Source organism: Acidovorax sp. FW305-C-20-28 (genome assembly GCF_058783375.1).
This window is the reverse complement of the sequence record NZ_JBYSYM010000001.1, coordinates 56,502-110,945: the sequence shown is the minus strand read 5'-3', so window position 1 is coordinate 110,945 and position 54,444 is coordinate 56,502. Positions and strand designations below refer to the sequence as shown.

Here is a 54,444-nt window from a genome sequence, read left to right as displayed (position 1 = left end):
GTCGGTCGTCGCGCGGTCCGGCGGATGTTGTTGCCCCCATTGTCGCGCCTTCAGCGTGCGCCGTCCTGCAGTCCCTGCCAGGTGCGCCAGGCCTGCACGGCCAGGCGCACCAGGGCCAGGTCGCTGCCGGCCGGGCCGATCAGCGACACCCCCGCCGGCAGGCCGCCGGCCGTGGCCAGCGGCAGGCTGACCTGGGGCAGCCCGGCCAGGCCGGCAATGCAGCAGATGCGCAGGGTGCGCGCGCGGATGGCGTCGATCTGCGCACCGTCCGCGCTGCGCAAGGGGGCCACGCTGGCAGCCGAGGGCACGATGAGCACCGTGCCTGCTTTCACCAGGGCCCGCACCTGGGCGCGTGCGGCCAGGCCCGCGTTGAACGCGTCGTCCGCGGCGTCGGCCGTGACCTCTGAGGCGGCCTGCCAGCGGCTGGCAATCGCCTCGTCGAAGCCGGGTGCGTGCTGTGTGATCCAGCGGCCATGGGCGTGCCAGGCCTCGTAGGCGCCCCAGGCCACGTAGTGGCGGCGCCAGTTCTCCAGCGAACTGCCCTGGGCTGCCGTGGCCGTGGCCCATCCCTGGGGCAGCAGCGTGGCGAGCACTTCGGCCACCTGGGGCAGCAGGGCGGCCACCTCCGCATCGGCCTCGGCGGCCGCGTCCTGCAGCAGCAGGGCGCGCGTGGCCGAAAATGGGGTGGCGGGCAGCAGTGCCTGGGCCACGCGCTCGAAGGTGGCCGCATCGTGGGCGAACCAGGTCGCGGTGTCGAAGCTCTCGTGCAGCGGAACCAGCCCCGCGCGCGAGACCAGGCCATGGGTGGTGCGCAGGCCCCACACGCCGCAGTAGCTGGCCGGCACGCGGGTGGAGCCACCCGTGTCCGTGCCCAGCGCAAAGTCCACCAGGCGCGCGGCCACGGCCGCAACCGAACCGCTCGACGAGCCGCCCGGGATGCGCTCGGGCGCAGCGCTGTTGAGCGGCATGCCGTAGTGCCGGTTGTTGCCGTGGATGCTGTAGGCCAGCTCGTCGGTGATGACCTTGCCGCACAGCGTGGCCCCGGCGTCGAGCACCTGCTGCACCAGTGCGCTGTGCTGGGTGGGCACGGGGTGGCTGGCCAGCCAGGCGGGGTTGCCCGCGCCGGTGGGGTGGCCGGCCACGTCGAACACATCCTTGGCGGCAAAGCGCAGGCCGGCCAGCGGGCCTGCCGGGGCGCCATCCAGGGTGAAGTGCCCGTGCGGCACCCAGGCCTGCACGGTGTCGATGAAGGGAAGCCCGGGGCGGGCAAGGGTGGGGTTCTGCATGGGCGGTGGACGGGTCAGAGGGGGAACAGGGCGTCCACGTGCGCGCAGAGGGCGCCGGGCGTGGTGAACCAGATGGCGCCGGCATCGCGTGCGCGGGCCACGTGCTCCAGCGCCCGGCGCAGGTGGCGCAAGCGGTAGGGCTGGCCCACCAGGTAGGGGTGCAAGGCAATGCCCATGACCAGTGGCTGGGTGGCGGATTGCTGCAACATCTCGTCGAAATTGTCGACAATCATCTGCGCGAAATCCTTGCCGTCGAGCTGGCGCGCAATGATCATGGGAATGTCGTTGAGCTCCTGCGGGTAGGGCACGGACCACACGCGCTGGCCGCTGCGCGTGCGCATCGGCACGGGCTGGTCGTCGTGCGCCCAGTTCAGGGTGTAGCGGTAGCCGGCCTCGGCCAGCAGGTCGGGCGTGGTCGGGCTCTCCGAGATCCAGGGCGAGAGCCAGCCTGCGGGCACCGTGCCGCTCTCGGCCGCGATGCGTTCGCGGCAGGCGGCCAGCAGCGCGGCCTCCTCGGCCTCTGCGAAGTCGCCCTGGCGCTCGGAATTGGTGTGGCCATGGCCGATCAGCTCGTCACCGCGCGCCGCGCAGGCTGCCAGCAACTCGGGGCAATGGTCGTACAGGGCCGTGTTCAGGATGCAGCCGGCCGGCAAGGCCAACTGGTCGAACAGTTCCAGGCAGCGCCAGGCGCCCACGCGGTTGCCGTACTCGCGCCAGCTGTAGTTGAGCACATCGGGTTCGGGCGAGGCCGGGCCGATGCGTGCGCCCAGCCCGCCGCCAAAGGCGAAATGCTCCAGGTTGAAGCCCAGGTACACGGCCAGGCGCGCGCCGTTCGGCCAGGTGTAGTCCGGCCGGCGGGTGATGGGGCTGTAATCGAAGCGGCCATGCGTGGGCAGCGGGCCATCGCCATAGATGCTGGTGATCATGCGCCGGCCTCCGGTGTGGTCCAGGGTGCGGCCAGGCCGGCGCGCACCAGCAGCCACTCGGCGCTGTCGTTCCACACGTCCATCTGCACGATCAGGCCGCGGCGCAGCACGTAGCGGTCCACATAGCGGTTGCCCTCGAAAGGCGTGCCGTCGGGCCAGGCGCCGTACAGCGTGCCGGTGTTGTAGACCACGGCCTCCTCGTGCGTGGCGCCGGCCACCACGTCGGTGCTCTCAAACTTCTTTTTTACCCAGGCGTAGCGCGTGGCGTTGAAGGCGCTGCATTCGGCGGGCTGGCGCATGGGGCGCCCGCCCGTGAAACGGATGGCCAGGCCAGGCGCCACAAAGCGGCTGGCGGCCACGGGGTCCGGAACCATCACCAGGCGCAGGAATTCTTCGACGATGGCGCCGGCGTCCTGGCCGGGAGGGGTGGCGTGCTGCATGTTGGTGCTCCTGATTGCACCGCTTGGGTGCGCAATGCTGCGAATTGGGGCAAAACGGCGGAAATGCCGGCATGCTTTGTTTGTCAGCAAAGCATGTGCCAGATTGTCGACAATTAAATATTGAACAAGTTGCCAATGAATATGAGTATTTGTTGACATTGGCACGGTGCTTGCTGGTGGCAGCGGTGTGGCGGTGAGAACCCGCCTTCGATCCATTCCCTTCGTCCACCCGCAACCGCAGGAGAACCCGCCATGCCATTCCCCACCACCCGCCGCCGCTTCGCCGTGGCCACGCTTGCCACCGCTGCCGCCTGGGCCGCCCTGGGCGTTGCCCATGCGGCCGAGCCGATCAAGGTTGGCCTGGTCACGGCCCTGTCGGGCCAGTCCGCACTGGCGGGCGACGCCATCACGCGTGGCCTGACCATCGCCATCGAGGAGATCAATGCCAAGGGCGGTCTGCTGGGCGGCCGCAAGCTCGAACTGGTGCGCCGCGACGATGAGGCCAACCCCGCCAAGGGCGTGACGGCCGCGCGCGAGCTGATCTACAAGGAAAAGGTGGCCGTGCTCTTCGGTGGGCTCGACACGCCGGTCTCCATCGCCATCGTGCAGCTGGCCAACCAGGAGAAGGTGCCGTTCATGGGCCCCTGGGCCGCAGGCACACCGGTGACCAAGAACGGCGCCAAGCCCAACTTCGCGTTCCGCGTCTCGGCCGTGGACGAGATCGTCGACCGCGGCATGCTGGCCTATGCGCAAAAGACCTTCAACGCCAAGAACCCCGGCATGATCCTGGTGAACAACCCCTGGGGCGAATCCAATGAGAAGGGCCTGACCGCAGCGCTCACTGCCAAGGGCATGAAGGCCGCCGGCATCGAGAAGTTCGGCGACAGCGATGTGGACGTGGTGCCCCAGCTCACGCGCCTGAAGGCCGCGGGTGCCGATGCGCTGTTCCTGGTGGGCAACGTGGGCCCCTCGGCGCAGGTGGTCAAGTCGCTGGACCGCATGGGTTGGCAGGTGCCCATCGTCTCGCACTGGGGCCCTGCGGGCGGCCGCTTCACCGAACTGGCCGGCCCCAACGCCAAGAACGTGCACTTCGTGCAGACCTACAGCTTCTTCGGCAAGCAGGGCCCGGTGGGCGAGAAGGTGGTGGCCGCGCTCAAGGCCAAGTACCCTGACATCAAGGGCCCCGACAACATCACCCCCGCCGTGGGCGTGGCCAATGCCTACGACGCCATGCAGCTCGCCGCCCTGGCCATCGCCCAGGCCGGCAGCACCGAAGGCGACGCCGTGCGCCAGGGCTTCTACAAGATCGGCAAGTACGAGGGCCTGATCAAGGGCTATGACAAACCCTTCAACGAAGCCAACCACGATGCGCTGAGCGAGAACGACTACGTTTGGGCGCAGTTCATCGGCAACCGCATCCTGCCCGTCGGCCTCGAAAAGTAAGCCCTGCACGCCGCGCGATCCCGCGCCTTGCGTGGCGCGGGATCTTTCCTGCTTCTCCCCTTCTTCTTCGATCACCACGATGCTCTTTCTCTCCGCCCTCATCAGCGGCATCGGCCTGGGCAGCATGTACGGGCTCATGGCCCTGGGCTTTCACGTCACCTTCGTGGTCTCCGGCACGGTGAACTTCGCCCAGGGCAGTTCCATGATGCTGGGCGCCGTGCTCACCTATGGCTTCGCCATGGTGCTGGGCTGGCCCATGGCCTTGGCCGTGTTGCTGGCGCTGCTGCTGTGCGCGCTCTATGGCCTGGCCGTGGAGTTCTTCGCCGTGCGGCCGTTCGCACGCCGCAACTCGGACGCCTGGCTCATGGCCACGGTGGCGCTGGGCATCGTGGTCGACAACCTGGCCATGTTCACCTTCGGCAAGGAGCCGCGCAGCCTGCCCTCGCCGCTGGCCCAGGCGCCGATGACGCTGGGCGACATCGGCCTGGGCGTGTACCCGCTGCAGCTGCTGATCCCGGCCATCGGCCTGGTGCTGGCCGCCGTGCTGCATTTCGTGGCGCGGCGCACGCGCTGGGGCACGGCCATGCTGGCCGTGGTGCAGAACCGCGATGCCGCGCGGCTCATGGGCATTCCCATCGGGCGCGTGGTGGCGGCGGCCTTTGCGCTGTCGGCGGTGTTTGCGGGCATTGCGGGCGTGCTCATCGCGCCCCTGGTGAACGTGCAGTCCGACATGGGCACGCTGTTCGGCCTCAAGGCCTTTGCGGTCGCCATCCTGGGCGGTATCGGCAGCGCCTGGGGCGTGATGGCCGCGGGGCTGATCTTCGGCGTGGCCGAGGCGCTGATCACCTCCACGCTGGGCTCGGGCTATACGCAGATCCTCACTTTCTCGCTCGTCATCGTGGCGCTGGCCGTGCGCCCCAACGGGCTGTTCGGGCGTGCCCTGGTGCGCAAGGTATGACGACGACGACCTCCTTCCCCATGCACAAGAAAGCCTTTTCTCCCCTTTCGTCCGCGCGCGGGCTGGCCATGCCCGTGCTGCTGGCCCTCACCGCCCTGGGGGTGGCCGTGGGCCTGGCGTTGGCCACACAGGTCAATGGCTACTACGTGTTCGTGCTGGCCAATGTGGCGCTGCTGGCGCTCGTGGGCATCGGCCTGAACGTGCTGCTGGGCCTGTCGGGCCAGGTGTCCTTCGGGCATGTGGGCTTCTACGCCATCGGCGCGTATGCGGTGGCCATTCTCACCACCAAGGCGGGTTGGAGCTTCTGGGCGGCGTGGCCCGTCGCGGCCGCTCTGGCTGGCGCCATGGGCGCGCTGCTCGCCTTGCCGGCATTGCGCGTCAAGGGCCCGTATCTCGCCATGGTGACCATTGCCTTCGGCCTGATCGTGGAGCACAGCGCGGTGGAGATGCGCGACCTCACGGGCGGGCAGAACGGCATCATGGGCATTGCCGCGCCGGCGCTGGGCATCGACGCTCTGCGTGGCGAGCGGGCCATTGCGGTGCTGGCCATCGTGGCGGCGGCGGTCGCGCTGCTGGCCTTTGTGCGCCTGTCGCGCGGGGCCTGGGGCGCAGCGCTGCGCGCGGTGCGCGATTCCGAGACGGCGGCCGAGTCCATCGGCCTGAACCCGCTGGTGGTCAAGACCATGGCCTTTGCCGTGTCGGCCCTGCTCGCGGGGCTGGCGGGCGGGCTGTATGCGCCGCTGTCGGGCTTCGTCACGCCGCACAGCTTTTCCTTTCTGCAGTCCATTCTGTTCGTGCTGGTGGTGATGATCGGCGGCGCGGGCAGCATCGCCGGGCCGCTGGTGGGCGCGGTCATCGTGGGCCTGCTGCCCGAGCTGCTCTCCAGCCTGGAGGAATACCGGCTGCTGTTCTTCGGCGCACTGCTGCTGGTGGTGCTGTGGGTGGCACCGCAGGGCCTGGTTGGGCTGCTGGCGCGCCTGCGCCGCACGGCGCCCGATGCGGCACAAGCCGCTGTGCAAGGCGATGCCTTGCCCCCACTGAAGCCGGCAGAGGCCCGTGCGCTAAGCGCGCAAGGCCTGTCCATGGTGTTCGGCGGCGTGCGCGCCGTGAGCGAGCTGTCCTTCGCCGTGCGGCCCGGTGCCGTCACCAGCCTGATCGGCCCCAACGGCGCGGGCAAGAGCACGGTGCTCAACATGCTGAGCGGCTTCTACACCCCCACCGCTGGCGGTTCGCTGCTGGGCAGCGAGCCATTGCAGGGCCGGGGCGCCTGGCGCATCGCGCGGGCCGGTGTGGCGCGCAGCTACCAGACCTCGCAGCTCTTCGGCTCGCTCAGCGTGCTCGACAACGTGGCCCTGGCACTGGCGCGCGGCACCCTGGGCCCGCTGCTGGGCGATGGCCGCGTGTGCTCGCCCGGCGCGCGGGACGAGGCGCGGGCCCTGCTCGCCTGGTGCGGCTACCGGGGCGCCGTGCAGGTGCCTGCGGCCGACCTGGCGCATGTGGACCGGCGCCTGGTCGAGATCGCGCGCGCCCTGGCCATGCGGCCCCAGGTGCTGCTGCTCGACGAACCCGCCGCAGGCCTGTCCACCGAGGACAAGGACCAGCTCTCCGCGCTGCTGCGCCGCATTGCCGAGCAGGGCGTGGGCGTGCTGCTGGTGGAGCACGACATGGCACTCGTCATGGGCCTGTCGGACCATGTGGTGGTGATGGAGTCGGGCCGCCACCTGGCCGAGGGCACGCCGACCGAGGTGCAGGCCCACCCCGCCGTGCGCAAGGCCTACCTGGGCGAAGGCGCGGGTGGCGCTGTGGCCGTGCATGCCGCCGCCGACCGTGGCCTGCCCACCGATGCGCCCGAGGTGCTGGGCGTGGGCCGGCTCACCACCGGCTATGGTGCCGAGCCCGTGCTGCACGCGGTGGACCTGCGCGTGCGCCAGGGCGAGATGGTGGCACTGCTGGGCGCCAACGGCGCCGGCAAGTCCACGCTGATGCGCACGCTGGCCGGCCTGCACCGGCCGGTGGAGGGCGGGATCCACCTGCAGGGCGTGGAACTGGGCGCACTGCGCGCCGAGCAGATCGTGGCGCGCGGCCTGGTGCTGGTGCCCGAGGGGCGCCAGGTCTTCCCCGAGCTCTCGGTGCTCGACAACATCCGCCTGGGCGCCTTTCTCCACCCCGAGGGCCGCGAGGTGCGCGTGGAAGAAATGCTGCAGCGCTTTCCGCGCCTGCGCGAGCGCCTGCACCAGCGCGCCGGCCTGCTCTCGGGCGGCGAGCAGCAGATGCTGGCCATCGCCCGCGCCCTCATGAGCCGCCCGCGCGTGCTGCTGCTCGACGAGCCCTCGCTGGGCCTGGCGCCCAAGGTCATCGAGGAGCTGTTCGCCTCGCTGGCGCGCCTGCGCGATGAATCCATGACCCTGGTGCTGGTGGACCAGATGGCGGCACTGGCCCTGTCGCTGGCCGACCGGGCCTATGTGCTCGAAGGCGGCCGCGTGGTGGCCCAGGGCACAGCGGCCGAGATTGCGGCCAACGACGCCCTGACCCGGGCCTACCTCGGCGGTGGACATTGACATGAACGACGACACAACGACCATCAACCTGCCCGATGTCCTCGCCGAGGTCACGGCCGCATTTGCCCGCTACGAGCATGCCCTGGTCCACAACGAGGTGGATGTGCTCGACGCGCTGTTCTTCCACAGCCCGCACACCGTGCGCTACGGCGCCACGGAATGCCTCTACGGCATCGATGCGATCCGCGCCTTCCGCAGCGGCCGATCGCCCGCAGGGCTGGCGCGCACGCTGCGCAACACCTGCATCACGACCTACGGGCGCGACTTCGCCACTGCCAGCACCGAGTTCGCGCGCGAGGGCAGCGCCCGCACGGGCCGCCAGCAGCAGACCTGGGTGCGCATGCCCGGCCAGGGCTGGTGCGTGGTCGCGGCGCATGTCTCACTGATGGACTAGCATCTTTCCCGATAACCGGAGACTTTTCGATGTTGCACAGCCTGCAAAGCCGCGGTGGCATGGTCACCGCCCCCCACCACCTGGCCGCACAGGCCGGCGCCGCCGTGCTGCGCGAGGGTGGCAATGCGGTCGAGGCCATGGTCGCGGCAGCCGCTGCCATAGCGGTGGTCTACCCGCACATGAACGGCCTGGGCGGCGACGGCTTCTGGCTCATCCACCGGCCGGGCGCGGCGGCCCCGGTGGCGGTGCGCGCTTGCGGTGGCGCGGCCCGGGCGGCCGATGCCGCCTTCTACCAGGCGCATGGCGATGCGGCCATTCCCACGCGCGGGCCACGTGCAGCGCTCACCGTGGCCGGTGCCATCGGTGGCTGGGCCGAGGCGCTGGAGGTGGCCCGGGCCTGGGGCGGCAAGCCGCTGCCGCTGGCGCGCCTGCTGGAGGACGCGATCCGCCATGCGCGCGAGGGCGTGCCCATCACCACTTCGCAGGTCGAACTGACCCGCGCCAAGTGGGCTGAGCTCGAACATGTGCCCGGCTTTGCCGCCGCCTTTGCGCCGGAGGGCCAGCCGCACCGCGGCGACACCCTGCGCCAGCCGCGCACCGCGGCCACCTTGCAGCGCCTGGCCGAGGCCGGGCTGCACGACTTCTACCGCGGCGATCTGGCGCGCAGCATGGCGCGCGACCTGCAGGCCCTGGGCAGCCCGTTGGCGCTGGTCGATCTGGATGGCTGGCATGCCGCGCGGGTGGCACCGCTGTCGGTGCAGCTGTCGGCCGGCCGCGTGTTCAACCAGCCCCCGCCCACGCAGGGCGTGTCGTCGCTGGCCATCCTGGGCCTGTTCGACCGCCTGGGCGTGGGCCAGGCCGAGGGCTTTGCCCATGTGCACGGCCTGGTGGAATCCACCAAGCGCGCCTTTGCCTGGCGCAACCGGCATGTGGGTGACCCGGCGTACATGCGCGCCGACCCGGCTGCCTTCCTGCAGGCCGCGTCACTGGACGCCGAGGCCGCGCGCATCGACAAGCAGCGTGCCGCGCCCTGGCCCGAACCCACCGAGCCCGGCGACACGGTGTGGATGGGAGCTGCCGATGCACACGGCAATGTCGTCAGCTACATCCAGAGCATCTACTGGGAGTTCGGCAGCGGCATCGTGCTGCCCGAGACCGGCCTGCACTGGCAGAACCGCGGTGCCTCGTTCACGCTGGGGGCGGGGCCCAACCAGCTGGCGCCCGGGCGCCTGCCGTTCCACACCCTCAACCCTGCGCTGGCCCACCTCAAGGATGGGCGCGTGCTGGCCTACGGCACCATGGGTGGCGAGGGCCAGCCGCAGACCCAGGCGGCGGTGTTCACGCGCCATGTGCTGTTCGGGCAGGACCTGCAGGCCGCCGTTACGGCGCCGCGCTGGCTGCTGGGCCGTACCTGGGGCGACCAGTCCACCAACCTCAAGCTCGAATCGCGCGCGGCCCCGGCCCTGGTGGACGCCCTGCGTGCCGCCGGCCACGATGTGCAGGTGGTCGGTGCCTTCGAGGACATGATGGGCCATGCCGGGGCGGTGGCATTCCACCCCGATGGCCGCATCGAAGGCGCCACCGACCCGCGCGCCGACGGGGTCTGCGCCGCCGTTTAGGCGCCCGGCGGTGCCACCAGGTGGTGCGCCTCGCGGCGCAGCATGTCGCAAAAATACTCCGCCGCGGGTGTCAGCGGCATGCCGCTGCGGGCCACCAGGCAGATCGGCGGCGCGGGGATCAGCTCGCGCACCGGGATCTGCTGCACCATGCCGAACAGGGGCGACTGCGTCCACTGGATCGGCAGCATCATGAGCAGGTCCGAATAGACCATGGAGGTGAGAAAGGTCAGGGTGGAGTGCGAGCTCATCACCAGGCGGGGTGGGGGCAGGCCATGCTGCTGGAAGAGCGGGCCGATCTCCTCCTCGGCCTTGTAGGTCACGGAGCTGGTGATCCATTCCGCATCGGTCAGGTCCTTGAGCGAGCGCGCCCTCGCCAGCGGATGCCCCTTGCGGCCGACGACGACGCGCGTGTTGTCGAACAGCTTTTCCACCACCAGGCCGGCCGCCGTGTCGGCGGGCGCGGGCCCCACATAGAAGTCCAGGCTGCCGTCGAACAGCCGGCCTTCCACGCGCGGGTACACCGCGTCCATGATGTCCAGTTTGACGTCGGCATAGCGCTGGCGGAAGGCACGCAGCGCCCCGGGGTACAGCGCCAGGTGCGGCACGCTGGACATGGCGATGGCCAGGCGGCCGTGCATCTGGCCGCGCATCTGCTCGATCTCCTCGCGCGCGCGGCGCACGTCCTCCACCACCGACTTGGCCCGGCGCAGAAAGACCTCGCCCATGGGCGTGAGGGCCACGCCCCGGCTGCCGCGCTCGAACAACGGCACGCCGAGGTCCTTTTCCAGCTCCTGGATGCTGTGGCTCAGGGCCGCCTGGGCGCTGCCCAACTGGCGCGCCGCGCCACGCAGGCTGCCACGCTCGGCCACGGCCAGGAAATCGCGCAGGGCATTGAATTTCATAGGCGGGTTTGGTGATCGTAAATTTCGATCAGTCAGCGCATTTTGCCGTCTTTCGCGACCACGGGCCACTGCCTACGATCGCCCCCATGTCCTTGATGCCGATCCAGAAAAAGTCCCCATGAAATCCGTTCAGGTCCTCATCGTAGGCGCCGGCCCCGTCGGCTTGGCGCTGGCCATAGAGCTCGGCCACCGCGGCATCCGCTGCCTGCTGGTGGAGCGCAACGACCGCGTGGGCTATGCCCCGCGCGCCAAGACGACGAATGTACGCACCCGCGAGCACCTGCGCCGCTGGGGCATTGCCGACCAGTTGCGCGCCGCCTCGCCGCTGGGCATGCACTACCCGTCCAACGTGGTTTTCGTGACCCGCCTGGCAGGGCCGGAGCTGACCCGCTTCGAGAACGCCATGTACTGCGCCCCGGGGCGCAACCCGCTGTACTCCGAGCACGCGCAGTGGATCCCGCAGTACACGGTGGAGGAGGTGCTGCGCGCCCACGCCCAGTCGCTGCCGACGGTGGAGCTGCGCTTCAACTGCGAACTCGGCGGCTTCGCGCAGGACGAAGTGGGTGTGGAGGTGCATCTGCATGACCGCGCCGATGAGACCGACTTCTGCGTGCGTGCCGACTACCTGGTGGGGGCCGACGGTGCACGCAGCAAGGTGCGCGAGCTCATCGGTGCGCGCATGGAGGGCACCTACGGCCTCTCGCGCAACTACAACATCGTGTTCCGCGCCCCGGGCCTGGCCCAGGCCCACCGCCATGGCCCGGCCATCATGTACTGGCAGGTCAACAACGAGCTGCCCAGCCTCATCGGCCCCATGGACCGGGGCGATACCTGGTTCTTCATGCCCACGCGGGTACCCGAAGGCGTGAAGCTGTCCGACCTGGACGCCGCAGCCATGATCCGCCAGGCCACCGGCCTGGACCTGCCCTGCGAGGTGCTGAGCAGCGATGAGTGGGTGGCCAGCCGCCTGATCGCCGACCGCTACGCGGACCGGCGCGTGTTCCTGGCCGGCGATGCCTGCCACCTGCACCCGCCGTTTGGCGGCTACGGCATGAACATGGGCGTGGCCGACGGCGTCGACCTGGGCTGGAAGCTCGCCGCCCGGCTGCAGGGCTGGGGTGGCGATGCCCTGCTGGCCAGCTACGAGGCCGAGCGCCGTCCCGTGCACGAGTGGGTGATGGCCGAGGCCGAGGCCAACCACGCCGTGCTGGGCAACCAGCTGTCCGCTGCCGGGGTAGAGGACGACACGCCCGAGGGCGAGCGCCTGCGCGCAGAGATCGGCGTGCGCATCCAGGCCACGAAGATGCGCGAGTTCGCCACGCTGGGCGTGGTGCTGGGCTACCGCTACGAGGACTCGCCGGTCACCGTGCCCGATGGCACGGCACCGCCCGCCCGGGACTTCATCAACTATGTGCCCACGTCGCGCCCGGGCAGCCTGGCGCCGCACGCCTGGCTGCACGATGGCAGCTCGCTCTATGACCTGTTCGGTACCGGCTTCACCCTGCTGGCCGCAGCGCAGGCCGACCGCGTGGATCTGGACCGCATCCGCGCGCAGTGCGCAGCGGCCGGCGTGCCGATTGAGGTGCTGCAGTGCGAGGAGGGCGGCGTCGCCAGCCTCTACCCGGCACGCTACACCCTGATCCGCCCGGACCAGCATGTGGCCTGGCGCGGCGACGCCTGGCCCGAAGATGGCCGTGGCTTGCTGGAGCGCGTGACCGGGCGTGCCCCGGGGTAGCAGCCATCCAAGAATTCCACCAGGTCAGACATCAAAAACAACGGAGACAAGACATGCCAACCATCACCCGCCGCACCGCCGGCCTTCTGGCCCTGGCGGCCCCCTTCGCCGCGTGGGCCCAGCCCGCGCCGGGCCTGCCTGTGCGCATCACCACGGTGTTTCCCACCGGCAGCGGCCCGGATGTGGTGGCCCGCATCGTGGGCGAGAAGCTGCAGGTCCGCTGGGGGCGGGCCGTGGTCATCGACGCCAAGCCCGGCGGCGCCGGCATGGTGGCCATCAACGGCGTGAAGGGCGCAGCCGCCAACGGCAGCGAACTGGTGGTGGTCGATGTGGGCAACATGTCCATCAACCCCCTCATCTTCAAGCGGCTCTCCTACGACCCCGACAAGGACCTGGTGCCGGTCGCCCTGCTGTACAAGACGGCGTTCTTCGTCGCCGTGGGCGCCAACAGTCCCTACAGAAGCGTGCAGGAACTGATGGTCGCCGCCGCCGACAAGCGCAAGCAGCTGACCTATGGCTCCAATGCCGTGGGCGGGCCGATCCACCTGGCCTCCGAGCGCCTGGCGCATGCTGCCGGCGTGGAGATGGTGCACGTGCCCTTCAAGGAGACCAGCCAGCTCTACACCGCGGTGGCCACGGGCGAGGTGGACTGGGCCTTCGGCTCCATCGCCACGGCGGGTCCGCTGGTGCGCGGCGGCAAGCTGCGCCTGCTGGCCGTGGCCGACAGCGCGAAGTCGCCGGCCATGCCCGAGGTGCCCACGCTGGAGAGCGCGGGCGGCCCCAAGGGCCTGTACGCCTCCACCTGGGTGGCCCTCATGGCCCCGCGCGGCACGCCCGCTGCGACGGCCGCAGACGTCAACAAGGCCGTGAACGAAGCACTGGCCCTGCCCGACGTGCGCGAAAAGTTCGCCACCTTCGGCTTCGTGCCCCACCCCGGCCCGGCGCAGCAGGTGGCGGACCTCATGCAGGAAGACCGCGCGCGCTATGCCGAGGTGGTCAAGCGCGTGAAGGTGTCCATCGACTGACGCAGGCCCGCGGCGCAGCTTCGGTGCCGCTGTCCCTCCCATGCATCGCCCTGCGGGTGCGAGGGGAGAGGGCGGCGCAGCCCTGGCCGAGAGCGCACCAAAGGGCTCCCCAAAGAACACGATGACTTTCAAAAGAACGGAGACATGGACATGAAGACAACCCTCATCACCGCCACGCTGGGCCTGCTGGCCACGGCCGCCGCTGCCCAATCCTCGGTCACGATCTTCGGCAACATCGATGCCGATATCGCCCACTACCAGCTCAATGGCGTGCGCAGGACCCTGCTGGGCAGCAGCGGCGGCTCGCCCAGCCTGCTGGGCTTTCGCGGCACCGAAGACCTGGGCGGCGGCCTGGTCGCGGGCTTCTGGCTGGAAGCCGCGCTGCTCAACGACACGGGCGCGGGCACGGCGGGGGGCGCCCTGGCCTTCCAGCGGCGCAGCACGGTGGGCCTGAGCGGACCCTGGGGCGAGGTGCGCCTGGGCCGCGAGAACGCGCCCACGTTCTGGAACCACCTGGTCTTCGACCCCTTCAACGGCGTGGGGCCGGGCGCCGCCACCAACATCGCCATCGGTGCCGGTGGCAACGGGGGCTCCAGCGCCAACCCGCTGACCTCGGTGTACGTGGACAACACCGTGAGCTACCGCTATGGCTATGCACCCAACAGCTCCTCGTACGTGGGGCGCGGCTTCTACGCCCAGGCCATGCATGCCTTCGCCGAGAACAGCGGCAGTGCAGCGCCCCTGGGCCGCTACACCGGCGCACGCGTCGGTTATGCGCAGGACGGCCTGAATGCCGCCATCGCCTATGCCCAGTCACGCGGTCCGGCAGCCTATGGCGCGCCGGCGGGCGGTGAGGTCAAGGAGTTCAACCTGGGGGCCTCTTACGACGCGGGCTTCGCCAAGCTGATGGCCCACGGCGGCTTCAATGCAACGGGCGTGGCGGACACGCGCTACACGCACTGGGGTGTCGGTGCCACGATTCCGGTGGGGGCGGTTGGCTACATCCCCGTGTCCTACCACCGCACGCGGCGCGACAATGCGCAGGGCAGTGGGGCAGAGCAGGTGGCCGTGGGCTATGTCCACCTGTTGTCCAAGCGCACGGCGGTCTACGGCAGCATCGCCCATCTGCGCAACCTGGGTGGCGACACTTTTACCTTCCGCGGCGGCAATGGCGGCAGCTCGGGTCTGGCCGGGGGTGGTTCCGGCACGGGCTACGACATCGGCATCCGGCACAGCTTCTGAGGACCTGCCATGAAAACCCTGTCTTTCCTGGCCACCGTGGTGGCCGCCATCGCCGCGGCGGCAGCCCTGTCCTCGTGCAGCCAGCAACCCCCGCTGGCGGTGGTCGACGAAGGCCTGGTGCTGCGCAATGTGCACGTCGTGGACACGCGCGACGGCACATTGCAGCGTGGGGTGCATGTGGTCATCCATGGCGGCCGCATCCAGGCCATCAGCCCATCGCCCGTGCGCACCGGCGCTGGCGTGCAGTCGGTGGACGGCGCGGGCCGCTACCTCGTGCCGGGCTTCCTGGACATGCACACCCATGCAGCGCCCACGCTGGGATCGGAGCCCAACGACTTCACCGTGCTGCTGGCCAACGGCGTCACGGGCATCCGCGAGGCCGGCGGCTCGCCGGCGCTGATCACCGCGGTGCGCCGACACAACGCCGCCGTGCAGTCGGGCTCTGCCGCCGGGCCCGAAGTGCTGATGGTGCCCAGCCTGATCTATGCCGGGCAGGCACCCACGCCCGAGGGCGCACGCCAGTTCGTGCGCGATCGGCTGGCCGAAGGGGCGGATTTCATCAAGGTGGTGGGCGGCCCGCCGGCCGCCTTCCTGGCCGCGATCGACGAGGCGCGCCAACAGGGCTCGCACGCGGCCGGCCACATGAGCCCGGCGGTGAGCGCAGCCGCGACCTCGGCGGCAGGCTACCGCTCCATCGAGCACCTGGGCTCGGGCATGGGCCTGCTGCTCGACTGCTCGGGCGAGGAGGCCGCGATCCGCGCTGCGGCGCTGGCCCTGCGGGTGCCGCCCCCCACGCAGGTCATCAACCCGCGCCTGGCCGATGGCAACGCCTATGCCGACCTGACCCTGCGGCTCATCGCCAGCTACGATGCGGCCAAGTGCGCCCGCCTGGCCCAGGTGTTCGTGAAGAACGGAACCTGGCAGGCCGTCACCCTGGTCCGCCTGCGCACCCAGGCCTATGGGAACGATCCGGCCTACCGCAACGACCCGAACCTGCAGTATGTGGACAAGGCCCGTGCAGCGCAGTGGGCCGGCATCGGCGCGCAGTTCGACGCCACCCTGTCGGCCCCGGCCCGGGCGGGCCTGCAGTCGTTCTACCAGCTGCAGCGCAGCACCGTGAAGCTGCTGCAGGACCAGGGCGTGAAGATCCTCGCCGGCTCGGACCTGGGCGGGGGCTGGCTCGTGCCCGGGTTCAGCCTGCACCAGGAGTTCGCCGAGCTGCGCGCCGCCGGCCTCACGCCCCTGCAGGTGCTGCAGGCGGCGACGCTGAACGGGGCGCAGTTCGCCGGGCGCGAGTCCACCCTGGGCACCGTGGAGCCGGGCAAGTGGGCCGACCTGGTGCTGCTCGACGCGAACCCGCTGGAGGACGTGCGCAACCTCGACCGGATTGCCTCGGTGGTGCTGCGCGGCCGGCATTTCCCGCGCGCGGAGCTGGACCGCATGCTGCAGCAGGTTGCGGCCGGCTATGCGGCCCAGGCGCCGCGGCCGCAGGCAGCGCTCGAAGACCCCACGCACCCGCCGCACCACTGAGCGGTGCGGGGGCGGGGGAGGGCAGCACTCAGCGCGGCGCCAGGATGGCCATGGTGATGCGCGACACGCAGGTCATTTCGCCCGCGTCGTTGACCATGTCGATCTGCCAGACGTGGGTGGTGCGGCCGATGTGCACCGGGCGCGCCGTGCCCGTGACCCAGCCGCTCTGGGTGGAGCGCAGGTGGTTGGCGTTGATGTCGAGGCCCACGGCGCGGTAGCCCTCGGGGCAGGCATGGGCGGCACCCACGGATCCCAGCGTTTCGGCCAGCACCACGCTCACGCCGCCGTGCAGCAGGCCGTAGGGCTGGTGGGTGCGCTCGTCCACGGGCACGCGGCCGCGCACGAAGTCGTCGCCGACCTCCAGGAACTCGATGCCCAGGTGCGGCACGGCCGTGCGCAGGCTGTGGTGGGTGAGCGATTCGACGGTGATGGGTTTCTTCCAGATGGCAGGCATCGTTGTACTCTTCTCTTCTCTCGCAGAGGGCGCCGGCAGGCGCCCGTCGGGTTGGCAACATGCCATTGTGCTTGGGTTCGGCGGGCTGGGTTCGTCGCCTGCGGGTCAGGCCCCTGCCGCGCTACCATGGGCGCATTCCCGCCGGCTTTGCCTTCGTCCATGCAGCACCTTCCCTCTTGCCCCTCCTGCCGCCAGCCCATGGAGGAGCACCGCTTCGCCACCAACCTGGGCGGCGAGCTGGCGCTCGACATCTGCTTTCCCTGCCAGGGCATCTGGTTCGACCGGCACGAGAACCTCAAGCTGGCGCCCACGGCCGTGGTAGAGCTGTTCAAGCTGCTGCACGAGCACCGCACGGACGAGCGGCGTCCCCTGCAGAACAGCATGGCCTGCCCGCGCTGCGTGCGCCCGCTCGCGCATGGCTTCGATCTGGTGCGCAGCGGCCGCTATGTGCTGTACCGCTGTGCCAGCCAGCATGGCCGCTTCAGCACCTTCTCGTCCTTCATGGTGGAGAAGGGTTTTGTGCGCCACATGACGAAACCCGAGGTGGCGGACCTGGCCCAGCGCGTGGGTGCCATCTACTGCACGAGCTGCGGCGCGCCCGTGGACATCCGCAAGGACCACGCCTGCCCGTATTGCCGCGCGGCGTTCTCGTTGATCGACCCCGAAGCCGTGAAGCGTGCGCTGGAGGGCTATGCCCAGGCCGGCCAGCGTGCCGCCCAGCTGCACCCACCCCAGCGCACGGACCTCGCGGATGCGCTGGTGTCGCTGGAGCGCGACCGCACGCGCGCCGAGCGCGAGCGGCAAAAGCAGCGCTTCACCAGCGGCGATGCCTCCGAGGCCACGGTTACCGGGGACCTTCTGGTGGCCGGTGTGGCTCTGGTGTGGGGCATGCTCAGCTCCTGAGCGTCCGTTCAATCCCAGGGCCGCAGCGTGGTCCGGTGGGCTGACGCCCGTGCGCCCATGGGCCCGGTGAGTTGCCCCACGATGGCCGCCCGCAGCGGTGGCAGGCGCCGGGCCAGCTGCAGCACGCCCTGGCGCAGCAGGCGGGGCAGCGGCCGGGCGTCGGTGTACAGCCGCACGATGGCGTTCGTGCCCTGGTAGAGGGGCCAGGCATGGCGGTGGTGGGCGCTCGCATAGCGGGCCAGCGCGGCTGCATGGCCGGTGTCGTGCCCCTGGTGGCGACCCGCGACCAGGGCGGCCACCAGCCGCTCCACGCCCGCCAATCCCAGGTTGAAGCCATGGGCCGTCACCGGGTGCATGCCCACGGCGGCATCGCCCAGCAGCGCACAGCGCGGGCCCGCAAAGCGCTGGGCATACACGCCCACCAGCGGATAGGCATGGCGCTCCCCCTCCAGCTGCATGGGCCCCAGCCGCTGCTGGAACTGGGCCTGCACCTCGGCGGCAAAGGCCTCGGGCGGCAGGGCCATCAGCGCGGCCGCATCGGCGGCACCGGCCGTGACCACCACCGAGCAGATGGACTGGCCGTCGGGCGCCTCAGGCAAGGGCAGGATGGCCAGGGTACGTGCGTAGCCAAAGCATTCATGGGCCGTGCCGCCATGGGGCAGGGCATGGCGCATGCGGCAGACGATGACCGTGCGGCCGAAGTCGGTGGTGTCCGCGCCGATGCCCAGCTGGCGGCGCGTGGCCGAGAAGCGGCTGTCGGCCGCTACCAGCAGGGGGGCGCGCAGGTGCAGCGCCTGCGCGGCATCCATACCCTTGGCCGGGGCCAGCGTGCAATCGAGCTCTGCATGGCCCGCCCTGATGGCAACCCGGCTCACCTGGGCGCCGGTGAGGATATGCACACCCGCGGTGCGGGCGGCCACGGCATGGGCCGTGCGCCGCAGCGCGCGGTTGGGAACGATGGCGCCCAGCGCCTGGGCCCCGCCGGTGTGCAGGCGCAGGGGGCCGTGGCGGCCCGGCGGGCCGTCGTGCACCTGCGCTTCGCGGATCTCCCCACGTTCATGGGCCTGCAGGCCGGCCCAGGTGCCCAGGCGCTGCAAGGTGGCCGCGCTGGGGTGGGTGAGCGCGATCTCGCGCCCGTCGGGCGCCGGGTCGGCCAGCGCGGCCTCGGGCTGCCGCTCCACCACGGTGGCGCCGAAGCCGGCCTGCGCCAGCGCGATGGCCAGCGAAAGCCCGGTAGGGCCCGCACCCACGATGAGAACGTCACACGGCGAAGTCATGGCAACAGGAGGAAAGGGAGCGCACCCCAATCAGGTGCGCGGCCCATTGTGCTGCCCTGACGCCAGCAGGGGCTTTGCCGCAGGTCAAGCCTTGCGCGGCTTGGCGGGCTTTTTCTTTTTGGAGGGGGTCGCCTTGCTGCCGCCACCGCGCAGGTGCAGCACCCAGGCCACCAGCAGCCACAGATAAGACAGCGGCACCGAATACGCCGCCACCGCGGCCAGCGACAGCGGCGGGGCCGCTATCGAGCGTGGGTTGGCAATGGTCTGCAGCAACTGGCGCGTGCCATCGCCCAGCACGGGCGTGCCCTGCACACCGCCCGTGCGTGACATGCGCGCCGCCATGAACAGCATGAACTCCATCAGCAGCGCGCCGATGAAAAAGCAGGCCACCAGGGCCAGCAGCTGCAGGAAGGCGCGGCGGTTGCCCTTGGCGAGGAAGAAGACGGCGGACACCACGACCAGGGCGAGCAGCGCCCAGACCAGGACGGGCCAGGCGGACATGAGCAGGGGCATCGGAAACTCGGGTCGGCAGGATAGGGGCTGCCGATCATAGGCCCCCTGCCGAGGGCAGTGTCAGCGCTGTATGAAATCCGCCACGGCGCGCAGCACGGCCTCGTCTTGCAGCAGCTTGCGGTGGCCCAGGCCGTCGGTGGCCAGCAGCTGTGCGCCGGCGATGTGGTCGCGGTAGGCCTCGCCGTCGGCAAAGCGGTTGATGCGGTCGCCCCGGTCGTGCACGACCAGGGTGGGCAGCGCGATGCGCGGGCCCACGGCCTGGGGTTCGAACTGGGGCATGAGGATGCCCTCGCGCGCCTCGATGTGGCGCTCCATCGCGGCGCGCGTGGCCTCGGTCAGGCCGAACACCTGGGCGAACAGGCGGGTGTACTCGCGCGGCGATGCGGGTGGCGCCAGCAGCACCAGCCGGCCGGCCGGCAGTCCCCGGCTCGCGGCATGGGCCGCCGCGTTGGCCGCCAGCGAGTGCGCCGCCACGGCGGCCAGCGCATGGCCCCGGGCCTGCAGGCGCGCGGTGGCGTATTCCAGGGCGCGGGCGAACTGCGGCAGGTTGCTCACCCGCCCCCGGCTGCCGCCGTGCGCGGGCAGATCCACCAGCACGGGCTGCATGCCGCGTGCGGCCAGGGCCTCGGCCAGCGGCAGCATGTGCCGCGCATGCCCGCCCCAGCCGTGGGACAGCAGCACCACCGGGCCCTCGGCCGGCAGGTCGCTGCGCGTGTAGAGCGTGACTTCGGCGTCCTCGAAGGGCCAGCGCTCAGCGCTCCAGCCGGCGGCCGGAAGGGCTTGCTGGCCGGGTTTGCGCAAGGGCAGGGGGGTGCCGAAGAGGCGGTAGGCGGTGCGCACGGCCAGCCGCGGCCAAAGGCGTTGCGCCGTGCCCAGTGCCAGGCGCACGAGGCGCATGCCGGCATGGGCGCCGTAGAAGTTCGAGGTGGCCTGCACGGCGGTGGACTGGCTCATGGTGGGGCTCCGGGAGAGGGTGGACGAATGCACAGCAAGCGAAGAGGGGGGCTACGGGTCAGTAGAAGACCCAATCGCGGTTGCTGCGCGGAAGCCGGGCCAGCGTCTGGCGCACGGCATGGAGGGCGCCGGCCACCAGGGCAGCGGCAGCGGCAAAGCTTGCAAGGATCAGCATGGTGTTTTCCTTTCTTCGCACGGTTGTGCGAAATTTGGACGAACTGAAAGCAAGGGTTTCCAAGGCCACACCCCGGGGGTCAGGCCGTCTGGTAGCTCTTGACGAGGCGCGCCCAGGACGCCTCGGTGCGTTGCACAGCCTGCGGATCGCGCAGGAAGCGCACGTCGTGCAGCAGGCCCATGATCATGGAATAGATCTCGGCAACCAGCTGGTCGGGTGGGGTCGCGGCGGGCAGGTGCCCGGCCTCGATGGCCTGCAGCACGGTGCGGCGCAAAGCGGCGCGCCAGCGTGTGATTTCCGTGTGCAGCAGGTCGCGCAGCTCGCCATCGCGGTCATCGAGCTCGAAGGCGCCAGCGGTGTAGATGCAGCCCGTGAAGGCCTCGACGTCGCGCGTGCGCGCGATCCAGCGGCGCACGATCTCCTGCAGGCGCGGCAGCCCCTTGGGGTGCTGCATGGCAGGCACGAACACATCGACCAGAAAACGGCGCCCGAACTCCTCGATCACGGCCTTCTGCAGCGCCTCGCGCGAGCCGGCACGCGAGAACACCCCGCTCTTGGACAGACCCACCCGGTCGGCCACGGCCTGCAGGGTGATGGATTCGAGTCCGTCCGACGCGGCGATGTCCAGCGCCGCGCCGACGATGGCGGCGCGCGTGAGTTCTGCTTTCTGGGTCTTGGCATCCATGGTGTGAATTTAGCACATGTGTGCGAAAAATAAAAGCAGCGGATTTCCGCAGGCTTTTCGGGCCCACGCCAAGGCCCTGATGCCAGCGGGAGTTTTTCCTACGGCGCCTTTTTTCCCTGGGAAGTAGAGTGGCTGCTTTGTAACCGCCAAAGGACCAACCATGCGCGTGGACATCTACCGTCGGGCCGAAGCTGAGGGCCGTTTCACCCACCTGGCCGTGCCGGAAGGAAAGCGAATTCCGGAAGAAGCGACCAACACGGACTGGGACACCGAGGTGAAGGGCCAGGACCTCGACGAAGATGCCGACCGCTGGGAGCACTACGGAATCGTCAAGCCAGGCGCCCAGCTGCAGGAAAAGGGCTACGCCATCACCGGCCTGCACGAACCCGAAGGCGGCTGACCACCCCGGCCGCCGCGATCAAGGGGGCCGCAGGCGACCCCACAGCATCAGTACTGGTGCCCGCGCTGGGTGCGGCGGGCGTCGCCTGCCGGCAGCCCGGTGGTCGGCCCGGAGCCGGTCAGCACGCTGGAAGGGCTCACGCTGCTGCCCGATGCCGCCGTGTCCTGGCCGTAGGTGCCTTGCCATACCGACCATGCCATGTCGTTGCCCGTGCACTCGCTGTCCTTGAAGGCCAGTGGGTTCGTGCTTTCGATCCAGTTGGCGCGGGCCGCCAGCTGCGTGGCCAGGCCGGCGGGCCGGCCCTGGCACGACAGGCCGCCATAGGGCGCCGTGCTGCCGCTGCTGAGGATGTTGTGGCTGATGCGCGTGCCAAAGCTCGTGGGGTTGAACGGCCCCCAGCTCAGGGCGATGCGCTGGTTCACCAGCGTGTTGTGGTGCACGTCGTGGTCGCGCATGAAGCAGGTGCTCTGGAAACACTGGGTTCCGAGCAGAATGCCGGCGTTCACCAGCAGGTTGTGGTGGATGTGAACGCCCAGCGAATTGGCCTGGGCCGACACCTGGATGCCCGAGGTGGTGCGGTTGGCGAGCGAGAACACGATGTAGTTCTCGCGATAGGTGTTGTTCTGCGAATTGTCCTTGTCGTGGAAGCCGCCGTTGACCTTGCCCAGGCGCAGCTGGTTGTTCTCGACGAGCGACTCGCCGGCGTCGAAGAAGGTGGTGGCGTAGCCCGCACCCACGTAGGTGCCGAAATCGGTGTCCTGCACCAGGAACTGGTGGCGCCAGGCGGGGCCCGTGTCGCCCCAGCCATGGATGAAGGCGGGGTTCTCGCTCAGCGTGGGGCCCTCTTCGCCGTTGATGAAGCGCACGTTGCGCACCACCAGCCCGGCCTTGCTCGGGTCGCTCACGATGCCGTACTGCTTGACGTTGGCGATGTCCACGCCCTCGATGCGCGGCGCAGGGGCCGTGGAGGAGGCCACCGAGATGCTGCCCGCCCGGTCCAGGTCCAGCGTGGCCACCTCGTCGGGGTAGGCCAGGATCTGCTTGGCCTTGCTGTCCAGCAGCCGCAGGCCGCCAGCCAGGTAGCTGCCCTGGCGCAGCACGATGGCCTGGCTTGAAGTGGTGCGCGCGAGGGCATAGGCCAGCGTCTGGTAGGGCAGGGCGCGCGCGCCCCGGCCACCGGCGTCCTGCCCCTCGGGAGCGACGAACACGAAGCGCGAAGCCGCCACATCGATGGTGAAGCTCTTCACCACGGTCTGCGCCGTGCTGCCGCTGTCCCGGACCTCCAGGGTGACGGTATAGCTGCCCTCGGCAGGCGGGGTGAAGCGCACCGTGCCGCGCCGGAAATCGAGCGACAGGTCGGCAGGGTTCTGGGCCGCACCATTGCGCGTGAAGCCCTGCAGGCGGTACTCGTAGGGAAACGTGCCACCCACCACGCCGGGCCGGCTCTCGTAGGCGATGCCGGGGTAGGCCAGATCGCGCAATGCAAAGGCCACGGCCAGCGGCTTGCGCGGTTCCGTGTCGGGCATGGTGAGGCGGGCCGCGGCGGTGTGCACGCAGCGCACGAAGACCGGCGCGCCATCGGCAGGCACCGTGGCCGGCGCGGACTCCGACACAGCGCAACGCTGGCCGGCGGGCTGGGCCATGATGCGCAGGTCCAGCGCGGCCCCGGCCGCCGCCTGGGGGGCGAAGCGGTAGGGTTCGTTCAGGGTTGCACTCAGGGTCGCAGCGCCATGGCCGAGCTGCAGCGTGCGCCCCAGCCCCAGGCCCTGCACGCGCACATTCAGCGCGACCGGGCTGCCTCCGGCAGGGGCCGGCGTGGGCGCTGCGCCACCGCCTGCGCCGCCTCCACCCGGCGTGGGGGACGGGGTATCGCACTGGTCGCGCAGGGGCTCGTCACCCGCGATCTGCCCCAGCACGCCGAAGCGCTGGCGCGCCAGCAGGTCGGCAAAGCTCTGGGCCCCGCTGGCGCCGTAGCCCACGAACACCGTGAGCCCGGGCAGCGCTGCGGCGGAGCGCAGGCCGGGTTCGGCGACCGCCACCTCCAGGGTGTGCACGCCGGCACCCTGGCTGCGCTGGGGGTGGCGCACCGCGCTGCCGGCCACAGGCACCACGCCGATCGAGGGCGGCAGCACCACCCACTGCCCCTGGCCGTTCTGGAAGGCCCATTGCCCCTGGTAGTGGGCGCCCTTGTAGATGTCGAAGAGCCCATCGGGGCTTTCGGTGCTGAAATCCAGCTGGGCCCGGCCGACAAAGCCCCGGTCCTTGTGGAAGCAGGTGCTGGCCCCCGACACGGCGGGTGGCAGTGGCGTGAGCGCCTGGGCACTGCCAGCGCAGGCCAGGCAGAGCCAGGCCGCGATGGCCCAGGGCGTGCGTTGCAGCGGGCGCACGGCGGCGCCCCCCGCGGTGCGGGTGTTCTTCATCTCCATTCCCCCTCGTTATTGCGGATGCATTTGTTGTGGTGTCCCGGGCCTCGCCCGGGCGAAGCGCAGTATTCGCCAGCGGTTGTCGTACCTCGCAAGGGTTTTCCCGAAAAAGTGTGACCGTCTGTTGTGCGGGCCGGAGGCCGGTCATGCCCCTGTCGGGTGTCAATCCGGGGACGGTGCCCCATGGCAGGTCTGCGCCCGCGCTGGTACGCTGCGTCGCCATGGAGACAAGCACCAATACCCCCCCATTCGTTCCCCAGATCCGCCTGTACCAGAACTGGCTGCGCGAGCAGCGCGGCCTGGCCTTCGACAGCTACGACGCGCTGTGGCGCTGGTCCACGACCGAGCTCGATGCCTTCTGGCACAGCGTCTGGGATTACTTCGAGATCGAGTCGCCCACGCCCCCCACGGTGGCGCTGGCCAAAAACACCATGCCGGGGGCGCAATGGTTCCCGGGCGTGCAGCTCAACTACGCGCGCCAGGCGCTGCGCCATGTGCAGGCGGCCCATGCCGCCGGCCTTCCGGCCGTCATCAGCCGCAATGAGAAAGGCCAGCACCGCGAGCTGGCCTGGCCCGAGCTGCGCCGCCAGGTGGCCTCGCTGGCCTTGCACCTGAAGGCCCAGGGCGTGCAGCCCGGCGACCGGGTGGCTGCCTACCTGCCCAACATCCCCGAGGCCATGGTGGCCCTGCTGGCCACGGTGAGCATCGGCGCCGTGTGGAGCATCTGCGCGCCCGACATGGGCACCAACGCCGTGCTCGACCGCTTCCGCCAGATCGAGCCCACGGTGCTCATCGGCGTGGACGGCATCACCTATGGCGGGCGCGACCACGACCGCACGGGCGTGCTCACCGAGCTGCGCGCGGCCCTGCCCAGCGTGCAGCACGCCATCCTGGTGCCCAACCTCGCTGTGGATGCGGCGCTGGCCGGCTGGTCCGACTGGACGGCAGACGTGGCGGCCAGCGGGCCGGCGGTGGATGCCTTCGAGCCCGCGTGGATGCCCTTCGACCACCCGCTGTGGATCGTCTACTCCAGCGGCACCACCGGCCTGCCCAAGCCCATCGTGCACGGCCATGGCGGCATGGTGCTGGTGGCACTGCAGCTCAAGGTGCTGCACAACGACATTGGCTGCAGCTACGAGGCCAACAGCTTCGGCGAGCGCTACCACTGGTACAGCTCCACCGGCTGGGTGATGTGGAACGCCCAGGCCAGCGGCCTGCTGTCGGGCACCACCTGCGTGATCTACGACGGCAACCCCGGCGGCAGCAAGGACCGGCCCGACTGGGGCACCCTGTGGCGCTTCGCGGCCGAGACCGGCGTCACCTTCTTCGGCGCGGGGGCGGCCTTCTTTGCCAACTGCATGAAGTCGGGGCTGGACCTGGCCGCCTGCGGCGACCTGTCGCGCGTGCGTGCCCTGGGCACCACGGGCTCGCCGCTCTCGCCCGAGGTGCAGGCCTGGGGCACGGCCCAGTTCCAGCGCATCGGCACGCCGGACATCTGGTGGAACAACATCTCGGGCGGCACGGACTTCTGCGGCGCCTTCATCGGCGGCCACCGCGAGATGGCCCAGGTGCCCGGCGAGATGCAGTGCCGCATGCTGGGCGCGGCTGTGGAAGCCTGGAACGCGCAGGGCGAGGCTGTCAAGGACGAGGTGGGCGAGCTGGTCTGCGTGCAGCCCATCCCGTCCATGCCGCTGTACCTGTGGAACGATGCGAACGGCGAGCGCTACCTGTCGAGCTACTTCGACATGTACCCGCCCGGCCATGGCCGTCGCCCCGGCGGCGGCGATGCCGGCCCCGAGGCCGGTGCCGTCTGGCGCCATGGCGACTGGCTCAAGATTGATGGCACCAGTGGTGGCTGCACCATCTACGGCCGCTCGGACGCCACCATCAACCGCCACGGCCTGCGCATGGGCACGAGCGAGATCTACAGCGCCGTGGAGGCCCTGCCCGAGGTGTTGGACAGCATGGTCGTCGACCTCGAATACCTGGGCCGCGAAAGCTACATGCCGCTGTTCGTGGTGCTGCGCGAAGGCGCGCAGCTCGACGAGGCCACACGCCAGCGCCTGAACGGCGCCGTGCGCACCGCGCTGAGCCCGCGCTTCGTGCCCGACGACATCTTCCAGGTGCCCGAAATCCCGCGCACCCTGAGCGGCAAGAAGCAGGAACTGCCCATCAAGAAGCTGCTGCTGGGCCAGCCCATCGAGAAGGTCGTCAACAAGGACGCCATGGCCAACCCGGGTTGCCTGGATTGGTATGTGGCGTTTGCCAACCAGCGGGCTGCCAAGGCGGCAGCGCAGGGCTGACCCAGGCCCTCGACCTGCAAAACTGGCGCGCCCGATGCCAGTGCCCCCGTGCAAGGGCCGCCCCGCCGCACCGGGGGCGTCCCCCTTCAGGGGCTGAGTGCCGCGGCTCCAAGCCTGCCTGCGCAGGCTTGGACGGCAACGAAGAGCGGCCGCCCCTGGCGGACGCACCGAGACGCGAAGCAGCTCAGGGGGTCAGTCGAGCTTTGCGCCAGACTGCTTGATCAATCGCTCCCAGACGGGCCGTTCCTTCATGTACGCGGCCTTGAACTCGGCCGGGGAGGAGTTGGTGCGGGCCTCGAAGCCCATGCCCGCGATGCGCTGGGCCACATCGGGCAGCTGCACGGCCTTGCGCACCTCGCTGGCCAGGCGCTCCAGGATGGCCGGGGGCGTGCCCGCGGGGGCGGCAAAGGCCAGCCAGCCCGTCACGCGGTAGGCCTCATCGTTCATGCCCTGCTCGGCTAGCGTGGGCACGTTGGGCAGGATGCCCATGCGCCGTTCGCCGGTCACCCCCAGCGCCTTGAGCTTGCCGGCGTCGATGTGCGCCTTGGCCACCAGCGCGCTGGCGTAGGCCATCTGGATCTGGCCGCCGATCAGGTCCTGCACCATGGGCGCCTCGCCGCGGTAGGCCACGTGGCTCATGTCGGCGTTCTGCGTGAGGCTCATGTAGGCCCCCGCCAGGTGCGGGTAGGCGCCCGTGCCGTAGGAGCCATAGGCCACCTTGCTCTTGTGGGCGGCGGCGTACTTGAGCAGCTCGGGGCCGGTGGCCACGGGCACGCTGGGGTGGGCCACCAGCACCAGCGGGGCGATGGCGATCTGGTAGACCAGGGCCAGGTCGCGCTGGGGGTCGTAGGGCAGCTTTTCGTAGAGGAACTGGTTGGTCAGCAGCGAATTGCTCAGGCCCAGCACGATGGTGTAGCCGTCGGGCGCGGCCTTCGCCACGGCATCCGTGCCGATGATGCCGGCCGCGCCGGGCTTGTTGTCGATGACCAGGGGCTGGCCCAGGCCGGCCGCCATCTTCTCGGCCAGCACGCGGGCCAGCACGTCGGTGGCACCGCCCGGGGCAAAGGGCACGACCACCTTGATCGGCTTGGCGGGGTAGGCCGGCTGTTGGGCCAGTGCGCCCGTGCCGGCGAGCGTGCCGAGGGCCAGGGCTGCGGCGGCAGTACCGAGCCAGGTGCGGCGCTGAAGGGTCTGGAAAGTTCGCATGCTGGTTTGTCTCCTGGAATCGTTCTGGGTTTTGGGGGAAAGAAAATGGCTCAGGCAACGGGCGGTGGTCCGGCCACGATGTGCACCGTGATGGGCAAGGGCTCCAGCACCTGGCGCAGGCGGTCTGCGAGGGCCGTGTCGCCGCCTGCGACGGCCACGCGCACGGCGCTCTCGCCCTCGGGCTGCACGGCGGGGCGGGCAGCCACGCCCAGCTCGGCGCACGCGCCGTCCACCAGCGCCTGCACGGTCTGGCAGGCGGCCTGCAGGCGCAGTGCGGGCTTGTAGATCTTGCCGACATTGGTCACGGGCATGGTGTCCAGCACGGTCAGCCGGCGCGGCCGGGCCACGGCCTCGTCCACACCTGCGCAGGCAAAGTCCAGCAGCTCGGCCTCGCTGGCCTGGGCGCCGGGCACCAGCGTGGCGAAGACAACCGGCAGCTCGCCCGCATAGGCATCGGGCGCACCCACGGCGGCGGCCAGCTGCACGGCGGGGTGGGCGCCCAGCGCGTCCTCGATGACCTTGGGGTCGATGTTGTGGCCGCTGCGGATGATGAGGTCCTTGGAGCGCCCGCTCAGGTGCAGCCGGCCCTGGTCATCGATGAAGCCCAGGTCGCCCGTGGCCAGCCAGCCGTCGGGCGTGAAAGCCCTGGCCGTGTCGGCAGGATCGAGAAAGCCCGAGAACAGGTTGGGCGAGTGGAACAGCACCATGCCCGGCTGGCCGGGCGGCATCTCCCGGTCCGAGGCATTGCCGTGCGCGTCGAGCGCGACGATGCGCAGCCGCGTGTGGGGCAGGCGCCAGCCCACGCAGCCCGCAGGCGCGTTCACGCCCGGCGGCGTGATGGTGGAGATGCCGGCCATCTCGGTCATGCCCAGGCTCTCGTGCACATGCAGGCCGAACAGGCGTTCGAAGCGCGCTGCCAGTTCGGGTGCGAGGATGGCGGCGCCCGTGCGGCAGTAGCGCAGGGACGAGATGTCGGCGCCATCCAGCGGCACGTTGGCCAGCGCGGCCAGCACCGTGGGCACGGCCGACAGGTAGGTGCAGCGGTAGCGCTCGGCCAGGCGCCAGTAGTTGGCCAGCACCTGGCGGCTGCGGAACAGCCCGGTGGTCGGGATGATGGTCTCGACCCCGGCCGACAGCGCGGCCAGCGCGCCAGGCAGCACGCCCGCCACGTGGAACAGGGGGTAGCCGTTGATGCCCGCATCGTCGGGCCGCATGCCCTGCATCTGCACGCAGGCCCAGGCCGTGAACACCTGGGCGCCATGGCTGTGCCGGGCGAGCTTGGGCGCGCCCGTGGTGCCGCCGGTGTGGAAGTAGGCCGCGATGTCGCTGGCCGCGATGCGCCGGCCGCTCACCAGCCGGTCGTCGGGCTGGGCGCTGCGGCGGGCAAAGTCGAGCACCCCCTCGGGCAGCGGGCCGGCCGCGCCCGGCGCCTCGCCGTGCGGTGCCACGCGCAGCACGGTGCGCAGGCTGGGTACGGCGCTGCGCAGGCCCATGGCCTTGGTCCAGAAGCCCGAGTCGCCGTCCTCGCCATAGGCGATCAGCACCTTGGCGCCGGCCAGGGCCAGCATGGACGCCAGCTTCTCTGGCGTGAGCAGCGGGTTGAGCGGCTGCACGATGCCCGCCGCCTCGCTGCCCCACAGGGCCAGGTGGTACTCCAGGCAACCGGGCAGCAGCACCGCCACGGCATCCTCTGGCCCCACGCCCAGGCTGTGCAGCAGGTTGGCCGTCTGGTGGATGCCGGCCAGCAGCTGGGTGTACGACCAGCGCACGGGCTCATCCGCCGGGTCGGCCGTGGGCAGAAAGCTCAGCGCCGTCTTGTCGCCAAAGGCATGGGCCGAGTTGCGAAAGATCTCGTAGGTGCTCTGCACCGGCAGCGCCTGGGCCAGGGGCACGGCCTCCAGGCGTTCTACATCCTGCAGGCTGCGCACCGGAAACGCCGGAGAAAAAGGGGCCGACAGAGGCGGGTGCGTGGGGCAGAGGGGGGCTGTCATGGCGCGCTCGCCTCCGTGCCCGCGGCGGCAACGGGGGTGGGGCAGGGCTGCTGTGCGCTCCTGGCGGTGTGCATGGTCTTGTCTCCTGGCAAATCGGCTCCATCCTGACAAACAGGCCGTTGTCTGGCCATTGTTGGTGCGTATGGATTTTTTGACAATTGCCCAAAACCATGGACACACTGTTCAAAAAACTTGGCATCTGAGGAGCTGTGGGGACGGGCGGCGCCCTTGGCGCTGCGCCAGCCGCGCGGGGAATGTGCCTACAGGGAACGGCGCCCGGGGCCGCCCATAATGTGGCGTCACCACTTTCCATGGCGCGACTGGAGCGCCCCTGACATGACCACCCCCCAACCCCATCCCAAGCGCTTTTCGATGATCCGCGAGTTCCACCTGGCCGACTGGTTCACGCTGGGCAACGCGGTGTGTGGCGTGGGCGCGCTGTTCTCCGCCATGACCTACCTGGGTACGCGCGAGGTGCTGCACATCTACTTTGCGGCGGCGCTGGTGCTGGCGGCGCTGATCTTCGACGTGCTCGACGGGCGCATCGCGCGCTGGCGCCAGAAAAGCTCGGCCATGGGGCGCGAGCTCGATTCGCTGGCCGACGTGATCTCGTTCGGCGTGGCGCCGGCCATCATCGCCTACGGCTGCGGCATGCAGGGCCTGTACGACCGCGTGGTGCTGGCCTACTTCGTAGCCTGCGGCGTCTCGCGCCTGGCACGCTACAACGTCACGGCCGAATCGCTCTCGGGCGACGACGGCAAGGTGAAATACTTCGAGGGCACGCCCATCCCCACCTCCATCGTGCTCGTGGGCCTGATGGCCCTGGCCGCCTACATGGGCGCCCTGGGCGAGAACCTGTGGTTCGGCAAGGTGCTGATCGGCGGCTTCACGCTGCACCCGCTGGTGTTGCTGTTTGCCGCGTCCGGTTCCCTCATGATCAGCCGCATCCGTATTCCTAAGTTCTGATGGCGAAGCCCCCGCGGCAGGATGAACCGCCCGCCGGTCCAGACTCCAAGGCCGGGGCATCGAGTCTGCGCTGGGCCTTGTACTTGGTGGTCGTCGCAGTGGTCGCCGCCAGCGCAGGCAGGCTGCGCATTCCCGCGGGCCGATACAGCACCCTGGTGGTGCTGAGCGGCGGCCCCTTGCTGCTCATGCTGGGTGCACTGGCGTGCGGGGCGGTTGCCCTGTTGTCCGTGGCGGTGCAAAGCCTGTCTCGCAGCGCGAACGGCCGGGAGTACGAAGCCTTTCGGTGGCTGACCTTGTGGCTGGGTGGTGCGTTCGCCATTTCCTCGCTGATCGCGCACCTCTACCTGGGCGTGCGGGGGTAAGGGTTACGCAGCAGCCGGCTTGCGATTGACCAGCACAATCCCCACCGCCACCAGCCCCAGGGCCACCACCAGCCCAGGAGTCACCGGCTCGCCCAGCCACAGGGCGCCGAACAGCAGGGCGAACACCGGGGTCAGGAACACGAACACCGAGATGCGCGTGGCCGGGTAGTGGGCCAGCATCCACATCCAGGCCAGGTAGCTCACGAAGGCACCCACCAGGGCCTGCACCAGCAGAGAGCCCCAGGCAAAGGCGCTGAACTGCCAGCCCCAGGGCTCGCCCAGCGCCAGCGACAGGAAGGGCAGCACGGCGGCGCTCACGCCCACCTGGTAGAACAGCTGTTTGGCCGGCGCCACGCGCGCCAGCGGCGTGGTGCGGATGACCACGGTGGTGAGCGCCCACATCAGGCCGGCGGCCACGCCCAACAGGTCGCCCAGCCAGGCCCGGGGCATGGCGGCGTTGGCCGGGCCGGCCATGCCGTCGCCCAGGGCCAGCCCCACCCCCACGAAGGCAGCAGCCAGGCCCAGCCACTGCCAGCCGCGCAGCCGCTCGCTGGGGATGAAGTGCGGCAGCAGCAGCGCCACCCAGAACGGCGCGCCGTAGAGGAACACCGTGAGCCGCGAGGCGCTGGTGTACTGCAGGCCCACATAGATGCAGGCGAACTCGCCCGCGAACAGGGCGCCGGCCAGCAGGCCGCCGCGCAGCGCTCCCCGGGGCTCGCTGCGGCTGGACAGGGGCACACCGCGCCAGCGGCACCAGGCGGCCACGGCCAGGGCCGCCAGCACGAAGCGCACGGAGGCCTGGAACACCGGCGCCACTTCGCCCACCGTGGCCTTGACCAGCACCTGCTGGAAGCCCCAGAACATGCAGCAGGTGAGCAGCAGGCCGACGGCCAGGGAATCGAGGTGGGTTTTGCGGGCGATGGACATGGCGGCCGATTATGGGAGGCGCCTGCCCAGTGTGCTGGCACCGGCCGGACACCCCGAAACAGGGCCTCTGCGGGCCCACGGTACACTTTGCGCATGGCGCCTGGGCTTTCCAGGCGCTTCCAATCAACCAAACCCGTTGACATGGCCTTTTCCACGGCGGCCCAGGTCCGCACCCGCTTCGATCTCAAGAGCGCAAGCTTGCCTGTGGTGGCGGTGTTGCTCAAGACCACCGATGCGGCCCAGTTCGCTGCCGAACTGGCCGAACGGGTCGCCGACGCCCCCGGCTTCTTCGACAACGACCCGGTGCTGATCGACCTGGCGCTGGTGCGCGAGGCCGAGGAATCCATCGATTTCGCGGCCATCGTTGCCGTGCTGCGCGAGCACCGCACCCTGCCCGTGGCGGTGCGCGGCGGCAATCCGGCCCAGATGGAGGCCGCGCACGCAGCGGGCCTCAGCCTGGCGCCCGACGTGCCGCCCCCCCGCGCCGAAGCCCCGCCCGCGCAAGAAGAACCACAGGAACCGGCGGCCGAAACGTCCGTCCAGGTGCAGGAAGTCATCCGCGAGGTGGTGCACGAGGTCGAGGTGGTGCGCGAAGTGCCCGTGGCCGGCCCGGGCACCATGGTGATCGACAAGCCGCTGCGCTCGGGCCAGCAGGTCTATGCGCGCGGCGCCGACCTGGTGGTGCTGGCCATGGTCAGCTTCGGTGCCGAGGTCATTGCCGATGGCAACATCCATGTGTATGCCCCGCTGCGCGGGCGCGCCATTGCCGGCGCGCGCGGCAACACCGAGGCACGCATCTTTTCCACCTGCATGGAGCCGCAGCTGGTGTCCATTGCAGGCATCTACCGCACGACGGAGACCGCCCTGCCCGACGAGGTCGCGGGCAGGCCGGCCCAGGTGCGCCTGGAAGGCGAGAAGCTCTTCATCGAGCCGCTGCGCAATCCCGTACGTATCAACCCCAGAGAGATCCAATAATCCATGGCCAAAATCGTCGTCGTGACCTCCGGCAAGGGTGGTGTGGGCAAGACCACCACCAGCGCCAGCTTTGCCACCGGCCTCGCCCTGCGCGGCCACAAGACTGCCGTGATCGATTTCGACGTCGGCCTGCGCAACCTGGACCTCATCATGGGCTGCGAACGCCGTGTGGTGTACGACCTCATCAACGTGATCCAGGGCGAGGCCAACCTGAACCAGGCCCTCATCAAGGACAAGCAGTGCGAGAACCTGTTCGTGCTGGCCGCCAGCCAGACGCGCGACAAGGACGCCCTCAAGCAGGACGGCGTGGAGAAGATTCTCAAGGACCTGGCCGAGATGGGCTTTGAGTACATCGTGTGCGATTCGCCCGCCGGCATCGAGAGCGGCGCGCTCATGGCCATGCACTTCGCCGACGAGGCCCTCCTGGTCACCAACCCCGAGGTCTCCTCGGTGCGCGACTCCGACCGCATCCTGGGCATGCTGGGCAGCAAGACCAAGCGTGCCATCGAGGGGGGTGAGCCGATCAAGGAGCACCTGCTGATCACGCGCTACAACCCCAGCCGGGTCGAAGATGGGCAGATGCTGTCGCTGGAGGACATCCAGGACATCCTGCGCATCAAGCTGATCGGCGTGATCCCCGAGTCCGAGGTGGTGCTGCAATCGTCCAACCAGGGCACACCGGCCATCCATGCCCAGGGCACGGACGTTTCCGAAGCCTACAAGGACGTGGTCGACCGTTTCCTCGGGGCGGAAAAGCCCCTGCGTTTCATCGAAGCCGAAAAGCCCGGCTTCTTCAAACGCCTGTTCGGGAGCAAGTAAGCCATGGCATCGTTTCTCTCCTTCCTGCTCGGCGAAAAGAAGAAGACCGCCAGCGTTGCCAAGGAGCGCCTGCAGATCATCCTGGCGCACGAACGCAACGGCCGCAACGCCTCCGAACCCGACTACCTGCCCGCGCTGCAGCGCGAACTGGTGTCGGTGATCTCCAAGTACGTGAAGATCAACCCCGAAGACCTCAAGGTGCACCTGGAACGCCAGGACAACCTGGAGGTGCTCGAGGTCAAGATCGAGCTGCCCGATACGGTGCGCTGAGGGTACTGCGCGCCCCAGCGCCCAGTACCCGCCGAAAGGAGCTCGTTCCATGCTGTCCCATGTCCATGTCGGCGTGAACGATTTCGAGCGCGCCCTGGCGTTCTATGGCCCGGTGCTGGGGCGCCTGGGCCTGGTGCAGCGCTTCTGCGAGTCCGAAGTGCCCTGGGCCGGCTGGCAGGTGCCGGGCGTGGCGCGTCCGCTGTTCCTCATTGGCCGGCCTTTCGACGGCCAGGCCGCCAGCCCCGGCAATGGCGCCATGAACGCGCTGCTGGCTGCCGACCGCGCCACTGTGGACGCTGTCCACGCCCTGGCGCTGCGCCATGGCGGCACCTGCGACGGCCCGCCGGGCCTGCGCCCGCAGTACCACGCGAACTACTACGGGGCGTATGTGCGCGACCCGGACGGCAACAAGCTGTGCGTGTGCTGTCACACGCCGGAATAGGCCTGCTTTGCTGGCCGTGGTGGCCGTCCATCCGGGTTTCTGGCCGATTTTTTGCTTAGTATTAAGGGTAATCCCTAATATGAGGCATATCCCGTGGATGAATCCTGGCGGCTCAATTGGCAACGTGCGCGCAACCATGAGGGCTTCACGCGCGGGGCGCGGGCGTTTCTGGCGCTGGCCTGCGTGCTGGCCTTTGGCTGGCAGGCCGGCTGGCAGACCGAGCTGATGCCGGTGCTGCTGGGCGTGATCGCCAGCGCCTTGAGCGAGACCGACGACAGCTGGCGTGGCCGGCTGCGCGCACAGCTGCTGGCCCTGGGCTGCTTCGGCATGGTGGGCCTGGCCGTGTGGAGCACGGTGGAGTCGCCCTGGCTGCTGATGGCGGTGATGGCCGTGGCCGCCTTCACCTTCAGCCTGCTGGGGGCGCTGGGCGAGCGCTACCGCGCCATCGCCTTCGGCTCGCTGATCCTGTGCATCTATGCTGCGCTGGCGGCCCATTCCAGCCAGGCCCAGGCGGTGCAGACCCTGCCGCTGCTGCTGGCGGGGGCTGCCTGGTATGGGCTGGTCTCGGTGGCCTGGGCCTGGGCCATGCCGCAGCCGCCAGTGCGTTTTCGGCTGGCGCGGCTGTACGCGGTGCTGGGCGAGTACCTGCGCCTGAAGGCCTTGCTGCTGGAGCCCGTGCGCGACGTGGACCTGGAGCGCCGGCGCATGGCATTGGCACTGCACAACGGGCGCGTGGTCGATGCGCTCAATGCCGCCAAGGAGAGTCTGATGAGCCGCATGGGCCGCGGCACGCCGCCCGCCTGGCTGCAGGCCGGCATGCAGCAGTACCTGGCTGCGCAGGATGTGCACGAGCGCGCGAGTTCTTCGCACGAGCACTACGACCTGCTGGCCACGGCGTTTTTCCACAGCGATGCGCTCTACCGCTGCCAGCGCGTGCTCACGCTACTGGGCGAGCAGGCGCTGCGGCTGTCGCTGGCCATCCAGCAGCAGACGCCGCCGCAGCACGCGGGCATGACCTCGCGCGCCATCGAAGACCTGCGGGCCGCCATCGCGCACCAGGACGGCATTGCGGCCGAGCTGGGCGCTGCGCTGCCTGCCGCCGGCTCCATGGCCCGGCCGCTGCGCTCGCTGCACGCGCTGGGCGACAACCTGGCGGCCATGGCCGGGGTGCTGGCAGGCGCCCTGGGCGGTCCGGCCGGGGGCGCGGACACCGCGCTGTTCGACCGCGAACCGCGCAGCCTGCGCGATGCCTGGCGCCGGGTGCGCGCGCAGCTGCACCCCCAATCGCCCTGGCTGCGCCATGGCGTGCGGCTCGCCCTGTCGCTGCTGGCGGGCTTTGCCCTCATGCAGGCCACTGAGGACCCGCACGGCTACTGGATCCTGCTGACCATCGTGTTCGTGAGCCAGCCGCAGTACGCGGCCACGCAGACACGGCTGCTGCAGCGTGCCCAGGGCACGGCCATCGGCTTGGCCCTGGGCTGGGCGGCGATCCAGCTGTTTCCGGGCGCGTTGGTGCAGGCTGGGCTGCTGGTGCTGGGTGGCGCGGTGTTCTTCGGCGCGCGCCATACCCGCTATGTGCTGGCCACGGCGGCGGTCACCGCCTTGCTGCTGCTGGGCTTCCACCAGATGGGCACGGCGCAGGGTGTGATCCTGGCGCGCCTGCTGGACACCGCCGCCGGCTGCCTGATCGCGGCGGCGGCCTCCTGGCTGGTGCTGCCGCACTGGCAGTCGCGCCAGTGGCCACGGCTGGCGGCGCAGGTGCTGCAGACCCAGGCCCTGTACCTGCGCGCCATCCTGGCGCAGTACCACAGCGGCAAGAGCGACCACCTCGACTACCGCCTGGCGCGGCGCAACGCCCACAATGCCGACGCCGCGCTGTCCCACTCCTACAGCGCCATGCTCAAGGAGCCGCGCGGCGTGCGCGGCAATGTGGAGGCGGTGGCCAACTTCCTGCGCCTGTCGCACACCCAGCTCAACTACCTCTCGGCCCTGGGCGCGCAGCGCCGCGAGGGGGCCGAGCCTGTGGACGAGGCCGCGCAGGCCATGGCCGGCACACTGCTGGCATCGCTGCAGCAACTGGCCGAGCAGCTCGGGCAGGCCCAGCAGCAGGCGGGCAAGCCATCCACCCCGGTGCCGGCCGTGGCCCAGGTGCTGCAGGAATTCGGTGCCGCGGCGTCTGTGCCAGCCAGCCCAGCCCCCAGCCTGATGGCGGCGCAATTGGCCCTGGTGGGTAAGGTGTTTCCGCAACTGCAGGAGCAGGCGCGGCAATGGGGCCAGCCGCAGCACACGCCCTAGCGTGCGTGCTTGGCGAACTTGGCCGCAAAGGCCTGGGCAATGCTCAGCGAGCGGCGCCCCGGCACCAGGGTGGCCTGCTGGCCCGCAGCGATGCTGCCGGGCCGGTCCACTGCGAGGTAGTAGCCGCAGCAACCGGCCTGCGCCATGGCGCGGCCGGCCTGGGCGAAGCCCATCACGGCATTGAACTTGAAGCAGGGCTCGCGCGGTGCCGTCACGCGCAGCACGCAATCGGGGAAGTGCAACTCATCGCCGACAAAGACCTCGTGCTCCAGCGGCCCGTCTACCGTGAGGTTCTCGCCCATGAATCCCGGTGGCAATGCTTCGTCGAACAGGCTGACGCTGCGCTTGCGCCGCTCTGCCTGCCAGAAGGCGTAGTGCGCAGCCGGGTAGGCATAGACCGCCTTGTCCAGGCCTCCATGCACGTTCAGGTCCGCCTGCTCATCACCGGCCAGGCCCAGCCGCCCCACGGCCACCGGGCCTGCAGCCGGCGCCTTGCCGATGGCGCTGAGCACGCTGCGCTCGCCCACCTTCAGGCGCCGCGCGCTGCCGGTGTTCACCTGGCGCACCAGCACGCCCGGTGTCACAGCGGGTGCTCGGTGTAGAAGCGGCCGCCGTGGTAGAGCAGCGGCGGCACGCCGGCGCGGTGGCTGCAGTGCTCGACCTCGCCCACGAAGATCAGGTGGTCGCCCTCTTCGTAGCGGCTGCGGTTGAAGCACTCGAAGGTCGCGGCCGCGCCGTCGAGCACGGGTGCGCCGTTGGTGCCGGGGTGGTGGACCACGCCGGCCCAGCGGTCGATGCCGCGCGTGGCGAACCGCTCGGCCAGCGCCTTCTGGTCGGCCGCCAGCACATTGATGGCGTAGTGCGCGCCGTTGGCAAAGGTGGGCATGGTGCTGGCACCGCGCGACAGGCTCCACAGCACCAGCGGCGGTGCCAGCGAGACCGAGTTGAACGAGCTGGCGGTCAGGCCCACCAGGCTGCCGTCCTCATTGCGCGCGGTGACGATGGTGACACCGGTGGCAAACATGCCCAGCGCATCGCGGAACTCGCGGGCGGAGAAGCTCGGGGGCCGGGCAAGGGCAGGGCGGGGCAGGGGGCGGTTCACGAACAGACGGGCGCAGCGCGCCGAAATGGAGGCAGGCAGCCATTATGGTCTGCATGCCACAGCCATGCTGTCGCCGTGGGTGGTGCATGGAGGGCCCGGACGCTGTCCAGGGTTAAAAATGCGTCGGCTATCATGGGCCCGCCCCTGCCATGGCAGGGCTTGCGCAGGATACCCATGGCACTTCTCCCCCATTTCTCCACCCTGGGCAGCGGGCACACCGTGCTCATGCTGCACGACGCCGATGGTGGCCACCTCACCTTTGCACCCCAGGTCGAAACCCTGGCCAGCCTGGGCTACCGCGCCGTGGCCTGGGACATGCCCGGTTATGGCAACAGTGCTCCCATCGAGCCCTATGGCTTCAAGGGCCTGGCCGAAAGCTGCCTGGCGCTGATCGATGCGCTGCAGTGCGGCCCCGTGACCCTGGTGGGCCACGGCATGGGCGCCATGGTGGCGCTGGAGGTGGCCGTGCGCCAGAGCGCCATGGTGCGCCGCCTGGTGTTGTGCGCCGGCGGCCCCGCGCTGGATGCGCAGGCCGTGCAGGACTGGGTGGAGCCGCGCCTGGCAGCCCTGGATGCCGCGCAGGACATGGAGGGCTTGGCACGCGCCGTGGTGCCGCAGTACATCGGCAGCGGTGCGCTGCCCGAAGGCGTGCGCCTGGCCACCCATGCCCTGTCGCAGGTCTACAAGGGCTCGTACCGCCGCGCGTTGCAGGCGCTGTCCACCTTCGATCGCAGTGCCGGCGTGCTGGGCCAGCTGCACATGCCCACCTTGATCCTCGGCGGTGCGCAGGATCGCTGCACACCGCCGGCGGCCTTGCAGGCGCTGGCCCATGTGCTGCCCGATGCACGCTATCTGGACCTGCCGCATGCGGGCCACTGGCCTCAGCTCGAAGATCCCGATGCCTTCGACGGCGCGCTGGCGGATTTCCTGGCCACGACGCGGGTACTGCATTGACCCAGGGCGATTCCCGCACGGCCCCTGCACGGTCCCGGGGCCTGGCCTGGCCGGGTTCGGTGCTGGCCGGCGCCGTGCTCGCCGCCCTGGCGGCGGGCGGCCTGTGGATCGCCCCGCGGGCCGAGGTGGAGCGGGGGACGACCGCGCAGCGGGGGGGCGCATCCGTGCAGGTGCTCCAGGCCCCAGCGGCCAAGCCACCCGCCGCCGTCGCAGTGCCTGGGGCGCCTGCGTCCACAGCCCCCGCGGCGGAGGCCGTGCCCGAAGGTCCCAAGGCCTGCGCGCTGTTTCTGGCACGCCTGCCCAGCGTCTCGCGCGCGCAGTGCGAGGAGGCGCAGCTCAGGCCCAGTGGTGCCGTCTCGGCGCATGGCGTCCCGCTGTTCTGGCGCGATGTGCCGGCACCGGTCGTGCAGGGCGCTGCCGAGGCGCCGCTGCGCGTGCTGATCGCGGGCGCCATCCATGGCGACGAGCTCACGGCCGCGGCGCTGGCGCTGCGCTGGATCGCGCTGGCCGAGCAGGCCGAGCAGGCCGAGCAGGCCGGCCGGCCCGTGCACTGGCGCTTCATCCCCGTGCTCAACCCCGATGGCCTGCTGGCCCGACCCGCCACGCGCACCAATGGCCGTGGCGTGGACCTGAACCGCAACTTTCCCACACCCGGCTGGGAGAAGGACGCGCCGCTGTACTGGGAAAAGCGCACCCGGCGCGACCCGCGGCGCTTTCCCGGCCACGCGGCACTGTCCGAGCCCGAATCGCAATTTCTGCACGCGCAGATGGCGGCCTTCCAGCCGCACCTGATCGTGAGCATCCATGCGCCCTACGGCGTGCTCGATTTCGACGGCCCGCTGTCGCCGCCCGAGCGCCTGGGCCGGCTGTGGCTGGACCAGGTGGGCATCTTCCCGGGGTCGCTGGGCAACTACGGCGGCGTGCACCGCGGCATGCCAGTGGTCACCATCGAGCTGCCGCATGCGCTGAACATGCCGGCGGATGCCGAGGTGCGCTCCATGTGGCGCGACCTGCTGCGCTGGATGGGCGAGCATTGGCCCGAGGCGCTGGCGCCCGAACCCAAGCCTTGAAGCGGGCCGCCGCGGGGGGCTCGGCGGCTGCCGTCATGGCGCCCTCTGCGCCTCCGACTGCAGGGCGTTGCCTGGGACCAGGCTGGCCAGGCACAGCTCCACCAGCGCGTGTTCGAACTCCGGGCTGTCGAGCAAAGGCGATTGTTCCAGCGACGCGGCGCGGACTGCGCCCATGAAAGAGCGGGTGAGCACGAACAATTGGGCGGGCGTGGGGGGCGCAAGCTGGTGGTCGTGCGCCATGCGCTGCAGGTGCAATGCCAGCCGCTCGCTGGCACCGCGCACGGAGACGAGCATGGAGGCGCGGTAGTCCAGCTGCCAAGACAGGCGGGCCAGGGCACGCCCCTGCGGCGCGCCGGCGCCAAAGGCCTGCAGGTAGTGGCGCACGTAGCGGCGCACCTGCTGCCCGGGTGTCCAGCTTTCGGCGCGGGCCTGGGCCAGCAGCGCATCCAGTTCCAGCATCACGCGGTCGCAGTGCTGGTCGAGCATGGCCGAGAGAATCGCTTCCTTGCTGGGAAAGTACTGGTAGAGCGATCCGACCGACACGCCGGCTGTCTCCGCGATGCGGTTGGTGGTGAGGCCTGCTTCGCCCTGGGTGGCCACGATGCGCGCGACCGCCTCGAAGATGGCGTCCACGGTGAACTGGGAGCGCTCCTGTCGAGGGGTGCGGCGGGGGGTGGTAGGCATGGGCAAATGTGAGCGCAAGGCGAGTAGGCGGCCATGGGGCCGGTGAATATCCTAGCGCTGTCGATCCGAAGAGAAGCCACCGTGCCAGAACAGCCTGTCCATCCAGCCGCACCCCATGCCGCCGCCACCGAGGCCGGGGCACCGGCCTGGCATCGGCGCCTGCCGCTGCGCACCCTGCACCGCACCAGTGCCAAGCTGCTGGCCCTGTTCATTGCCCTGCATCTGGTCGGGCACCTGGCCGGTCTGGCAGGGGTGGCGGCGCACCAGTCGGTGCTGGACGCCCTGCGCCTGGTGTATCGGCAGCCCGTGGTCGAGGCGCTGCTGCTGGGCTGCGTGGTGTTCCAGGCCGGCAGTGGCCTGGGCTTGCTGTGGAGGGGGCGGGCCCGGTGCCAGGGGGCTATCGATTGGCTGCAGAGGCTGTCGGGAGCCTATCTGGGCCTCTTTCTGGCGATCCACGTGGGGGCGGTGCTTCAGGGGCGCGCCCAGGGACTGGACACCAACCTGCATTTCGCGGCGGCAGGCATGCAGGTGCCGCCCTGGCCGTGGTTCTTTGGTCCCTACTACTTTCTGGCAGTCTCCGCGCTCGGCGCCCATGTGGGCTGTGCACTCTACTGGAATCTGCCCCCTGCGGTACGCGCCCGGGTGCTGGCACTGTCGGTGCTGGCGGGCCTGCTGTTGGCGGCATGCCTGGTGACGCTGCTGGCGGGCGGGTTCCATGCACTGGAGGTTCCGTCCCGCTACCTCGGCCCTTTTGCCGCTGCCACCGGCAAGGCCTGACCGAAGCCGACGGCGTTCACGCTGCCTGGGTCGCCATGCGGAGTCTGTCCCGCTCCATGCCGTAAAAGCCGAAATCCATCGTCGGCACCTGGCCGCTGATCAGCTCGGCCAGGGCCTTGCCCGAACCCGCGCCGTGCGTCCAGCCCAGCGTGCCGTGGCCGGCATTGACCCAGAGCTTGCCCAGGCGCGTGCGGCCGATGAAGGGGATATTGGTCGGCGTGGCGGGGCGCAGGCCGGTCCAGTACTGCGGGTTGCCGCCCTGCTCGGGCGTGCGCGTGTCGGCCACGCCGGGCAGGATCTCCTCGATGCGGCGCGACAGCATGTGGCAGCGTGCCTTGGCCACCGGCGAGTCGAGCGAGAGGTCGTAGCCCCCCAGTTCGATGGTGCCGGCCACGCGCAGCACATTGCCCAGGCGGCTCATGGCGATCTTGCGGCCGTCGTCGATGGTGGAGACCGAGGGCGCTGCTTCGGGCTTGAGCAGTGGAAAGGTGGCGCTGTAGCCCTTGCCGGGGTAGATCGGCAGGTCCACGCCCACGGTGCGCAGCAGCGGCGCGCTGTAGGAGCCGCAGGCCACCACGACCGCATCGGCCTTGAGCAGAAAGTCCTTCTTGAGCCCGCTCGCGGCACGCGGCATCACGGCCACGGAGTCGATGGCATCGCCGATCTTGTTCAGGCGCAGCACGTCGTGGCCGTAGAGGAACTGCGCACCGCGCTCGGCACAGCGCCGCGCCAGGGCCTGGGTGAAGACGCGGGCGTCGCCGCTCTCGTCGGTGCTGGTGTAGGTGCCGCCCGTGATGTGCTCGCCATAGGCCTTGAATGCCGGCTCGATCTGCAGCAGTTCTTCGCGGCTCACCAGGCGGCGCTGCACGCCGTGGCGGCGCATCAGTTCCACCGCGTGGCCGGCATCGTCGAAGGATTTCTGGTCGGTGTAGAAATGGGCGATGCCGCGTTCGAGCCGGTTGTACTCGATGCCGGTGGTGGCCACCAGCTCCTTGAGCGCGGCATGGCTGTAGGCGCCCAGCGCCACGATCTGCTGCACATTGCGCTCGAAGGCCGTGTCATTGCACTGGGCCAGGAACTTCAGGCCCCAGCGCCATTGCTCCCAGTCGAGCTGGGGGCGGAACAGCAGCGGGGCCTCCTTGTCGAACATCCACTTGAGCGCCTTGAGCGGGGCCTCGCGGTTGGCCCAGGGCTCGCAGTAGCTCACCGAGATCTGCGCCGCGTTGGCGAAGCTGGTCTCCAGCGCCGCATCGGGCTGGCGGTCGACCACGATGACCTCGTGGCCCCGTTCGAGCAGGTGCCACGCGGTGCTGATGCCGATGATGCCGGCGCCCAGGATGATGGTTTTCATGGATGGCAGTGTGATCCACATTGCGTTCTACTAAAAGCAAAATTAAACTCAATCCAAACGCATCAGTCTGTCTAATGCAATGACCGCCCACAAGGCGCCCACTGCACCGTTTGCCGAGAGCCCGCCATGAGCACCTATGACCCCGCCGCCCTGGAATGCCTTGCCGCCATCGTCGAAGAGGGCGGCTTCGAGCGCGCCGCCCAGCGCCTGAACGTCACCCAATCGGCGGTGTCGCAGCGCCTGCGAGCGCTGGAGGCCCAGGTGGGCTCGGTGCTCATCGTGCGCAGCCGGCCGCTGCGGCCCACCTCGGCGGGGCAGCTGCTGCTCAAGCACACCAAGCAGATGCGCCTCTTGCGCGCCGACCTGGAGCGCGACCTGCAGGAACTGGCCCCGAGCGCCCCCGGTGCCACGCGCGAGGACGAGCGCATCTCCATCGCCATCAATGCCGACAGCATCGCCACCTGGGCCATGGGCGCGCTGCATGAGCTGGTGGGCCAGCGCCTGCCGCTCGAAATCATCGTGGACGACCAGGACTTCACGCAGGAGTGGCTGCGCTCGGGCCAGGTGCTGGGCTGCGTCACCACGCTCAAGCAGGCGCTGCGCGGCTGCAAGATGGTGCCGCTCGGGGCCATGCGCTATGTGGCCGTGGCCTCGCGTGACTTTGCCGCCCGGCATCTGCCGCACGGGCTCACGCCGCACAACTTCCGCGAGGTGTCCTTCCTCTCGTTCAACCGCAAGGACGACATGGCGGCCGAATTCGTGGCGCGCGCCTTCGGGCTCAAGCGCGTGGCGCTGAACCACCTGTTCGTGCCCAGCACCGAAGGCCAGATGCGTGCGGTGGCCGCGGGCTGGGCGGTGGGCGTGGTGCCCGAGCTGCTCGCGCGCGGGCCCATTGCCGATGGCAGCATGGTCGATCTGGCGCCTGGCCACGCCCTGCCCATCCAGCTGTACTGGCACTGCTGGAACCTGGAATCGGTGGTGCTGGATGCGCTGACCGCGGCGTTGACGGCCACGGCAGCCAAGACGCTTGCGGCCTGAGCCCTGCTTGAAAAGCGTCCAACGGGCTCCAACCTGCGTCAACAGGTACTAACCCGGGGCTGAAGCGCTCCCCGCTCTGGGGCGGCACGATTCCTGCAGACTAAAACGTGAACGGCGTAGTTGCAAAGCAACTTTGTCATTTATTTTTTTACTGCAATGTATAAGATGGGGTCCATGTCCACCACGCTACAACCCAAAGTGTCCTTCAAGGAGCAGATGCACCAGGCTCGGGAGGGCGCGATCCTCCAGTCGGCCTGCCGTCTGCTGGGTGAAAAGGCCTTCGACGCCATGACCATGGACGATGTCGCCAATGCGGTGGGCATTGCCAAGGCCAGCCTGTACAAGCACTTCTGCAGCAAGGAAGAGCTGTGCAGCGCCGCCATGGTGCAGATCCTGGAGCGCGTGCATGTCTACCTGTCTGCGCTTCCGGCCGAGCAGCCCGCGCACGAGAAGCTGCGTGCCCTGGTGCGCTGGTCGCTGGAGCGCCTGCTGACCAACGAGATGCCGCTCTTGCCCAGCCGCAATTCTTCGCTGCGCGCAGTGCTCATGGCCAACAACGACTACCTGGACCGCCTGGTCCGGGTCAGCGACCAGATCGGCGAATGGATCACCGAGGCCCAGGCGCAGGGCGTGATCAACCCCACGCTGCCGCCGCTGGTGGTGCTCTACACCCTGTATGCACGCGCCTGCGACCCGGTGGTGACCTTCCTCAAGGAGAGCGGCCAGTACTCCGACGCCGAGATCGTCGACCTGGTGCTGCGCACCTGCTTCGACGGGCTGGTGGCGCGCTGACCCCAGGCGCCTCGCGCCCTCAGTGCGCGATGGCCAGCTTGCCGAAATGCTGCCCGCCCGCTGCGAGGTGGGCATAGGCCTCGCGGGTGTCGCCAAGGCCGAAGACACGGTCGATGACCGGCACGATGCGGTGTGCTGCAATCGCCCGCGCGGCCTCGGCCAGGTCGGCCACCGAGCCGGTGTTGTTGCCCACCACGCGCAGCGCCTTGACGATGACCGGCAACAGGTCCATCGGGGCCGAGGTCCCGCCCACGAAACCCACGGTGAACACCGTGCCTCCCATGGCCGCGGCCTGCAGTGAGCGCGCGATCGTGGCTGCACCCACGGTCTCCACGACCAGATCGGCGCCATGCCCTCCAGTGAGCTCCCGCACCTTCTCATCCCAGGCCGGCGTGGCGCGGTAGTTGATGAGATGGTCCGCGCCGAGCCGGCGCGCGCGCTCGAGCTTCTCCTCGGACGAGGAGGCCAGGATCACGGTCGCACCCGAGGCCTTGGCGAACTGCAGCGCAAAGATGCTCACGCCCCCCGTTCCCAGCAGCAGGACCACCGAGCCGGGCCGTACCCCAGCCGCGCGCATGGCGTTCCAGGCCGTGGTCGCGGCGATGGGCAGCGCCGCGCCCTGCACAAAGTCCAGGTGCGCCGGCAGGGCCACCAGGCTCGTGGCCGGCAAGGCCACGTATTCGGCGAGCGATCCGGGCAGGGTGAGCCCGCGCATGGCGGCCACATGGCGCGGCGTGATGGCGCCGCCCTGCCAATGCGGCATGAAATGCGGAACCACCCGGTCGCCCAGTGCCAGGCCGGTCACGCCGGCGCCGAGCGCGGCGACCTCGCCCGCGCCATCGGCCACCGGCACCATGGGGAAGGCCGGCGCGGGAAAGCCGCCGGTGGCCACGGCCACGTCCAGGTAGTTCAGCGCGGCGGCGCGCAGGCGCACCAGTACCTCGCCCGGCCCCGCCACCGGGTCGGGCAGGGTGCTTGCGCGCAAGGCGGTGAGCGAGGGGGCGGTCAGTTCAATGGCTTTCATGGGGATCTTGGGGAAGCAAGTGGAATGGCCGCCAGTGTGATTTCAAATGCACGAGAGATAAACTGCCGACAAATTGATTGATTTGGAAGCGGGAGTGAGCAATGGATGTGTTCGACAGCATGCGGGTCTACGTGCTGGCGGTCGAGAAGGGCAGCCTCAGCGCGGCGGCGCAGGCCTGTGGCATCTCGGCCACCATGGCGGGCAACCACCTGCGCACGCTGGAGAAGCGGCTGGGCATGCAGCTGCTGCAGCGCACGACCCGGCGCCAGCACCTCACGCCGTTCGGGCAGGACTACTACGCGCGTTGCAAGGAGATCCTGCGTCTGGTGGCCGAGACCGATGCCCAGGCGCAGAACCAGCAGCTCGCCCCGGCGGGCCGGCTGCGGGTGACGGTGCCCGTCACCTTCGGTACGGAAGCCCTGATGCCGGCGCTGCCCGCCTACCTGGAGCGCTATCCCGAGGTCAGCCTCGATGTGTCGCTGTCCGACCGGGTGGTGGACCTGGTGGAGGAGGGATTCGAGGCCGCGGTCCGCGTCGGTGAGCTGCCGGATTCGGGGCTCATTGCCCAGGCGCTGGCCCCCTACCGGCTGATGGTCTGCGCGTCCCCCGCCTACCTGGAGCGCCGCGGCATGCCCCGGCAGCCGCAGGACCTGGGCCAGCACGAGTGCCTGTCCTTCGCGCCCACCGCCCTCACGCACTGGCGCATCGGGGACGGGGAGGGCGCGAGCCGGGTCCCGGTCTCGGGACGCTTGCAGGTCAACCAGGGGCAGGCGCTGCGCGTGGCGGCCGTGCACGGCCTGGGCATCGTGCTGCAGCCAGCCATCCTGCTGGAAGCGGAGGTGCGGGCCGGGCGCCTGGTGCAGCTGTTCCCCCACCATGAACTGCCTGCGCGGCCGATGAACGTGGTCTACCTGCCGGACCGCTACCGCTCGCCCAAGCTGCGCAGCTTTGTGGACTTTGTGGTCGAGCGCTTCCGCTGAGGGCGGGCAGCAGGGCCCGCACGCAAAAACGCCCGGCGTACCGGGCGTTCCTCAGGGCGTCGTGCGCAAGGGCTCAGCGCACCAGCAGCACCGGCACCTTGCAGTTGGCCAGCACCTGCGTGGTCACCGAACCCATGACCAGCGTGGCCAGCGCGCCGTGGCCGTGCGAGCCCATCACCAGCAGGTCGTAGCGGCCCGAGTCCGCCACCTTGGAGATGGTCTCGCCGACGGCGCCGACCTTGACGATGCGCTTGGGCTGCACGCCCTGGCGGGCCAGGAACTTGGCCACCGGGGCCAGGATCTTCTCGGCTTCTTCGGCGTGGTAGGTGTCGGCGGCCTCCTTGCCCAGGGCGGCACGCGCCCGGGGGGGCAGGGGTGCCTGCACGGTCAGCACCGAGTAATCGTGCTTGGGGCCCAGCAGCTCCTCGTGCGCGGCAAGGTAGGCGAGCATTTTCTTGGTATAAGTGCTGCCGTCGACAGCGAGCAGGATGTTCATTCGGATTCTCCTAGTTGGTATGACAGACCGTAACGTGCGCGGGTGCTTGTTGTCTTGACCTGGATCATGCTTTTCATCCTGCGCTGGCGAAGGGCGGCCCTTCGCCAGGCCATCATACGGTGACGCAGTAGCGTGGCTGGAAGCTGTCCTGTTCCCCGTTGCGGGCATAGCCCAGCGGGTTGGCGACCACACGGCATTGCCAGGGGCTGCCATCGGCACGCACACCCTCGGCGAGGTAGTCGCTGGGCGAGTGCAGGTGGCCGTGGATCCACAGCCGGGCCCCGGGCAGCAGGTCGTCGAGCACATTGCAGAACCCCGCCGTGCCGGGCACCACGCCGTAGCGCGGATCGGCGCTGCGCAGGCTGGGCGCGAAGTGGGTGATGGCCACCGTGGTGCCCTCGTAGGGCGTGGCCAGTGCCTCGCGCAGCCACTGCTCGCAGACCAGGGCATGCTCGCGCATGGGCTCGGCCAGAAAGGGCTGGCCGTCCTTGGTGCCGGCCATCTTGGTCAGGTAGTAATTGGCGGCGCGAAAGGCCTTTTCGCGCAGCTTGAGGCGGCGCGTGAGGTCGGTCACCTGTTCGTCATCGGCCAGCGCGTCGTAGTTGGCCCACAGGGTGGTGGCCACGAAGCGCACGCCGTCCATCACCAGGGTCTCGCGTTCCAGCATGCGGATGCCCAGGCGCTCGCAGGTGGCGCGCAGGCGCGCATGGGCGGTATCGAAGTCGAGCGCGTCGTATTCGTGGTTGCCCGGCACGTAGAGCACCGGCGTGGGCCAGCCTGCGAACTGCGGCAGCGGCGAGAAGCGCGCCAGGCCGAAGTCCGGGTCCTGCATGTCGCCGCCTTCCTGGTAGGAGCCGATATCGCCGGCCAGCACCAGCAGGTCGGCGTCCGGCGCCGGCTCGGGCATGAAATCGGGGTTGGCTTCGAGGTGCAGGTCGGACAGGATCTGGATGCGCATGGATCGCCGAGTCTACGGGGTTCCGTGGTCCGGTGCATGCACCGGGTGGCCCGGCTCGTCGTGCGGAAAGGCGCGCCGCGCGGCACGCGCCAGCGCCGACAGCAGCCAGCCCTTGGCGGCTTCCTGGGTGCTGTTGCGTCGCCACAGCGCGTCCACGTGCACGGGCGGCACGTCGAACGGCAGGGAGCGCTGCACCAGCGCGCCCGAGATGCCGGTCACCGGCACGAAGTGGCGCGGCAGCACGGTGAGCATGTCCGAGCCCGAGACCACGCGGCCCGCGGTGAAGAACTGGTTCACCGTGAGCACCACGCGCCGCCGGCGCCCGAGCGAGGCCAGGGCCTCGTCGATGAAGCCGAAGGGCCGGCCCGAAAAACTCACCAGCATGTGGCGCGCCTCGCAGTAGGCGTCCAGCGTGAGCGGCGTGTCGGCCAGCGGGTGGCCCTGGCGCATCACGCACATGTACTCGCTGTCGTACAGTCGCCGGCTCTCGAACGAGACCATGCCGCCCGACTGCGCGCGCGCCGTGAGGTCGGCCAGCACGGCCGGAAAGTAGCCCACGGCCATGTCGGCCGCCTCCTCTTCGAGCAGGCGGCGCGGGTCGCGCGTGGTCAGGGGCACCACACGCACCGCGATGCCCGGGGCTTCGTGCTCCAGGATCTCGACCAGGCCCGGCACCAGGGTGGCCCCGGTCGCATCGGCCATGGCCAGCACGAAGGTCGATTCGGCCGTGGCCGGGTCGAAGCGGCCGGGCGCCAGCGATTCCTGCAGTTGCGTGAGCGCGTCGCGGATGGGCGGCCACAGCGCCAGGGCGCGGGGGGTCGGCTCCACGCCCTGGCCGCTGCGCACCACCAGGTCGTCGCCCAGCACCTCGCGCAGGCGGCGCATGGCGTTGCTCACGGCCGGCTGGGTCAGCGCGAGCTTGTTCGCGGCCTTGGTCAGGCTGCGCTCGGCCATGACCTCGTCAAAGACCCTGAGCAGATTCAGGTCGAGCGAGCGGAAGTTCAGGCGCTGGGACATGGCGGTAATTCATCACTGATGTGAATACCAATGATTCAACATATAAACTTGAAAGGACAAAGGGTAAACCCTAGGATTGCCCCATCGCCCGGCAATGTCGCCACAAGCGCTGAACAAGGGAACCGAAATGACCAATTTTGTACACGTGGACTATCCAACCGAACATCCTGGCGTCGTGCGCGCCGAAAACGCCGCTGCGGCCTTGAAGGGCATTGCCGCTGGCTTCGACAGCGCCCGGGGCGCTGCCTCCCTGATGCTGGCCGCCGTGGTCTCCGGCCTGCTGGTGCTGGCCAACCAGGTGGTCGACCGCTGGACCGACGGCCACCTGCTGTCGGCTTGGATCGTGCTGTGGCTGGTGGCCTTCGCCGCCCTGGCCCTGCTGTCCGCTCCGGCCCGCCGTGCCGGCCTGGCCGTGCGCGCCGGCTTCGCCCGCTGGGCCGAAAGCCAGCGCCATGCGGCCGAAGACCGTCGCACCTGGCAGGTCGCCCTGCGTGATCCGCGCATCATGGCCGAACTGAACCACGGCCTGACCGACCTGCGCAAGTTCTACTGAGCCCGCGTGCCTGCTCCCAAGGCAGGCGGGGTTCAGACACCAAGCCGTGGCATGCCACGGCTTTTTTTGCGCCCGTCTGCCGGGAAGCCCGGAGATACATCACCGCGATGAATGACAGTAATTCAAGATATAAACTTGATAACACATGGGGTAAACCCTAAGATTCAGTCACTCGCCCGGCAATGTCGCCACAAGCGCTGTAAAGGGGAAACCAAATGACCAGTTTTGCACACGTTGACTATCCAACCGAACACTCGGGCGTGATCCGCGCCCAGAACGCCGCTGCCGCCATCAAGGGCATCGCAGCCGGCTTTGACAGCGCCCGTGGCGCCGCCTCCCTCCTGCTCGCCGCCATCGTCTCCGCCCTGCTGGTGGTGGCCAACCAGGTGATCGACACCTGGAGCGAAGGCCACCTGCTGGCCGCCTGGATGCTGCTGTGGGTGGTGGCCTTTGCCGCGCTGGCCCTGCTGTCGGGCCCCGCACGCCGCGCTGCTGCCGCCTTGCGCGCCGGTTTTGCCGGCTGGGCCGAAAGCCGCCGCCGCGCTGCCGAAGACGAGCGCACCTGGCAGGTCGCCATCCGCGACCCGCGCATCATGGCCGAGCTGAACCACGCCATGGGCGTGCGCACGGTGAACGACCTGCGTGCCCTCTACTGAGCTGCCGTCTGCCGGCCCGCCGTGTGGCGGATCGGGGTACCCCGACAAGAAGCCGTGGCTGTGCCACGGCTTTTTTCATGGGCGCTCGCGAGCCCCTGCTCGGTGGCCTGTGCCTTGGGTGAATCCCCGCAATGGTTGGGCGGGGGACGGATTTCGGGCCTGGTGGGATGTAGAAACGGACAAAATAATCGGCGCGCATGTCGAAAAAGCCGCTGCGACAGCGTCCTTGGTGCACCACAACCTCTGGCGTGCCGAGCGGCATCGGGCGGTTGCGGATTCCGGATGTCCACCCTTTCCAAGGAACCACCATGAAATACATGCTCCTGATCTACAGCGACCCCCAGCGCGAGCCCACCTACGGCACGCCTGAGTTCCAGGCCATGATGGCCGGCTACTTCGCGCTCACTGCCAAACTGCGGGACGATGGCGTCCTCATCGCTGGTGACGGCCTGCAAGGCGTGGAGACCGCCACCTCGCTGCGCATCCGCGGCGGCAAGGTGGAAACCATGGACGGCCCCTTCGCCGACACCAAGGAACACCTGGGCGGCTACTACGTGATCGAGGTCGCCGACCTGGACGCGGCCTTGAAATACGCCCAGACCGTGCCCTCGGCGAGCTACGGCACCATCGAGGTGCGGCCGCTGATGGTCTACGACACGCCGGCCTGAACGGCACGGCTTTCCCCCCAACGGGCCACTGCCGATGAACGCGCCCGCCTCCAGTGCCCTCGCCATCACCCAGGCCCTGGACCGGCTGGCGCGCGAGGAGCGGGGGCGGCTGGTGTCGGCGCTGATCGCCCGGCTCCAGGATTTCCAGCTGGCCGAGGACGCGCTGCAGGACGCCATGGAGTCCGCCGTGACCCACTGGAGCCGTTCCGGTATCCCGTCGTCGCCCCTGGGCTGGCTGCTGCGCGTGGCCTACCGCAAGGCGCTGGACCGCATCCGCAGCCGCAGGACGGCCGACCGGGCGGGCGACAGCCTGCTCGTGCTGGCGGGTGGCGAGGCGTACGAGGCCGAAACCGACGAGATCCCGGACGAACGCCTGCGCCTGGTCTTCACCTGCTGCCACCCGGCGCTGGAGCAGAAGTCGCAGGTGGCGCTCACGCTGCGCGTGGTGGCCGGGCTGTCCACGGCGCAGATCGCCCGGGCCTTTCTCGACCAGGAGGCCACGATGGGCCAGCGCCTGTCGCGGGCCAAGGCCAAGATCGCCGCGGCGCGCATCCGCTACGCGGTGCCGGAGCCGGCCGAATGGCCTGAGCGCCTGGCCGCCGTGCTCGCGGTCATCTACCTGGTCTTCAATGCAGGCTACTCGGCGGGGCCCCAGGCGGGGAGCGACCTGGCACAGGAAGCCTTGTACCTGTGCGCGCTGCTTGACCGGCTGCGCCCTGGCGAGGCCGAGATCGAGGGCTGCCTGGCTCTGCTGCTGATCAGCCATGCGCGGCGTGCGGCCCGCACGGATGCCGGCGGCCAGACCATACCCCTGGGCCGGCAGCAGCGTGCACTGTGGAAGCGGGACGAGATTGCGGCAGGCGTGGCGGTGCTGGAGCGGGCACTGGCCCGGCGCACCCTGGGGCCCTACCAGCTCAAGGCGGCCATTGCGGCCTGCCACACCGAGGGCGGGCAGTCGGACTGGGCGCAGATTGCCCTGCTCTACGACCGCCTGCTGGCCCATGAGCCCACGCCGGTGGTGCGCCTGAACCGGGCCGTGGCCCATGCCGAAGCCGGCGCGCTGGATGCGGCCCTGGCCGAACTGGAGGAGCTCGCGCCGGGCCTGCAGGACTACCAGCCCTTCTTTGCCGCGCAGGCGGAGCTGCTGGTGCGCAAGGGCCTGCATGCCCGGGCCCGGATGGCCTACGAGAGGGCCCTCGCGCTGGCGCCCTCAGAGGCCGATGCCGCGTGGCTGGCGTCGCGCATGCAAGACATCGCCGGGCTGCGATGCTGAAGTCCGGGCATGAAAAAGCCGCCCGGACCATGCGATCGGGGCGGCTTTGCCGGAGTGGAGGGGGGCCCGGCCACGCCGGGCTCTGCCGTGGTCAGGCGGCCAAGCGCTTTTCGATGGCAGCCTTGGTGTCCAGCAGGGCCTGGGGGAGGTGGTAGGCCAGTTGCTCGAAGTGAGCGGTGTGCAGCTTGAGTTCCTCGGTCCAGGCGGCCTTGTCGATGCTGGTCACGGTGTCGAACTGGGCAGCGCTGAAATCGAGGCCCGTCCAGTTGATCTCGGCATAGGCCGGGGCCACGCCGAACATGGTGTCCTGGCCCTGGGCCTTGCCTTCCAGGCGATCGATCATCCACTTGAGCACGCGCATGTTCTCGCCGTAGCCGGGCCAGACGAACTTGCCGGCCTCGTCCTTGCGGAACCAGTTGGTCGTGTAGATGCGGGGCAGGGTGGCGCCCGCGGCGGCCAGCTTCTCGCCCAGGTTGAGCCAGTGCTGGAAGTAGTCGCTCATGTTGTAGCCCATGAAGGGCAGCATGGCGAAGGGGTCGCGGCGCACCACGCCCTGCTGGCCGAAGGCCGCAGCGGTGGTTTCCGAACCCATGGTGGCGGCCATGTAGACGCCTTCGGTCCAGTTTTTCGCCTCGGTCACCAGCGGCACCGTGGTGGAGCGGCGGCCACCGAAGATGAAGGCGTCGATCTTCACGCCCTTGGGGTCGTCCCAGGCGGCGTCGAGCGCAGGGTTGTTGGTCGCGGCCACGGTGAAGCGGGCGTTGGGGTGGGCGGCCTTGGCGCCGGTCTGCTTGGCGATCTCGGGCGTCCAGTCCTTGCCTTGCCAGTCGATCAGGTGGGCGGGCTGGCCGCCGCTGTCCTTCTCCATGCCTTCCCACCACACGTCGCCGTCATCGGTCAGGGCCACGTTGGTGAAGATCACGTCCTTGTCCAGGCTGGCCATGCAGTTGGGGTTGGTCAGCGTGTTGGTGCCAGGGGCCACGCCAAAGTAGCCTGCCTCGGGGTTGATGGCGCGCAGGCTGCCGTCGGCCTGGGGCTTGATCCAGGCGATGTCGTCACCGATGGTCGTGACCTTCCAGCCGTTGAAGGCCTCGGGTGGCACCAGCATCGAGAAGTTGGTCTTGCCGCAGGCGCTCGGGAAGGCAGCTGCCACGTGGTACTTCTTGCCTTCGGGGTTCGTCACGCCCAGGATCAGCATGTGCTCGGCCAGCCAGCCCTGGTCGCGGCCCATGGTGGAGGCGATGCGCAGCGCGAAGCACTTCTTGCCCAGCAGCGCATTGCCGCCGTAGCCCGAGCCGTAGCTCCAGATCTCGCGCGTCTCGGGGTAGTGCACGATGTACTTGGTCTTGTTGCAGGGCCAGGACACATCCTGCTCGCCGGCGGCCAGGGGCGCGCCCACGGTGTGCACGCAGGGCACGAACTCGCCGTCCACGCCGAGCACGTCGTACACGGCCTTGCCCATGCGGGTCATGATCTTCATGTTGACCGCCACATAGGGGCTGTCGGACAGCTCGATGCCGATGTGGGCGATGGGCGAACCCAGCGGGCCCATGCTGAAGGGCACCACGTACATGGTGCGGCCCTTCATGCAGCCGTCGAACAGGGGTTGCAGCGTGGCACGCATCTCGGCCGGGGCCATCCAGTTGTTGGTCGGGCCGGCGTCTTCCTTGGCGGCCGAGCAGATGTAGGTGCGGTCTTCCACGCGCGCCACGTCCGACGGGTCGGACCAGGCCAGGTAGCTGCCGGGGCGCTTGGCGGGGTTGAGCTTCTTGAAGGTGCCGGCGTCGACCAGCTGCTGGCACAGGCGGTCGTACTCCTGCTGGCTGCCATCGCACCAGTAGATGCTGTCGGGCTTGCACAGGGCGGCCATGTCGGCTACCCAGGCGAGCAGCCGGGCGTTCTTGACGTGTGCGGGGGCGTTGAGGTTCAGGCCCTGCATGGTGGGTGCGTTCATCGGGAGCTTCCTAAGTTGAAAAACAGTCTTTTCAAAGGAAGCGTCCCGGGACCGGGGCGAGAGGCCTGGCGCAGGTGCGGATGCTGAGCGCTGCCTTTGAAAAAACGGCTTTCTTGCTCAGTCGGCGGGCGGGGCGCGGTTCATCCCCACGGGGTGGAGGACGGGTTCCACGGATTCCGCGGGTCGGCTGGGATGTCGATTTTATGAATCTGCTGCCGATTTGTCTGTCAGAAAGGTCCTAAAACCATGCAAAAAAAGCATGGGGTTATGCGGACATTTCAGGTCCCTGAGGGGGCGGTCCAGCGCTCGTAGCCGGCCTTGCGTAGCGCGCAGGCCGGGCAGCTGCCGCAGCCGTAGCCCCAGGCATGGCGCTCCCCGCGCACACCGTGGTAGCAGGTGTGGGACTCCTCCAGCACCAGGTCCACCAGGGCCTGGCCGCCCAGGTCCTGGGCCATCTGCCAGGTCTCGGCCTTGTCCAGCCACATCAGCGGCGTCTCGAAGGTGAAGCGCTGGCCCATGCCCAGCGACACGGCCACCTGCAACGCCTTCAAGGTGTCGTCGCGGCAGTCGGGGTAACCCGAAAAGTCCGTTTCGCACATGCCGCCCACCAGGGTGTGCAGCCCGCGCCGGTAGCCCACGGCGGCCGCCAGGTTGAAGAACAGCAGGTTGCGCCCGGGCACGAAGGTGTTGGGCAGGCCG

Annotated in this window: 52 protein-coding genes (1 of these 52 cut by a window edge); 29 read left to right on the top strand and 23 right to left on the bottom strand. The window is 69.7% G+C overall.

The window, feature by feature from the left end:
- Nucleotides 1–50: 50 nt before the first annotated feature.
- Genes AC3WOH_RS00510 through AC3WOH_RS00500 form a run of 3 tightly spaced genes read right to left on the bottom strand, consistent with a single transcriptional unit; the run spans nucleotide 51 to nucleotide 2,652 of the window.
- The gene (locus AC3WOH_RS00510) at nucleotides 51–1,286 is read right to left on the bottom strand and encodes an amidase (protein WP_492227459.1); all 1,236 of its coding nucleotides are present in this window, start codon (nucleotides 1,284–1,286) and stop codon (nucleotides 51–53) included.
- Nucleotides 1,287–1,300: 14 nt separating this feature from the next.
- Nucleotides 1,301–2,212, bottom strand: coding sequence for a polysaccharide deacetylase family protein (locus AC3WOH_RS00505; RefSeq protein ID WP_492227458.1), 912 nt, complete (start codon nucleotides 2,210–2,212; stop codon nucleotides 1,301–1,303).
- Nucleotides 2,209–2,652 carry a nuclear transport factor 2 family protein gene (locus tag AC3WOH_RS00500; RefSeq protein WP_492227457.1) on the bottom strand — a complete coding sequence of 148 codons (444 nt, stop codon included), beginning with the start codon at nucleotides 2,650–2,652 and terminating at the stop codon, nucleotides 2,209–2,211. The genes AC3WOH_RS00505 and AC3WOH_RS00500 overlap by 4 nt, the downstream gene beginning before the upstream one ends.
- Before the next feature lie 252 nt (nucleotides 2,653–2,904).
- On the opposite strand from AC3WOH_RS00500, the gene AC3WOH_RS00495 reads away from it, so the two are divergent.
- The 5 genes from AC3WOH_RS00495 to AC3WOH_RS00475 all read left to right on the top strand — a co-directional run bounded on the left by AC3WOH_RS00495 (nucleotide 2,905) and on the right by AC3WOH_RS00475 (nucleotide 9,624).
- Nucleotides 2,905–4,095 (top strand): ABC transporter substrate-binding protein, encoded by a 1,191-nt coding sequence (locus tag AC3WOH_RS00495; RefSeq protein WP_492227456.1) that lies wholly within the window; start codon nucleotides 2,905–2,907, stop codon nucleotides 4,093–4,095.
- Nucleotides 4,096–4,174: 79 nt separating this feature from the next.
- The gene (locus tag AC3WOH_RS00490) at nucleotides 4,175–5,053 is read left to right on the top strand and encodes a branched-chain amino acid ABC transporter permease (RefSeq protein WP_492227455.1); all 879 of its coding nucleotides are present in this window, start codon (nucleotides 4,175–4,177) and stop codon (nucleotides 5,051–5,053) included.
- Between the two features lie 68 nt (nucleotides 5,054–5,121).
- Nucleotides 5,122–7,611 carry a branched-chain amino acid ABC transporter ATP-binding protein/permease gene (locus tag AC3WOH_RS00485; protein WP_492227969.1) on the top strand — a complete coding sequence of 830 codons (2,490 nt, stop codon included), beginning with the start codon at nucleotides 5,122–5,124 and terminating at the stop codon, nucleotides 7,609–7,611.
- A gap of 1 nt (nucleotide 7,612) precedes the next feature.
- The gene (gene hpxZ / locus AC3WOH_RS00480; protein WP_492227454.1) at nucleotides 7,613–8,005 is read left to right on the top strand and encodes an oxalurate catabolism protein HpxZ; all 393 of its coding nucleotides are present in this window, start codon (nucleotides 7,613–7,615) and stop codon (nucleotides 8,003–8,005) included.
- A gap of 29 nt (nucleotides 8,006–8,034) precedes the next feature.
- On the top strand, nucleotides 8,035–9,624 hold the full coding sequence (locus tag AC3WOH_RS00475) for a gamma-glutamyltransferase family protein (protein ID WP_492227453.1): 1,590 nt from the start codon (nucleotides 8,035–8,037) through the stop codon (nucleotides 9,622–9,624).
- On the opposite strand, the gene AC3WOH_RS00470 is transcribed toward AC3WOH_RS00475, so the two are convergent.
- Nucleotides 9,621–10,526, bottom strand: a complete 906-nt coding sequence (locus tag AC3WOH_RS00470; protein ID WP_492227452.1) for a LysR family transcriptional regulator — start codon at nucleotides 10,524–10,526, stop codon at nucleotides 9,621–9,623. The two genes, AC3WOH_RS00475 and AC3WOH_RS00470, sit on opposite strands and share 4 nt — an antisense overlap.
- Nucleotides 10,527–10,644: 118 nt before the next feature.
- Between AC3WOH_RS00470 and AC3WOH_RS00465 the strand changes: the two genes are divergently transcribed.
- The 4 genes from AC3WOH_RS00465 to AC3WOH_RS00450 all read left to right on the top strand — a co-directional run bounded on the left by AC3WOH_RS00465 (nucleotide 10,645) and on the right by AC3WOH_RS00450 (nucleotide 16,058).
- Nucleotides 10,645–12,261: an FAD-dependent monooxygenase gene (locus AC3WOH_RS00465; protein ID WP_492227451.1), complete on the top strand. Its 1,617-nt coding sequence runs from the start codon at nucleotides 10,645–10,647 to the stop codon at nucleotides 12,259–12,261.
- Nucleotides 12,262–12,314: 53 nt separating this feature from the next.
- Entirely contained in the window at nucleotides 12,315–13,286 is a 972-nt protein-coding gene (locus AC3WOH_RS00460; protein ID WP_492227450.1) for a Bug family tripartite tricarboxylate transporter substrate binding protein, read from the top strand.
- 150 nt (nucleotides 13,287–13,436) lie between these two features.
- Nucleotides 13,437–14,528 (top strand): porin, encoded by a 1,092-nt coding sequence (locus tag AC3WOH_RS00455; protein ID WP_492227449.1) that lies wholly within the window; start codon nucleotides 13,437–13,439, stop codon nucleotides 14,526–14,528.
- Between the two features lie 9 nt (nucleotides 14,529–14,537).
- Nucleotides 14,538–16,058 carry an amidohydrolase family protein gene (locus tag AC3WOH_RS00450; protein ID WP_492227448.1) on the top strand — a complete coding sequence of 507 codons (1,521 nt, stop codon included), beginning with the start codon at nucleotides 14,538–14,540 and terminating at the stop codon, nucleotides 16,056–16,058.
- Nucleotides 16,059–16,086: 28 nt separating this feature from the next.
- Here AC3WOH_RS00450 and AC3WOH_RS00445 read toward each other — a convergent pair whose 3' ends face one another.
- Nucleotides 16,087–16,512: a hotdog fold thioesterase gene (locus AC3WOH_RS00445; protein ID WP_184855097.1), complete on the bottom strand. Its 426-nt coding sequence runs from the start codon at nucleotides 16,510–16,512 to the stop codon at nucleotides 16,087–16,089.
- Nucleotides 16,513–16,671: 159 nt separating this feature from the next.
- Here AC3WOH_RS00445 and AC3WOH_RS00440 point away from each other — a divergent pair, with 159 nt between their 5' ends.
- Nucleotides 16,672–17,415 carry a TFIIB-type zinc ribbon-containing protein gene (locus tag AC3WOH_RS00440; protein WP_492227447.1) on the top strand — a complete coding sequence of 248 codons (744 nt, stop codon included), beginning with the start codon at nucleotides 16,672–16,674 and terminating at the stop codon, nucleotides 17,413–17,415.
- Nucleotides 17,416–17,423: 8 nt separating this feature from the next.
- On the opposite strand, the gene ubiM is transcribed toward AC3WOH_RS00440, so the two are convergent.
- The 4 genes from ubiM to AC3WOH_RS00420 all read right to left on the bottom strand — a co-directional run bounded on the left by ubiM (nucleotide 17,424) and on the right by AC3WOH_RS00420 (nucleotide 21,019).
- The gene (ubiM, locus tag AC3WOH_RS00435) at nucleotides 17,424–18,692 is read right to left on the bottom strand and encodes a 5-demethoxyubiquinol-8 5-hydroxylase UbiM (protein WP_492227446.1); all 1,269 of its coding nucleotides are present in this window, start codon (nucleotides 18,690–18,692) and stop codon (nucleotides 17,424–17,426) included.
- Between the two features lie 84 nt (nucleotides 18,693–18,776).
- Nucleotides 18,777–19,205 carry a hypothetical protein gene (locus AC3WOH_RS00430; RefSeq protein ID WP_492227445.1) on the bottom strand — a complete coding sequence of 143 codons (429 nt, stop codon included), beginning with the start codon at nucleotides 19,203–19,205 and terminating at the stop codon, nucleotides 18,777–18,779.
- A 60-nt stretch (nucleotides 19,206–19,265) separates the two neighbouring features.
- Nucleotides 19,266–20,159: an alpha/beta hydrolase gene (locus tag AC3WOH_RS00425; protein WP_492227444.1), complete on the bottom strand. Its 894-nt coding sequence runs from the start codon at nucleotides 20,157–20,159 to the stop codon at nucleotides 19,266–19,268.
- 254 nt (nucleotides 20,160–20,413) lie between these two features.
- Complete coding sequence (locus AC3WOH_RS00420) at nucleotides 20,414–21,019, bottom strand: TetR/AcrR family transcriptional regulator (RefSeq protein ID WP_492227443.1); 606 nt, start codon at nucleotides 21,017–21,019, stop codon at nucleotides 20,414–20,416.
- Between the two features lie 160 nt (nucleotides 21,020–21,179).
- On the opposite strand from AC3WOH_RS00420, the gene AC3WOH_RS00415 reads away from it, so the two are divergent.
- Nucleotides 21,180–21,419: a DUF6139 family protein gene (locus AC3WOH_RS00415; protein WP_492227442.1), complete on the top strand. Its 240-nt coding sequence runs from the start codon at nucleotides 21,180–21,182 to the stop codon at nucleotides 21,417–21,419.
- Between the two features lie 47 nt (nucleotides 21,420–21,466).
- On the opposite strand, the gene AC3WOH_RS00410 is transcribed toward AC3WOH_RS00415, so the two are convergent.
- Nucleotides 21,467–23,839 carry an Ig-like domain-containing protein gene (locus tag AC3WOH_RS00410; RefSeq protein ID WP_492227441.1) on the bottom strand — a complete coding sequence of 791 codons (2,373 nt, stop codon included), beginning with the start codon at nucleotides 23,837–23,839 and terminating at the stop codon, nucleotides 21,467–21,469.
- A gap of 224 nt (nucleotides 23,840–24,063) precedes the next feature.
- On the opposite strand from AC3WOH_RS00410, the gene AC3WOH_RS00405 reads away from it, so the two are divergent.
- Nucleotides 24,064–26,145, top strand: a complete 2,082-nt coding sequence (locus AC3WOH_RS00405; protein ID WP_492227439.1) for an acetoacetate--CoA ligase — start codon at nucleotides 24,064–24,066, stop codon at nucleotides 26,143–26,145.
- A gap of 192 nt (nucleotides 26,146–26,337) precedes the next feature.
- Here AC3WOH_RS00405 and AC3WOH_RS00400 read toward each other — a convergent pair whose 3' ends face one another.
- The gene (locus AC3WOH_RS00400; RefSeq protein WP_492227438.1) at nucleotides 26,338–27,351 is read right to left on the bottom strand and encodes a Bug family tripartite tricarboxylate transporter substrate binding protein; all 1,014 of its coding nucleotides are present in this window, start codon (nucleotides 27,349–27,351) and stop codon (nucleotides 26,338–26,340) included.
- Between the two features lie 50 nt (nucleotides 27,352–27,401).
- The gene (locus AC3WOH_RS00395) at nucleotides 27,402–29,279 is read right to left on the bottom strand and encodes an acyl-CoA synthetase (protein WP_492227437.1); all 1,878 of its coding nucleotides are present in this window, start codon (nucleotides 29,277–29,279) and stop codon (nucleotides 27,402–27,404) included.
- Between the two features lie 399 nt (nucleotides 29,280–29,678).
- Between AC3WOH_RS00395 and pssA the strand changes: the two genes are divergently transcribed.
- Nucleotides 29,679–30,308, top strand: coding sequence for a CDP-diacylglycerol--serine O-phosphatidyltransferase (pssA, locus tag AC3WOH_RS00390; protein WP_492227436.1), 630 nt, complete (start codon nucleotides 29,679–29,681; stop codon nucleotides 30,306–30,308).
- The gene (locus tag AC3WOH_RS00385) at nucleotides 30,308–30,670 is read left to right on the top strand and encodes a hypothetical protein (protein ID WP_492227435.1); all 363 of its coding nucleotides are present in this window, start codon (nucleotides 30,308–30,310) and stop codon (nucleotides 30,668–30,670) included. Before pssA ends, AC3WOH_RS00385 begins: the two co-directional genes overlap by 1 nt.
- A gap of 3 nt (nucleotides 30,671–30,673) precedes the next feature.
- Here AC3WOH_RS00385 and AC3WOH_RS00380 read toward each other — a convergent pair whose 3' ends face one another.
- Entirely contained in the window at nucleotides 30,674–31,597 is a 924-nt protein-coding gene (locus tag AC3WOH_RS00380) for a DMT family transporter (protein WP_492227434.1), read from the bottom strand.
- A gap of 141 nt (nucleotides 31,598–31,738) precedes the next feature.
- Here AC3WOH_RS00380 and minC point away from each other — a divergent pair, with 141 nt between their 5' ends.
- The 5 genes from minC (at nucleotide 31,739) to yccS (ending at nucleotide 36,398) form a co-directional block, all read left to right on the top strand.
- Nucleotides 31,739–32,572: a septum site-determining protein MinC gene (minC, locus tag AC3WOH_RS00375; protein ID WP_492227433.1), complete on the top strand. Its 834-nt coding sequence runs from the start codon at nucleotides 31,739–31,741 to the stop codon at nucleotides 32,570–32,572.
- Nucleotides 32,573–32,575: 3 nt separating this feature from the next.
- A complete protein-coding gene (gene minD, locus AC3WOH_RS00370; RefSeq protein WP_184855081.1) occupies nucleotides 32,576–33,391 on the top strand; it encodes a septum site-determining protein MinD in 816 nt (271 codons plus the stop codon).
- Nucleotides 33,392–33,394: 3 nt separating this feature from the next.
- Nucleotides 33,395–33,661, top strand: a complete 267-nt coding sequence (minE, locus tag AC3WOH_RS00365; protein WP_184855080.1) for a cell division topological specificity factor MinE — start codon at nucleotides 33,395–33,397, stop codon at nucleotides 33,659–33,661.
- Nucleotides 33,662–33,710: 49 nt separating this feature from the next.
- Complete coding sequence (locus AC3WOH_RS00360; RefSeq protein WP_492227432.1) at nucleotides 33,711–34,103, top strand: VOC family protein; 393 nt, start codon at nucleotides 33,711–33,713, stop codon at nucleotides 34,101–34,103.
- Between the two features lie 93 nt (nucleotides 34,104–34,196).
- Nucleotides 34,197–36,398, top strand: coding sequence for a YccS family putative transporter (gene yccS / locus AC3WOH_RS00355; RefSeq protein WP_492227431.1), 2,202 nt, complete (start codon nucleotides 34,197–34,199; stop codon nucleotides 36,396–36,398).
- Here the strand turns inward: yccS and AC3WOH_RS00350 are convergent.
- Together AC3WOH_RS00350 and AC3WOH_RS00345 are read right to left on the bottom strand one after the other, a co-directional pair.
- Nucleotides 36,395–36,982 carry an MOSC domain-containing protein gene (locus AC3WOH_RS00350; RefSeq protein WP_492227430.1) on the bottom strand — a complete coding sequence of 196 codons (588 nt, stop codon included), beginning with the start codon at nucleotides 36,980–36,982 and terminating at the stop codon, nucleotides 36,395–36,397. The genes yccS and AC3WOH_RS00350 overlap by 4 nt on opposite strands.
- Nucleotides 36,979–37,500: a flavin reductase family protein gene (locus AC3WOH_RS00345; RefSeq protein WP_184855076.1), complete on the bottom strand. Its 522-nt coding sequence runs from the start codon at nucleotides 37,498–37,500 to the stop codon at nucleotides 36,979–36,981. Before AC3WOH_RS00345 ends, AC3WOH_RS00350 begins: the two co-directional genes overlap by 4 nt.
- A 174-nt stretch (nucleotides 37,501–37,674) precedes the next feature.
- Between AC3WOH_RS00345 and AC3WOH_RS00340 the strand changes: the two genes are divergently transcribed.
- The gene (locus tag AC3WOH_RS00340; RefSeq protein ID WP_492227429.1) at nucleotides 37,675–38,454 is read left to right on the top strand and encodes an alpha/beta fold hydrolase; all 780 of its coding nucleotides are present in this window, start codon (nucleotides 37,675–37,677) and stop codon (nucleotides 38,452–38,454) included.
- The gene (locus AC3WOH_RS00335) at nucleotides 38,451–39,524 is read left to right on the top strand and encodes a M14 family zinc carboxypeptidase (protein ID WP_492227428.1); all 1,074 of its coding nucleotides are present in this window, start codon (nucleotides 38,451–38,453) and stop codon (nucleotides 39,522–39,524) included. The genes AC3WOH_RS00340 and AC3WOH_RS00335 overlap by 4 nt, the downstream gene beginning before the upstream one ends.
- 33 nt (nucleotides 39,525–39,557) lie before the next feature.
- Here the strand turns inward: AC3WOH_RS00335 and AC3WOH_RS00330 are convergent, their stop codons facing one another.
- Nucleotides 39,558–40,208, bottom strand: a complete 651-nt coding sequence (locus AC3WOH_RS00330) for a TetR/AcrR family transcriptional regulator (protein ID WP_492227427.1) — start codon at nucleotides 40,206–40,208, stop codon at nucleotides 39,558–39,560.
- 81 nt (nucleotides 40,209–40,289) lie between these two features.
- Between AC3WOH_RS00330 and AC3WOH_RS00325 the strand changes: the two genes are divergently transcribed.
- The gene (locus tag AC3WOH_RS00325; protein ID WP_492227426.1) at nucleotides 40,290–40,985 is read left to right on the top strand and encodes a hypothetical protein; all 696 of its coding nucleotides are present in this window, start codon (nucleotides 40,290–40,292) and stop codon (nucleotides 40,983–40,985) included.
- A gap of 16 nt (nucleotides 40,986–41,001) precedes the next feature.
- On the opposite strand, the gene AC3WOH_RS00320 is transcribed toward AC3WOH_RS00325, so the two are convergent.
- Complete coding sequence (locus AC3WOH_RS00320) at nucleotides 41,002–42,336, bottom strand: D-amino acid dehydrogenase (RefSeq protein WP_492227425.1); 1,335 nt, start codon at nucleotides 42,334–42,336, stop codon at nucleotides 41,002–41,004.
- Nucleotides 42,337–42,462: 126 nt separating this feature from the next.
- On the opposite strand from AC3WOH_RS00320, the gene AC3WOH_RS00315 reads away from it, so the two are divergent.
- Both AC3WOH_RS00315 and AC3WOH_RS00310 read left to right on the top strand, forming a co-directional pair.
- Entirely contained in the window at nucleotides 42,463–43,374 is a 912-nt protein-coding gene (locus AC3WOH_RS00315) for a LysR family transcriptional regulator ArgP (protein WP_492227424.1), read from the top strand.
- A 174-nt stretch (nucleotides 43,375–43,548) separates the two neighbouring features.
- Nucleotides 43,549–44,166, top strand: coding sequence for a TetR/AcrR family transcriptional regulator (locus tag AC3WOH_RS00310; RefSeq protein ID WP_492227423.1), 618 nt, complete (start codon nucleotides 43,549–43,551; stop codon nucleotides 44,164–44,166).
- Between the two features lie 19 nt (nucleotides 44,167–44,185).
- Here the strand turns inward: AC3WOH_RS00310 and AC3WOH_RS00305 are convergent, their stop codons facing one another.
- A complete protein-coding gene (locus AC3WOH_RS00305) occupies nucleotides 44,186–45,190 on the bottom strand; it encodes a zinc-dependent alcohol dehydrogenase family protein (RefSeq protein WP_492227422.1) in 1,005 nt (334 codons plus the stop codon).
- A gap of 101 nt (nucleotides 45,191–45,291) precedes the next feature.
- On the opposite strand from AC3WOH_RS00305, the gene AC3WOH_RS00300 reads away from it, so the two are divergent.
- Nucleotides 45,292–46,170, top strand: coding sequence for a LysR family transcriptional regulator (locus AC3WOH_RS00300; protein ID WP_492227421.1), 879 nt, complete (start codon nucleotides 45,292–45,294; stop codon nucleotides 46,168–46,170).
- 73 nt (nucleotides 46,171–46,243) lie between these two features.
- Here the strand turns inward: AC3WOH_RS00300 and AC3WOH_RS00295 are convergent, their stop codons facing one another.
- The 3 genes from AC3WOH_RS00295 to AC3WOH_RS00285 all read right to left on the bottom strand — a co-directional run bounded on the left by AC3WOH_RS00295 (nucleotide 46,244) and on the right by AC3WOH_RS00285 (nucleotide 48,641).
- On the bottom strand, nucleotides 46,244–46,666 hold the full coding sequence (locus AC3WOH_RS00295; protein WP_492227420.1) for a universal stress protein: 423 nt from the start codon (nucleotides 46,664–46,666) through the stop codon (nucleotides 46,244–46,246).
- Between the two features lie 112 nt (nucleotides 46,667–46,778).
- On the bottom strand, nucleotides 46,779–47,624 hold the full coding sequence (locus AC3WOH_RS00290; RefSeq protein WP_492227419.1) for a metallophosphoesterase: 846 nt from the start codon (nucleotides 47,622–47,624) through the stop codon (nucleotides 46,779–46,781).
- 12 nt (nucleotides 47,625–47,636) lie between these two features.
- Entirely contained in the window at nucleotides 47,637–48,641 is a 1,005-nt protein-coding gene (locus tag AC3WOH_RS00285) for a LysR family transcriptional regulator (RefSeq protein ID WP_492227418.1), read from the bottom strand.
- 127 nt (nucleotides 48,642–48,768) lie between these two features.
- Here AC3WOH_RS00285 and AC3WOH_RS00280 point away from each other — a divergent pair, with 127 nt between their 5' ends.
- The 4 genes from AC3WOH_RS00280 (at nucleotide 48,769) to AC3WOH_RS00265 (ending at nucleotide 51,791) form a co-directional block, all read left to right on the top strand.
- Nucleotides 48,769–49,194, top strand: a complete 426-nt coding sequence (locus AC3WOH_RS00280) for a hypothetical protein (protein ID WP_184855064.1) — start codon at nucleotides 48,769–48,771, stop codon at nucleotides 49,192–49,194.
- Between the two features lie 215 nt (nucleotides 49,195–49,409).
- Complete coding sequence (locus tag AC3WOH_RS00275) at nucleotides 49,410–49,850, top strand: hypothetical protein (RefSeq protein ID WP_492227417.1); 441 nt, start codon at nucleotides 49,410–49,412, stop codon at nucleotides 49,848–49,850.
- Between the two features lie 308 nt (nucleotides 49,851–50,158).
- Entirely contained in the window at nucleotides 50,159–50,518 is a 360-nt protein-coding gene (locus AC3WOH_RS00270) for a YciI family protein (RefSeq protein WP_492227416.1), read from the top strand.
- A gap of 34 nt (nucleotides 50,519–50,552) precedes the next feature.
- Nucleotides 50,553–51,791 (top strand): RNA polymerase sigma factor, encoded by a 1,239-nt coding sequence (locus AC3WOH_RS00265; protein ID WP_492227415.1) that lies wholly within the window; start codon nucleotides 50,553–50,555, stop codon nucleotides 51,789–51,791.
- 91 nt (nucleotides 51,792–51,882) lie between these two features.
- On the opposite strand, the gene AC3WOH_RS00260 is transcribed toward AC3WOH_RS00265, so the two are convergent.
- A complete protein-coding gene (locus AC3WOH_RS00260; RefSeq protein ID WP_492227414.1) occupies nucleotides 51,883–53,745 on the bottom strand; it encodes a phosphoenolpyruvate carboxykinase (GTP) in 1,863 nt (620 codons plus the stop codon).
- Nucleotides 53,746–54,023: 278 nt separating this feature from the next.
- Nucleotides 54,024–54,444 carry the 3' portion of a 7-cyano-7-deazaguanine synthase QueC gene (queC, locus tag AC3WOH_RS00255; protein WP_492227413.1) on the bottom strand. Its footprint extends 287 nt past the window's final position, so only the last 421 of its 708 coding nucleotides appear in the window; the start codon falls outside the window, past its right edge; the stop codon is at nucleotides 54,024–54,026.

Bases quoted from the DNA above. Each gene is read 5' to 3' on its own strand.
- AC3WOH_RS00510 (WP_492227459.1), bottom strand. From the start codon at position 1,286: ATGCAGAACCCCACCCTTGCCCGCCCCGGGCTTCCCTTCATCGACACC.
- AC3WOH_RS00505 (WP_492227458.1), bottom strand. From the start codon at position 2,212: ATGATCACCAGCATCTATGGCGATGGCCCGCTGCCCACGCATGGCCGC.
- AC3WOH_RS00500 (WP_492227457.1), bottom strand. From the start codon at position 2,652: ATGCAGCACGCCACCCCTCCCGGCCAGGACGCCGGCGCCATCGTCGAA.
- AC3WOH_RS00495 (WP_492227456.1), top strand. From the start codon at position 2,905: ATGCCATTCCCCACCACCCGCCGCCGCTTCGCCGTGGCCACGCTTGCC.
- AC3WOH_RS00490 (WP_492227455.1), top strand. From the start codon at position 4,175: ATGCTCTTTCTCTCCGCCCTCATCAGCGGCATCGGCCTGGGCAGCATG.
- AC3WOH_RS00485 (WP_492227969.1), top strand. From the start codon at position 5,122: ATGCCCGTGCTGCTGGCCCTCACCGCCCTGGGGGTGGCCGTGGGCCTG.
- hpxZ (WP_492227454.1), top strand. From the start codon at position 7,613: ATGAACGACGACACAACGACCATCAACCTGCCCGATGTCCTCGCCGAG.
- AC3WOH_RS00475 (WP_492227453.1), top strand. From the start codon at position 8,035: ATGTTGCACAGCCTGCAAAGCCGCGGTGGCATGGTCACCGCCCCCCAC.
- AC3WOH_RS00470 (WP_492227452.1), bottom strand. From the start codon at position 10,526: ATGAAATTCAATGCCCTGCGCGATTTCCTGGCCGTGGCCGAGCGTGGC.
- AC3WOH_RS00465 (WP_492227451.1), top strand. From the start codon at position 10,645: ATGAAATCCGTTCAGGTCCTCATCGTAGGCGCCGGCCCCGTCGGCTTG.
- AC3WOH_RS00460 (WP_492227450.1), top strand. From the start codon at position 12,315: ATGCCAACCATCACCCGCCGCACCGCCGGCCTTCTGGCCCTGGCGGCC.
- AC3WOH_RS00455 (WP_492227449.1), top strand. From the start codon at position 13,437: ATGAAGACAACCCTCATCACCGCCACGCTGGGCCTGCTGGCCACGGCC.
- AC3WOH_RS00450 (WP_492227448.1), top strand. From the start codon at position 14,538: ATGAAAACCCTGTCTTTCCTGGCCACCGTGGTGGCCGCCATCGCCGCG.
- AC3WOH_RS00445 (WP_184855097.1), bottom strand. From the start codon at position 16,512: ATGCCTGCCATCTGGAAGAAACCCATCACCGTCGAATCGCTCACCCAC.
- AC3WOH_RS00440 (WP_492227447.1), top strand. From the start codon at position 16,672: ATGCAGCACCTTCCCTCTTGCCCCTCCTGCCGCCAGCCCATGGAGGAG.
- ubiM (WP_492227446.1), bottom strand. From the start codon at position 18,692: ATGACTTCGCCGTGTGACGTTCTCATCGTGGGTGCGGGCCCTACCGGG.
- AC3WOH_RS00430 (WP_492227445.1), bottom strand. From the start codon at position 19,205: ATGCCCCTGCTCATGTCCGCCTGGCCCGTCCTGGTCTGGGCGCTGCTC.
- AC3WOH_RS00425 (WP_492227444.1), bottom strand. From the start codon at position 20,159: ATGAGCCAGTCCACCGCCGTGCAGGCCACCTCGAACTTCTACGGCGCC.
- AC3WOH_RS00420 (WP_492227443.1), bottom strand. From the start codon at position 21,019: ATGGATGCCAAGACCCAGAAAGCAGAACTCACGCGCGCCGCCATCGTC.
- AC3WOH_RS00415 (WP_492227442.1), top strand. From the start codon at position 21,180: ATGCGCGTGGACATCTACCGTCGGGCCGAAGCTGAGGGCCGTTTCACC.
- AC3WOH_RS00410 (WP_492227441.1), bottom strand. From the start codon at position 23,839: ATGAAGAACACCCGCACCGCGGGGGGCGCCGCCGTGCGCCCGCTGCAA.
- AC3WOH_RS00405 (WP_492227439.1), top strand. From the start codon at position 24,064: ATGGAGACAAGCACCAATACCCCCCCATTCGTTCCCCAGATCCGCCTG.
- AC3WOH_RS00400 (WP_492227438.1), bottom strand. From the start codon at position 27,351: ATGCGAACTTTCCAGACCCTTCAGCGCCGCACCTGGCTCGGTACTGCC.
- pssA (WP_492227436.1), top strand. From the start codon at position 29,679: ATGACCACCCCCCAACCCCATCCCAAGCGCTTTTCGATGATCCGCGAG.
- AC3WOH_RS00385 (WP_492227435.1), top strand. From the start codon at position 30,308: ATGGCGAAGCCCCCGCGGCAGGATGAACCGCCCGCCGGTCCAGACTCC.
- AC3WOH_RS00380 (WP_492227434.1), bottom strand. From the start codon at position 31,597: ATGTCCATCGCCCGCAAAACCCACCTCGATTCCCTGGCCGTCGGCCTG.
- minC (WP_492227433.1), top strand. From the start codon at position 31,739: ATGGCCTTTTCCACGGCGGCCCAGGTCCGCACCCGCTTCGATCTCAAG.
- minD (WP_184855081.1), top strand. From the start codon at position 32,576: ATGGCCAAAATCGTCGTCGTGACCTCCGGCAAGGGTGGTGTGGGCAAG.
- minE (WP_184855080.1), top strand. From the start codon at position 33,395: ATGGCATCGTTTCTCTCCTTCCTGCTCGGCGAAAAGAAGAAGACCGCC.
- AC3WOH_RS00360 (WP_492227432.1), top strand. From the start codon at position 33,711: ATGCTGTCCCATGTCCATGTCGGCGTGAACGATTTCGAGCGCGCCCTG.
- AC3WOH_RS00340 (WP_492227429.1), top strand. From the start codon at position 37,675: ATGGCACTTCTCCCCCATTTCTCCACCCTGGGCAGCGGGCACACCGTG.
- AC3WOH_RS00330 (WP_492227427.1), bottom strand. From the start codon at position 40,208: ATGCCTACCACCCCCCGCCGCACCCCTCGACAGGAGCGCTCCCAGTTC.
- AC3WOH_RS00320 (WP_492227425.1), bottom strand. From the start codon at position 42,336: ATGAAAACCATCATCCTGGGCGCCGGCATCATCGGCATCAGCACCGCG.
- AC3WOH_RS00315 (WP_492227424.1), top strand. From the start codon at position 42,463: ATGAGCACCTATGACCCCGCCGCCCTGGAATGCCTTGCCGCCATCGTC.
- AC3WOH_RS00310 (WP_492227423.1), top strand. From the start codon at position 43,549: ATGTCCACCACGCTACAACCCAAAGTGTCCTTCAAGGAGCAGATGCAC.
- AC3WOH_RS00305 (WP_492227422.1), bottom strand. From the start codon at position 45,190: ATGAAAGCCATTGAACTGACCGCCCCCTCGCTCACCGCCTTGCGCGCA.
- AC3WOH_RS00300 (WP_492227421.1), top strand. From the start codon at position 45,292: ATGGATGTGTTCGACAGCATGCGGGTCTACGTGCTGGCGGTCGAGAAG.
- AC3WOH_RS00295 (WP_492227420.1), bottom strand. From the start codon at position 46,666: ATGAACATCCTGCTCGCTGTCGACGGCAGCACTTATACCAAGAAAATG.
- AC3WOH_RS00290 (WP_492227419.1), bottom strand. From the start codon at position 47,624: ATGCGCATCCAGATCCTGTCCGACCTGCACCTCGAAGCCAACCCCGAT.
- AC3WOH_RS00285 (WP_492227418.1), bottom strand. From the start codon at position 48,641: ATGTCCCAGCGCCTGAACTTCCGCTCGCTCGACCTGAATCTGCTCAGG.
- AC3WOH_RS00280 (WP_184855064.1), top strand. From the start codon at position 48,769: ATGACCAATTTTGTACACGTGGACTATCCAACCGAACATCCTGGCGTC.
- AC3WOH_RS00275 (WP_492227417.1), top strand. From the start codon at position 49,410: ATGACCAGTTTTGCACACGTTGACTATCCAACCGAACACTCGGGCGTG.
- AC3WOH_RS00270 (WP_492227416.1), top strand. From the start codon at position 50,159: ATGAAATACATGCTCCTGATCTACAGCGACCCCCAGCGCGAGCCCACC.
- AC3WOH_RS00265 (WP_492227415.1), top strand. From the start codon at position 50,553: ATGAACGCGCCCGCCTCCAGTGCCCTCGCCATCACCCAGGCCCTGGAC.
- AC3WOH_RS00260 (WP_492227414.1), bottom strand. From the start codon at position 53,745: ATGAACGCACCCACCATGCAGGGCCTGAACCTCAACGCCCCCGCACAC.